The sequence below is a fragment of the Vibrio sp. VB16 genome (genome assembly GCF_015594925.2).
Taxonomy (GTDB): domain Bacteria; phylum Pseudomonadota; class Gammaproteobacteria; order Enterobacterales; family Vibrionaceae; genus Vibrio.
Genome location: NZ_CP087590.1, coordinates 2187622 through 2245292, shown reverse-complemented (window position 1 = coordinate 2245292; position 57671 = coordinate 2187622). Strand labels below are relative to the sequence as shown.

Annotated in this window: 42 protein-coding genes (1 of these 42 running past the window's edge); 24 read left to right on the top strand and 18 right to left on the bottom strand. The window is 42.0% G+C overall.

All coding sequences use genetic code 11. From position 1 onward, the window contains the following. The first annotated feature begins 246 nt into the window (after positions 1-246). On the top strand, positions 247-2805 hold the full coding sequence (locus tag IUZ65_RS10175; RefSeq protein WP_195703617.1) for a DUF294 nucleotidyltransferase-like domain-containing protein: 2559 nt from the start codon (positions 247-249) through the stop codon (positions 2803-2805). 503 nt (positions 2806-3308) lie between these two features. On the opposite strand, the gene IUZ65_RS10170 is transcribed toward IUZ65_RS10175, so the two are convergent. After that, positions 3309-4271 (bottom strand): transposase, encoded by a 963-nt coding sequence (locus tag IUZ65_RS10170; RefSeq protein WP_195703616.1) that lies wholly within the window; start codon positions 4269-4271, stop codon positions 3309-3311. A 216-nt stretch (positions 4272-4487) separates the two neighbouring features. Beyond that, complete coding sequence (locus IUZ65_RS10165; protein WP_195703615.1) at positions 4488-5441, bottom strand: hypothetical protein; 954 nt, start codon at positions 5439-5441, stop codon at positions 4488-4490. Between the two features lie 151 nt (positions 5442-5592). On the opposite strand from IUZ65_RS10165, the gene IUZ65_RS10160 reads away from it, so the two are divergent. Next, positions 5593-6066, top strand: coding sequence for an Lrp/AsnC family transcriptional regulator (locus IUZ65_RS10160; RefSeq protein ID WP_195703614.1), 474 nt, complete (start codon positions 5593-5595; stop codon positions 6064-6066). 62 nt (positions 6067-6128) lie between these two features. Here IUZ65_RS10160 and IUZ65_RS10155 read toward each other — a convergent pair whose 3' ends face one another. Both IUZ65_RS10155 and IUZ65_RS10150 read right to left on the bottom strand, forming a co-directional pair. Then, the gene (locus tag IUZ65_RS10155; RefSeq protein ID WP_195703613.1) at positions 6129-8510 is read right to left on the bottom strand and encodes a putative bifunctional diguanylate cyclase/phosphodiesterase; all 2382 of its coding nucleotides are present in this window, start codon (positions 8508-8510) and stop codon (positions 6129-6131) included. Positions 8511-8699: 189 nt separating this feature from the next. Then, positions 8700-9695 (bottom strand): GlxA family transcriptional regulator, encoded by a 996-nt coding sequence (locus tag IUZ65_RS10150; RefSeq protein ID WP_195703612.1) that lies wholly within the window; start codon positions 9693-9695, stop codon positions 8700-8702. Positions 9696-9845: 150 nt separating this feature from the next. Here IUZ65_RS10150 and IUZ65_RS10145 point away from each other — a divergent pair, with 150 nt between their 5' ends. The 12 genes from IUZ65_RS10145 to cqsA all read left to right on the top strand — a co-directional run bounded on the left by IUZ65_RS10145 (position 9846) and on the right by cqsA (position 25963). Beyond that, positions 9846-10562 carry a hypothetical protein gene (locus IUZ65_RS10145; RefSeq protein WP_229638039.1) on the top strand — a complete coding sequence of 239 codons (717 nt, stop codon included), beginning with the start codon at positions 9846-9848 and terminating at the stop codon, positions 10560-10562. Between the two features lie 275 nt (positions 10563-10837). Beyond that, the gene (locus IUZ65_RS10140) at positions 10838-11662 is read left to right on the top strand and encodes a YeeE/YedE thiosulfate transporter family protein (protein WP_195705081.1); all 825 of its coding nucleotides are present in this window, start codon (positions 10838-10840) and stop codon (positions 11660-11662) included. A gap of 249 nt (positions 11663-11911) precedes the next feature. Further along, positions 11912-12583 (top strand): ABC transporter ATP-binding protein, encoded by a 672-nt coding sequence (locus IUZ65_RS10135; protein WP_195703611.1) that lies wholly within the window; start codon positions 11912-11914, stop codon positions 12581-12583. Continuing rightward, positions 12576-15131, top strand: a complete 2556-nt coding sequence (locus IUZ65_RS10130) for an ABC transporter permease (RefSeq protein ID WP_195703610.1) — start codon at positions 12576-12578, stop codon at positions 15129-15131. Before IUZ65_RS10135 ends, IUZ65_RS10130 begins: the two co-directional genes overlap by 8 nt. Then, complete coding sequence (locus IUZ65_RS10125) at positions 15128-16255, top strand: lipocalin-like domain-containing protein (protein WP_331275664.1); 1128 nt, start codon at positions 15128-15130, stop codon at positions 16253-16255. The genes IUZ65_RS10130 and IUZ65_RS10125 overlap by 4 nt, the downstream gene beginning before the upstream one ends. Positions 16256-16386: 131 nt before the next feature. After that, a complete protein-coding gene (locus tag IUZ65_RS10120) occupies positions 16387-17493 on the top strand; it encodes a M20/M25/M40 family metallo-hydrolase (RefSeq protein ID WP_195703608.1) in 1107 nt (368 codons plus the stop codon). 264 nt (positions 17494-17757) lie between these two features. Next, positions 17758-20007: a bifunctional diguanylate cyclase/phosphodiesterase gene (locus tag IUZ65_RS10115; RefSeq protein ID WP_195703607.1), complete on the top strand. Its 2250-nt coding sequence runs from the start codon at positions 17758-17760 to the stop codon at positions 20005-20007. Positions 20008-20258: 251 nt separating this feature from the next. Next, on the top strand, positions 20259-20696 hold the full coding sequence (locus IUZ65_RS10110; protein ID WP_195703606.1) for a hypothetical protein: 438 nt from the start codon (positions 20259-20261) through the stop codon (positions 20694-20696). 178 nt (positions 20697-20874) lie between these two features. Next, positions 20875-22491: an esterase/lipase family protein gene (locus IUZ65_RS10105; protein WP_231363583.1), complete on the top strand. Its 1617-nt coding sequence runs from the start codon at positions 20875-20877 to the stop codon at positions 22489-22491. A gap of 523 nt (positions 22492-23014) precedes the next feature. Then, positions 23015-23212, top strand: a complete 198-nt coding sequence (locus IUZ65_RS10100) for a hypothetical protein (protein WP_195703605.1) — start codon at positions 23015-23017, stop codon at positions 23210-23212. A 114-nt stretch (positions 23213-23326) separates the two neighbouring features. Continuing rightward, on the top strand, positions 23327-24490 hold the full coding sequence (locus IUZ65_RS10095) for a helix-turn-helix domain-containing protein (RefSeq protein WP_195703604.1): 1164 nt from the start codon (positions 23327-23329) through the stop codon (positions 24488-24490). A gap of 297 nt (positions 24491-24787) precedes the next feature. Further along, positions 24788-25963, top strand: coding sequence for an alpha-hydroxyketone-type quorum-sensing autoinducer synthase (gene cqsA / locus IUZ65_RS10090; protein WP_195703603.1), 1176 nt, complete (start codon positions 24788-24790; stop codon positions 25961-25963). A gap of 77 nt (positions 25964-26040) precedes the next feature. Here the strand turns inward: cqsA and IUZ65_RS10085 are convergent, their stop codons facing one another. From IUZ65_RS10085 to IUZ65_RS10050, 8 genes are all read right to left on the bottom strand, one after another. Beyond that, on the bottom strand, positions 26041-28089 hold the full coding sequence (locus IUZ65_RS10085; protein WP_195703602.1) for a hybrid sensor histidine kinase/response regulator: 2049 nt from the start codon (positions 28087-28089) through the stop codon (positions 26041-26043). A gap of 154 nt (positions 28090-28243) precedes the next feature. Then, the gene (locus IUZ65_RS10080; protein ID WP_195703601.1) at positions 28244-28603 is read right to left on the bottom strand and encodes a 5-carboxymethyl-2-hydroxymuconate Delta-isomerase; all 360 of its coding nucleotides are present in this window, start codon (positions 28601-28603) and stop codon (positions 28244-28246) included. A 118-nt stretch (positions 28604-28721) separates the two neighbouring features. Further along, positions 28722-29465, bottom strand: coding sequence for a GntR family transcriptional regulator (locus tag IUZ65_RS10075; RefSeq protein WP_195703600.1), 744 nt, complete (start codon positions 29463-29465; stop codon positions 28722-28724). A gap of 126 nt (positions 29466-29591) precedes the next feature. Further along, a complete protein-coding gene (locus tag IUZ65_RS10070; RefSeq protein WP_195703599.1) occupies positions 29592-30821 on the bottom strand; it encodes an L-lactate MFS transporter in 1230 nt (409 codons plus the stop codon). A 93-nt stretch (positions 30822-30914) separates the two neighbouring features. After that, entirely contained in the window at positions 30915-31868 is a 954-nt protein-coding gene (locus tag IUZ65_RS10065; protein WP_195703598.1) for a PfkB family carbohydrate kinase, read from the bottom strand. Beyond that, positions 31858-32880, bottom strand: coding sequence for an ADP-ribosylglycohydrolase family protein (locus IUZ65_RS10060; RefSeq protein WP_195703597.1), 1023 nt, complete (start codon positions 32878-32880; stop codon positions 31858-31860). Before IUZ65_RS10060 ends, IUZ65_RS10065 begins: the two co-directional genes overlap by 11 nt. 77 nt (positions 32881-32957) lie before the next feature. After that, positions 32958-34241: a nucleoside permease gene (locus IUZ65_RS10055; protein WP_195703596.1), complete on the bottom strand. Its 1284-nt coding sequence runs from the start codon at positions 34239-34241 to the stop codon at positions 32958-32960. A gap of 282 nt (positions 34242-34523) precedes the next feature. After that, entirely contained in the window at positions 34524-35705 is a 1182-nt protein-coding gene (locus tag IUZ65_RS10050) for an acyltransferase family protein (RefSeq protein ID WP_195703595.1), read from the bottom strand. Between the two features lie 181 nt (positions 35706-35886). Here IUZ65_RS10050 and IUZ65_RS10045 point away from each other — a divergent pair, with 181 nt between their 5' ends. Both IUZ65_RS10045 and IUZ65_RS10040 read left to right on the top strand, forming a co-directional pair. After that, positions 35887-36738 carry a LytR/AlgR family response regulator transcription factor gene (locus IUZ65_RS10045; RefSeq protein ID WP_195703594.1) on the top strand — a complete coding sequence of 284 codons (852 nt, stop codon included), beginning with the start codon at positions 35887-35889 and terminating at the stop codon, positions 36736-36738. A gap of 278 nt (positions 36739-37016) precedes the next feature. Beyond that, positions 37017-38888: a methyl-accepting chemotaxis protein gene (locus tag IUZ65_RS10040; protein ID WP_195703593.1), complete on the top strand. Its 1872-nt coding sequence runs from the start codon at positions 37017-37019 to the stop codon at positions 38886-38888. Positions 38889-38991: 103 nt separating this feature from the next. Here IUZ65_RS10040 and IUZ65_RS10035 read toward each other — a convergent pair whose 3' ends face one another. From IUZ65_RS10035 to IUZ65_RS10025, 3 genes are all read right to left on the bottom strand, one after another. After that, positions 38992-40218 (bottom strand): iron-containing alcohol dehydrogenase, encoded by a 1227-nt coding sequence (locus IUZ65_RS10035; RefSeq protein WP_195703592.1) that lies wholly within the window; start codon positions 40216-40218, stop codon positions 38992-38994. Between the two features lie 354 nt (positions 40219-40572). Beyond that, a complete protein-coding gene (locus tag IUZ65_RS10030) occupies positions 40573-40863 on the bottom strand; it encodes a membrane lipoprotein lipid attachment site-containing protein (protein WP_195703591.1) in 291 nt (96 codons plus the stop codon). 177 nt (positions 40864-41040) lie between these two features. Next, on the bottom strand, positions 41041-41853 hold the full coding sequence (locus tag IUZ65_RS10025; RefSeq protein ID WP_195703590.1) for a hypothetical protein: 813 nt from the start codon (positions 41851-41853) through the stop codon (positions 41041-41043). Between the two features lie 97 nt (positions 41854-41950). Here IUZ65_RS10025 and IUZ65_RS10020 point away from each other — a divergent pair, with 97 nt between their 5' ends. Beyond that, positions 41951-42313 carry a LysR substrate-binding domain-containing protein gene (locus IUZ65_RS10020; RefSeq protein WP_229638037.1) on the top strand — a complete coding sequence of 121 codons (363 nt, stop codon included), beginning with the start codon at positions 41951-41953 and terminating at the stop codon, positions 42311-42313. A 75-nt stretch (positions 42314-42388) separates the two neighbouring features. Here the strand turns inward: IUZ65_RS10020 and IUZ65_RS10015 are convergent, their stop codons facing one another. Continuing rightward, positions 42389-43972, bottom strand: a complete 1584-nt coding sequence (locus tag IUZ65_RS10015) for an alkaline phosphatase (protein ID WP_195703589.1) — start codon at positions 43970-43972, stop codon at positions 42389-42391. A gap of 359 nt (positions 43973-44331) precedes the next feature. Between IUZ65_RS10015 and IUZ65_RS10010 the strand changes: the two genes are divergently transcribed. Further along, positions 44332-45876, top strand: a complete 1545-nt coding sequence (locus tag IUZ65_RS10010; protein ID WP_195703588.1) for a glutamate synthase-related protein — start codon at positions 44332-44334, stop codon at positions 45874-45876. Positions 45877-45985: 109 nt separating this feature from the next. Here IUZ65_RS10010 and IUZ65_RS10005 read toward each other — a convergent pair whose 3' ends face one another. Continuing rightward, entirely contained in the window at positions 45986-46951 is a 966-nt protein-coding gene (locus IUZ65_RS10005) for a zinc transporter ZntB (protein ID WP_229638036.1), read from the bottom strand. Between the two features lie 142 nt (positions 46952-47093). Here IUZ65_RS10005 and IUZ65_RS10000 point away from each other — a divergent pair, with 142 nt between their 5' ends. The 6 genes from IUZ65_RS10000 to IUZ65_RS09975 all read left to right on the top strand — a co-directional run bounded on the left by IUZ65_RS10000 (position 47094) and on the right by IUZ65_RS09975 (position 56575). Then, positions 47094-47930 carry a hypothetical protein gene (locus IUZ65_RS10000; protein ID WP_195703587.1) on the top strand — a complete coding sequence of 279 codons (837 nt, stop codon included), beginning with the start codon at positions 47094-47096 and terminating at the stop codon, positions 47928-47930. Between the two features lie 365 nt (positions 47931-48295). Further along, positions 48296-51598, top strand: coding sequence for a DUF5107 domain-containing protein (locus tag IUZ65_RS09995; RefSeq protein WP_195703586.1), 3303 nt, complete (start codon positions 48296-48298; stop codon positions 51596-51598). Positions 51599-51782: 184 nt separating this feature from the next. Beyond that, positions 51783-52775, top strand: coding sequence for an arabinose ABC transporter substrate-binding protein (locus IUZ65_RS09990; protein ID WP_195703585.1), 993 nt, complete (start codon positions 51783-51785; stop codon positions 52773-52775). A 49-nt stretch (positions 52776-52824) separates the two neighbouring features. Next, positions 52825-54330 carry a sugar ABC transporter ATP-binding protein gene (locus IUZ65_RS09985; protein ID WP_195703584.1) on the top strand — a complete coding sequence of 502 codons (1506 nt, stop codon included), beginning with the start codon at positions 52825-52827 and terminating at the stop codon, positions 54328-54330. Then, positions 54327-55346 (top strand): L-arabinose ABC transporter permease AraH, encoded by a 1020-nt coding sequence (gene araH / locus IUZ65_RS09980; protein ID WP_229638035.1) that lies wholly within the window; start codon positions 54327-54329, stop codon positions 55344-55346. Before IUZ65_RS09985 ends, araH begins: the two co-directional genes overlap by 4 nt. 29 nt (positions 55347-55375) lie before the next feature. Continuing rightward, positions 55376-56575 carry an ROK family transcriptional regulator gene (locus IUZ65_RS09975; protein ID WP_195703583.1) on the top strand — a complete coding sequence of 400 codons (1200 nt, stop codon included), beginning with the start codon at positions 55376-55378 and terminating at the stop codon, positions 56573-56575. Positions 56576-56681: 106 nt separating this feature from the next. Here the strand turns inward: IUZ65_RS09975 and IUZ65_RS09970 are convergent, their stop codons facing one another. Then, positions 56682-57671: the 3' portion of a glutathione synthase gene (locus IUZ65_RS09970; protein ID WP_195703582.1), read on the bottom strand. Its footprint extends 480 nt past the window's final position; 990 of the gene's 1470 nt are visible here — the last part of the coding sequence; its start codon lies beyond the right edge, outside the window; it ends in the stop codon at positions 56682-56684.

The following is a 57671-nucleotide window of genomic DNA, read 5'->3' as shown; positions in this document are numbered from 1 at the left end:
TTATAAAGAGGGCAAATGACGGTTGGCAATTTTCGATGATAAATAACCAGAAGGTAATACCCTTCCAGATAGAATACGATTTTTCAAAATCACGATGAGTTTACAAATCCCATCCAGTGGATTTATTGATTTAGGTTAATTTATAAAAAAAAGTTTGGGTGTAATGTGATTGTTTTGAACAGACTTGCTACTTGGCGCACAATTTTGATTATATTGTCAATAACACTATTGAGATAAATAGAAGTAATGAAGATAACAGAGCACGCAAATCGCACGGAACATCTGTTTGGTGTTCGCGCCGAAGATATCCATAGGTGGATTGACGGTTTTTTTGATCATGAAGGAAGTGACCACTCTCTAAGAATGGCTGGGAAATTGGACTATGATCCTTATGACCACCGCCGTTTTCGTCATTGTAGAGAAGCACTTGGTGAGGCAATCAAGGAGTTTGGTGGCAGATACACCAATCAACAAATTAGGGATGTGTTTGAATCGCATATTAGAGATGATTATGACGGTTATTTGCCATCTCGAGCTGATTTTGAAAATGGCACCTTCACTGCAAAATATCATGACACTACCCACGGTGAAGCGTTAAGTGAAGTTCTTGATGCTGCTGAATTGGCAGACTATTTTAGTGGTCTGCATACTTCTCAACATGAAAGTCAGCAATCTCTTACCAGTTTTAGTCTCCGAATTGTATTGCCCACCGTTGCCGCCATCATACTGTTTATCACCAATATTATTTATGTGATTGTTCCTCTTGTTGAAGATTCGATGTTGGGGCAGAAGCGACAGATGCTCAAAGAACTTACGTCGACAGCGGTGAGTATTGTAGACAGTTATGTTGGATTGGAACAACGGGGTGTACTAAGTAAAGAAGAGTCGCAGAGACGAGCTCTTACTGAAGTTAAAGCGATGCGCTACGGACCCGAGAACAAAGACTACTTTTTTATCACTGACATGCACCCTAAAATGGTTATGCATCCTTATCGGAGTGATTTAAAAGGTCAGGACTTAACTAATTACACTGACAGTGAAAATACCACTGGTTTCCCAGTATTCGTTGAAATAACTAAAATGGTTAAAGCCGAGCAACATGGTTTTTTGGAATACCAATGGCAGTGGAAAGACGACCCGAATATTACCGCGCCTAAAATGACCTACGTAGAAGGGGTTGAAGAGTGGCAGTGGATTATTGGTACTGGGGTCTATTTTGAAGACGTTCAGCAGGGGATAGATCATCTTGAAAGCACGCTTTATCGTGTGTTTTTTGTAATAACAATTGGACTTATTGTTATTATGGGTTACGTCATCGCTCAGTCCAAAGTTATTGAAAATCGTAAAAAACGGGCTGAAATGGCGCTTCACGAAGCCAAAGATCGTTATCGAGCCCTAGTCGAATCCTCTAATGAGGGGTACATACTTGAAGCGGACGGAAAAATTATTTTTTCAAACAGTCGCCTTCACCAACTGCTTGGTTATACAGACACTGAGCTTAAATCAAAATCTATCTGGAAAAAGCTTTTTTCTAATAACCCTCAAAACACTGACGTATTACACCACTTATTACAGCTATTTAGTCACGAGAGTGAACCCGGCGAATTTGAAGCTCAGCTCAAGACTAAGGGCGGTAAGCAAATTGATATAATTTTAAGTACGTCAAAGATTTTTTTGTCAGAAAAACTTGGGCATGTCATTTCATTTCGCCCAATCGTGCGCAAGATCTATGGTGGTAGGTTTGGGCCTATTAATCAAATAACCAATTATCAAATGATCAGTAGTAGTATCGTTACTGAGATAGAGAACGGTAGCAGTCACGGGCAAGTAGTGGAGTCACTCAATCGGCTTCCGGATCTTATTCGAGACATGATAGAGACGGGCACTCGACCAGACTTTTTGCGTCGTCTCATTGGGAGTACTTATGATGCGGCAATATGCCGATTTGTTGCTTTGACTATCGAAGATATTGGCGAACCACCAGTGCCATTCTCATTTGTTTCATTTGGTAGTAATGCTCGTCATGACATGACACTTTTTTCTGATCAAGACAATGCGATTATTTTTGAAACGCCGGAGGACACAGACCTTAAGTCGATTCGACGTTACTTTTTACACTTAGCAGAAAAAGTATGTGCCATGCTTAATCAGGCGGGTTACAGCTATTGTGATGGGCTAATTATGGCATCGAACCATCAATGGTGTCTGAGCCAAAAAGAGTGGAAAGAAAACTTTAGTATCTGGGTTGAGCAGGCTTCACCTGAGTCGATCCTAGAACTCAATGTGTTTTTTGATATTCGTTCAACCTATGGTAACGCGAGTCTGGTTGATGATATTCAATCACATATACAGACGTTACTTCATATTCATCCCGAATTTTTGCCCACTTATGCTCAAAACTGTTTGTCATACGAAATACCTCTGAATACCTCGGATGAGATAAAAACAGAAGACTACGATGGTAGGGCATCACTCAATCTAAAAGATGGTTTAAGGCCAATGGAAATTTTTTGTCGTATCTACGCCCTTAAACATGATATCAGAGAGAGCAATACCATGGCTCGATTAAAAGGGTTGTTAGCTCAAGGGGAAATTGATGCGATAACGTTTCGTGAAATGGTGTATATCTTTGACCATATTTGGCAACTACGATTTATAAACCAGATAATCGAATACACAGATTTACGCAAAGTGAACGATGTACTAGCGCTTAGCGACTTAACTAAGTTGGAGCAGAAAAACTTAAAAAATGTGCTGAGTCGTATTTCACTATTTCACGACAAAGTGACACGAGATTTCTTATAGAAAATAAAAGGTAAAATAAAAGGGACATACACTTAAAATAAAAGGGACATACACTTAAGGAGAACAAAAAATACAGACTTTCAAATTTGAATAATCATAATTGGTTTTTTACATGAATGTTTAAATTGAGAGATTTTTAGGAAGGTTACCGGATTATATCGCGATATTTGAGTGTTTAACCAATTGAAAAAAATAGACAATCACTTACGAAAACAAGTTAAGTAGAATGGGAAGGCGAGCCAGGTTGAAGAAACTAACCATCTAGTCGATAAAGGTGAATTCTTAAAATAAAAGGGACATACACTTAAGGAGAACAAAAAATACAGACTTTCAAATTTGAATAATCATAATTGGTTTTTTACATGAATGTTTAAATTGAGAGATTTTTAGGAAGGTTACCGGATTATATCGCGATATTTGAGTGTTTAACCAATTGAAAAAAATAGACAATCACTTACGAAAACAAGTTAAGTAGAATGGGAAGGCGAGCCAGGTTGAAGAAACTAACCATCTAGTCGATAAAGGTGAATTCTTGATTTATTAAGGTATTTTTTGGCCGCTTTTACGTTGCAATAGCATCCCACAGCCGTCGCTCTTCTTCTTTCAAGTTGAGTACAAGCTGCAAGCCAAGTGGTTTGAGACAAACTTAACCTTTGTAGTATAACGGGTACTGAATTGTTCATTGATGCATTGTTTGTTCTATATTGATGAGCACTCCAATTGATGAGTTCAATATAGTCTATTAACCTAAAAGGGATTCCCTGAATGAATTTATTGGTAAAGTTGCCAATAAATGGAAATAAAAAAGGTGCGGTTTTTTGCTGTTCATTCAGCGCCATTAGTCTTGCTTGAATAGAGGTGAATTCGGAGTCTTCTGGTGTTTTCACAATGCCCGCTCTCAACGGATTTAAATCGACATAAGCCATGGCCGCGGCTAATGCTTGTTCATCCAAAAGTGCTTGGCTTTTAAAACGGCTTTCCCAAAAGTGACCGATACAATGGTCCTCTGCATTGGCTTTAAGAGCGATATCAAAATTCAGTTCCTTCATAAACCAACTTAAATTCCACAGGCGAGAGCGCCATGAGTCGATGAGGGAAAGACAGGCTTCTTCTTCAGCCTTACTGGTCAATTGATTAGTAAGCCAACGCTGTACTAATAAAGGTAATTTGTGATTAAGGTGCCAACGTTGAATAACTTCTTGATATGAAAGCGAGAGTGCTTTATTGCGATTGATATGAAGTACTAAATGATAGTGGTTGTGCATAATGGCGTAAGCACATATGTCGATGCAGTAAACCAGCGATAATGAGTGAATTTTGTGTTCAATCCATTCCCTTCGATGCTCGTAGCTTTGCTGAGTTAGTGGGTCAACACCACATAAAAAACCACGTCGAACGCAACGTGAGACACAATGATAATAAGGTGTTGAGTCAATGGAGACCAACTGTTTTCTGGCAGTAGTCATAAATACCGTATAAAGAATAATAATGGATAGGTAAAGATAATAATGGCTAAAATAAATCAAGGAACGTAGAGTGCACGATTTTTCGATTAATTTGTCATAAAATCATTCTATATCTAGGACTTTATGGTGTGTGTCCGTGATAGGTGGTGTGTGTCCGTGATAGGTGCGTGACAGGTGTGGGTTAATGTTAGTTTGATAAGCGCCGCCTTATCAGTGTTACTTTGACCTGCAACATTCAGCGTCTTTTCTGTTAGTAAAAGCTAAATATATTTGAGAAACGATCGCCATTACACCAACAGAAAAAATGATTCGAAACCAAAGAACCATATTTAGATCAGCACCAAGAAGTAAAACTAATGCCGTGTCTTCAATGATGCTGTGGAGCAAATTAAGTAGCATCACGGTAATTAATGCGTCTTTCGTTGTCAGATTACCATTCTTTGTTTCATTAATGATTAGCCCCCCGCCATAGGAAAGACCTAATGTAATACCAATTACGGCTAAATTGGCGGCTTCTTTGCTTACTCTTAGTATTTTTAGTAAAGGCATCATCAACATTGCCATCACATTTTCAATTCCGATTAACTTCAGTAGTCGAAGTGCAGTGATAAGAACACAAATGACAACGAAGATACTAAATAGATTTGCTGCTTGCCCAATAATCCAGTCGAAGTAGTTTTCATAAATGGGTGGTTCATTTTGCCAAAGTATTTGTGCAGCGTGCTGATGCGTGCCCATAAATTCAAAATACGCATTTTGAATCCATGCAAAGCTAAGTCCTCCACCCACCCTCAATAGAAGTGTTGCCCACATCGGCACACCCGCTTCTTTCGATATCATGCCTTCTATTGGTAGTCCGTGACTGATGAGTAATAAGCTGCTTAACACGGTCACTTGAGCAACCGTTAATGTTACGTCTGTATCAATGAGAACGAATATCCCTGCATAAAGATTAGTCAACATAGTGGTAGCCCAAACTAGCGCCATTGAGTTTGGAAGCCCAAGCGTTTCCATTACTGGTTCGAGTAAACCACTGAGCAATGTTACGCCTCCTAGTTCATCGGCCAATTTAATCAAAATAATCATGGGGATCATTATTTTAAATAGCGATGTCGTCGTCGCCACTATGTCATGGCCTAAATGTTTAATCTCGGATACGATTCGGGTCATTCTTCAATCTCTTATCTGATGAGTATCAGACTGTTATGATAAGAGAGTTGTGATTAATTGTATTTCGTAATATAAATCAAAAGGAGAGTTCAATTTCTTTTGTACTCAATTTTTTGGTGTCACATTTCTTAAATTATGGCGTGAGGAAATTATGGAAATAGACCGGTTAGATCGAAAAATATTAATGATTCTGCAAAAAAATAATAAAATACTTAACGTAGATCTTGCAGAAGAAGTTGGGCTTTCTCCTCCAGCTTGTCTAAAGCGCGTAAAACGTTTACGCGAAGGGGAGGCCATTATTGGCGACGTTTCGTTGGTTAACCCTGAGTTGGCTGGAAACATTATGACGTTTGTGGTTTCGATAGAGATGGACAGAGATAGAGGCGATATCTACAAACGTTTCCGCACTCTGATATTGAAATACCCAGAGGTAACCCAGTGTTACCAAATATCAGGTAGCTATGATTTCCTTCTAATTGTTCGTGTTAGAAATATTTCGGAATATGAACAATTTCTGGATGGTTCGTTGCGTAAAGACCTGAATATTAGAAAATTTCATACTTCGATTTCACTACGCACAGTCAAATTTTCAACAGAAGTAGACTTAAGTGACCCTGATTTGTAGGGAGACGGTGAACTTGGCCACTGGGATTAATGACATTTTAATACTTAATCTGAACGGCGTTTCTACACATGTGCCCCTTTATTGTCCTTATTTTCCTTTTTGATTTTCAAATACATTTCAAACTCATCTATAGGTATGGGTTTGCTGTATAAATACCCCTGATAAACTAGGCAGCCTTCCCTTTCTAGAGTGGTCCTTTGCTCTAGTGTTTCCACGCCCTCGGCGATGGCGTTAAGCCCTAAAGCTTCAGACATAGAAATAATGGTTTTTACAATGGATTGGTCGCTTGCATCGGACTCGACATCTTTAACAAAAGACTGGTCTATTTTTAACTGACTCAGAGGGAGGTTTTTGAGGTATTTAAGAGAAGAGTATCCTGTACCAAAATCATCGAGAGAGAAGTCAACACCAAGCTCCCGAAGCTCGTTCATATGGGAGATCGTCCGTTTCATGTCATCGACGAGCATACTTTCAGTTAATTCTAACCTTAGCTTTCCATTTATAAGATTATGCTCGCTCAATAACTTGCGGACCATTGCGACAAAATCAGGTTGACGAAATTGTTTATAACTAACGTTGACTGAGAGCGTGAGATGCTGGGTTTCCTTGCGTTGCTGCCAATGATTCAACTGCTCACAAGCGGTTTTTAATACCCACTCTCCAATTGCAATGATCAATCCAGTCTTCTCTGCAATGGGGATGAATTGGTTCGGTCCTACTACGCCTTTTTCAGGGTGTATCCAGCGAATAAGCGCTTCTGCACCTACAGTTTGATTAGACTGGTTAACTTGAGGTTGATAGAAAAGTTCAAACTGTTGCTCAATAATCGCAATGCGTAAATCATTTTCAAGATTAAACTGAGCCGCGACCTTTTTTTGCATCTCTGGGTCAAAAAAACAGGCCGTATTTTTACCTGAGTGCTTTGCCTGATACATGGCTATATCCGCTTGTTTTATTAACTCTGACTTCGAGTGTGAATCATCATCAAACAACACGATGCCGATACTTACGCTGCTGCTGTATTGATGTTGTTGAAGTGAGTAGGAACGAGCAAGCGTTTCGAGAAGATCGTTCACTATATGCTCTGCTTGCGCTTTGGCAGCGACAATGGAGGCATCTAATTGAGGCAATAAAATCACAAATTCATCACCACCAAAACGTGCCAGAGTATCGTCGACACGCAAGCACTGACGAATACGAGATGCCGCTTCTTTGAGAAGTCTGTCGCCATATTCATGACCATGGGTGTCATTTATTGTTTTAAAGTCATCAATGTCTAAAAACAGTAAGGCATGATTGTGATTGCTGCGGTTGCAGGTCGCAATGGTTTGGCGGAGTCTATTGAACAACAAAATACGATTTGGTAAACCGGTTAAAGCGTCATGATGCGCTTGTTGGAGCAATTCCTTTTTATTCTTTTTTTCTGATCTGGATATGGAACGAATGAGCAAAAATAACACGATGTTATAGAGAAAAAATATAGCGAGACTGGCAAGAAACCGATTGGTGAAAATACTGACGATATATTGCTTGTCCATTTTGGAAACAAACCAAAATTCAAGGTATGGGTCATAGTGGGCGACCACTTGAAACGTTTTCCCAGATTCAAGCTGGTCATAGTCAAAAATACTGAAATATTGTTCATTGTCAGTATGTTGTTTTAGAGAGGAATAGTATCGATCACTGACGGGTATTGTGTAATTTACGTGTTCATTATCCGTGCTAAATTGAAGATACTTGTCACGCCTTACGATTTCCACCTGATGATAGGGTTTTAAGTCTGTATGGCCACCAAAGATAGGGGTGTTGTCTAATTTGATGCCCGCCGTCATAACCGCAATAGCGGGTGATGCATCACGCGGCAAGTAAATGGCCTTTCGGATGGGCATTGCAAACGTGTGGCTCCCCAGCGCTTTTATCATATATGTCGGCCCAGTGTTGATCTTATGGCTTTCTCTGGCGTCAATAAATGAATCTCTCGTTTGCTCGAGTTGCATCAGGTTTGGCACCTTACTCAAGTCAAAGTTAGAGCTTGTCACCAAAGGCCGCCCGTCATAGGCCACTAGACCTAAACCCAAAAAAGCGGGATAAGACAGCATGGTGTTGTCAAGAACAGAGTCGTGAATGGGTTGCTTTGGTAATTGATGTTGAGTGATTAAGTGAACACCGAGAATATCGAGCAATGACTCTTGCGACTCGAAAAATGCCTTAACTGAATTACCAAAAAGTTCAACATGTGTCCGCTGTTTGTTTAGCACAATCTGCTTACTGGACGTCCAATTATAATAGGTCACGCCAGAAAATATCACGAATGATGTGATGAAAATTATAAAGAATATCGTCCAGATATTCTTTAGGCGTGTCATTTTGTTCATACAGTTAAGTGACTCATTGTTGATAATATGCCGTCGTTCGTCTCTGGTGTATTGGATGCGAGTATTCATCTGACACGTAAAAGCGATAATTTCTAGTGTGTTAGATGTGCATTGATAAGGCTAGATTCTAACCATCTGGCGAATATAAAGAAAGCGCTTTCATTCGCCTTATTGATGAATGACATAGTTTATATACACTAGGGCTAATATCAAAGCGCTCTATTTGTAGAGAAGTTGCGCAATTTTAGCTAAACGAGTTTAATTGCCATATGTCGATATCTTTGGGGAGTGACAAAACGCCTTTTTATATTCTCTTGGGCTAGTACCAACACGATTACGGAATCGTTGACGAAAGTTCGTAGCAGAACCCAACCCAGATCTTACGGCAATGTGTTCGAAGCTTAATGTTGTGGTTTCCAATAGACGCTGCGCGTACTTTACTCGAGCATTGTTCAACCATACTGTCGGGCTTACCCCCAATTCATTTTTGAATTTTCGATTGAAGGTTCTTGTCGTCATGAATACTCGATTCGCCATATCCTCAATAGATATGCTGTCACCCAAATTCGATTCCAACCAATAGAGCAGAGTGTTGATTGGGCCCTTACCAGAATCATGATGGTTGTGATTAATAAATTGTTTTTGTCCACCTTCTCTGTGCATTTGAACAACAGATATTTTTGCTAAGTCGTTTGAAATGTAATGGCCTAAATCAAGGCCAACCACATACAAACACAAATCTAAACCTGCAATAGCGCCTGCGGAAGTTAAAATCTGCCCGTTGTCGATGTACAGAACCTCTGGATTAACGATGACGAAGGGGTACTTTTTTTGCAACAATGAGGTGTGCATCCAATGTGTCGTTACTTCTAAGTGATTGAGTAAGCCCGTCGCTGCTAGCACAAAGGCTCCCGTACATATTGATAGTATTCTTCCACCTCTATCAGCATGCTTACGAATCCCGTCGAGTATCGCTACATCAATGCTAGATTCTAGATCTCTTACACCCGGAACAATTATCGTATCTGCTGTCGATAGTTTGTCGAGGCTGTGTTTAGACCCAATCAACAGCCCTTCTTTGTTATCAATCTCTTCGTTTCCACAAAAAAAGACATGGTATGCAGGCGAACCACATGGCAGCGTTGCTCGACTGAACGTTTCGTAAGGAAGTAGTGCTTCAGTAAGTACAACATCATCAAAAAGAAGAATGGCAACTTGGTGCATAGATGGCGAGTTTATTGCGATATTTGTCATGTATGCTACTTGGTGAGTTCATGGTTCAGCGTATAGTTATTTCAAATAAAATCACTTCTTGCCACATTAATCAATAGAATTGTTAGTTGCATATTTATTTGGCGAACCATATCGACAAAATGTACTAATACGTCTTATAGGAACTCAATTGTGAAACTCACTCATTCGAAACCTAAGCCAAGTAAACTCTGTATGTTATGCCATTTCATTAAGGGAGATATCCGTACCGCCACAGAAAAAACGCGTAACGTTGTACTCAGACGACATGCTCCGTATGTCTCTCCTGATCATTACAAGTTCCCAGATACAAAAGCATGCAAAGAGGCATTGCATTTGGTCGAACAAAATAGTCCCACCTTTCTTCTTAATCACAGTATAAGAAGTTATGCATTTGGTTTGGCGATGAGTCACAAGGTCAACAAACCGATAGATCGAGAGGTGTTTTTTGTGGGGTCTATAATGCATGACGTAGGTTTAACGCAACTTGCCCCACAAGACGGTACTTTCGAAGTTGAAGGGGCGAAGGTCGCCAGAGATTTTTCCTTAGAACATGAGATCTCTACCGACCGTGCAGATTTGATTCATGAGATGGTTGCATTGCATAACTCTGTGGGCGTCGCTCATAAATGTGACCCAGAAATAGCATTATTGCACTTCGGTGCAGGTGCGGACGTCGCGGGTTTATGGGTGCACGATATTCATCGTCAAACACTTCACGAAGTTCTCGATGCTTATCATGACGAAGGATGTAAAGAAGGCATGGTGAAGTTAATAAAAGAGCAAGTGTTAAGCAAACCAGATAGTTATATGTCTACTATGGTGGAACTCGGGTTCTTAAATAAGGTCACTAATAATAAGCGGCGTTAAGTGTGACAATCGGGTAGTAGAATGTAGTGAGTGGATTGTCTAATTTGCTTTGAAGGTGGCTGGTTTTGTTTGTACCAGTCTATAATCCTTGAAAGCACGCGTGTAAATAAACACATAGAACCGAAGTAAATTAAGACATTACTTTAGGATAATACGGGAGCGTTTATTTTTATTACCGTGCATAGGTCTTAATTTTTCTAGGGGGTTACGTGCTCTACTTTTCTCTGATTTTGATTGGATTACTGGGGTATCTCGCACAGACCACCGGACTTTGTATGGTTAGAGGCGTTCAAGAAGCACGTAACGGAAAGCCCACGCTTTTATTGGCTATTGTATTCAGCGGAACGTTGTCATGGCTTTCTATTGGTCTTACCTACTTTGTTGCTCAGCCAAGCCATTTAATGACGTACCTTCCCACGTGGCATTTTGCCGTAGGCGGCTTTTTGTTTGGCTTAGGGGCGGCGTTGAATCTCGGTTGTGGTGTGTCCACAATTAGCCGTCTGGCCCGTGGGCAGTTAGTGATGCTGGCAACGGTTACTGGTTGGCTAGTGGCATGGATAGTCTTTGTGAAATTAATGATTGATGTTAAACCCAGCAGTTACGAGACACCAATGATGCTTCATAATGGTGTATTAATTGGGGGTTCAATACTGCTTGGATTCATTATTTTAAGGTTGAACACTGGTAGTAGAAAATTGTGGTTGTCCATGTTGGGTATCGGTCTCATGGCAGGTTGCCTTTTTGTTTTTGAGCCTCGTTGGACCCCAAGCGGCTTGCTGAAAGGTATTGGTTTATCTGTTTGGAATGGTACTGAAAATACATGGCCGAGTAGCGAACGTTTTATGCTGATTACCGTTATGATTTTGGGCATGCTAGCGGCTGCATTACTCACGAGATCATTTAAATTTGAACCTGGAACACTTAAGCGCTACTTAGAACATTTTGGTGCTGGCAGTTTGATGGGCTTTGGTGCGGTTTTAGCCAGTGGTGGGAATGATACTCAACTATTGGTAGCGCTACCGGCCCTGTCACCAGCAGGCGCTGTGGCGGTGATCTCTATCATTGTGGGCATTTATACAGGCACTTTACTGAGGCGTTAATTCCTAATTGTCAGTAAAGGCCAATGTTAAGCATACATGACCATCTTGATCGGTTTACGGAGTGACACCTATGTTGATACGTAGTTATTGAGGTAGGTATAAGACTAAAGCGAAGTGGCTCGATTATACCCACCGTATGACGAGTTTAAGAACCCAATCTCACAAATTATTCGATGCCACGCTTTTCTCGTTTTTGCGATAAGAATAATAGGCTATGCTAGTCCTATTGGTTTGAGGCATGGAATCCTAATGAAAAAAGAGCAGATAGTTCAGTTAGATGAGATAACTAAAGAGTTTATTGATGGCGACCAGTGCCACAGAGTATTAGATAAACTTGGGCTAACCCTCTTTCGTGGCGACACCGTTGCACTTACTGGTGCCAGTGGAAGCGGCAAAAGTACCTTACTTAACGTCATAGCAGGATTCGAACCACCCAGTTCCGGACAACTTGCGCTCTTAGGGAACAATACTCAACATTGGCCAGATAGACGCTGGAGTCAGTTTCGCCATCAGAATCTAGGTGTTGTATTTCAGCAGCTAAATCTTCTTACGCCTTTGAACGTCGCCGATAACATTGCGTTCCCTCTGCAACTCAATAACCTTGAATGGAATGACTGGTGTGATCATCTGGCTGACCGATTGGGTTTAAAAACTCTATTGGGTCGTCATGTTGAGAACCTGTCGGGAGGGCAGCAGCAGCGTGTGGCTATCGCCAGAGCACTCGCGCATCAACCCGAGTTATTACTTGCAGATGAACCAACCGGTAATTTGGATCAAACGGCAAGCGTAGAGGTGATGGAACTTCTGTGTGAGTTAGCAGCAGAGAACAACACGAGCATATTATTGGTTACTCATAGCCAGACGTGCGCGGGTTTCATGAACCGACATTGGCATCTGGAGCAAGGTAATATACATGAGTAGCCATTCTGGCGGTCATTCATTCTTTAAAAAGGCATTCTTTAAAAAATTAATTCCTAAGAATGCCTTGTTGACAAAGACCAAGCTTTGCTTGCAGATCTTCTTAGCACACTACAAAAAAGCACCGCTTCAGGCGGGCGCAATTATCATAGGTATCGTTCTTGCGGTTACCCTGCTTACCGGGGTTAGGGCGATCAATGAAAACGCCAAACGCAGTTACAGCGCCGTATCCGAGCAACTAAGTCAGCAGGCCAATTGGTTTATTACACCCAACATAGGACAACCGTTGCTTGATGATGCTATCTATTTCGATCTCAGAAATGCTGGATTTAGTCAGAGCTTGGCGGTTATAGAAGGATCATTGCTCGATGGCTTCGGTAACCGTTGGCAGGTTCAAGGCAGTGATCTTGTTGCGGCCTTAACCGCACTGAATAAAGACAACCGTGGCGCTGACAACAATAACCGCCTATCGCTGTTTGATAATCGTCTTCCCGTCACCGATATGTTGGCGGGCAAACCGATTGTGTTAATGAGTCGAGCGCAGGCAGAAACGTTAGCCGAAGACACCGAGATCACGCTGGCAGGACAAAAGCTTAAGGTAGTAAGTTTGAGTGAAAGCTTTAGCTTAGGCAACCGTATTTTGATGGATATTTCCTTGGCTCAACGGCTACTCATTCGCCCCGAAAAACTCAGCTATATCGCACTTTTTGACTACGATGAGCAAGACCATGAGCCGTTGATTCAACTGGTGGGTGACAGAGCGGTACTAAGTCAGAGCAACGAAGGCGAAAATCTTACGGCGCTTACAGAGAGTTTTCACCTCAACCTAACCGCAATGAGTATGCTCGCGTTTATCGTGGGCCTGTTTATTGCCTATAACGGTGTACGTTACAGCCTGTTAAAAAGACAGCGACTCTTCATTCAATTGCAGCAAATCGGCATGCCTAAGGTGCCGTTACTTTTGGCGCTTTGTTTCGAACTATTTGGTTTGATTTTAGTCGGTTCTGTTATTGGATTTACGTTAGGGCTTCAGCTTAGTCATTGGCTTCATCCTATGGTTTCAGTTACGCTTGAGCAGTTGTACAACGCAAGGATATTGCCGGGCGTTTGGAGCTGGAGCTGGCTGTGGCAGGCGATGTTGCTTACGATGGTGTCCACAATCCTTGCCTGTAGTTCACTCTTCTCTCAGCTTCTACATCAACCGTTGGCAAGAAGTGTGGGGCAATACAGTCAACAGACAAATGCTCACCGAATACACAGAATCCAATTCACCGTTGCGATCATATTGGTTGCGCTTTCCGCTATCTTGATGCCTTTCAGTGACGATTATCAACAGACCATGGCGCTGCTTGGCCTGGTTATTATCGCGATCCCGCTCTCTCTGCCTTTGTCATTATCGGTACTGGTGAATCTCATTGCCAAGTTTACCCGAAAAGGGCTTATTGGCTATCAGCTTGCAGAAACGAAAGAGCTGATTTCACCGCTATCGTTGGCGATGATGGCAATGCTTTTGGCGCTTACCGCAAACATTTCCATGAATACGCTGGTGGGCAGTTTTGAATCGACGCTGACGAATTGGCTGAATGTTCGATTACACGCTGATCTTTATGTGCGCCCTGCTGAATCTCGGATAAGTGAGGTCGAACAGTTCCTGCATAAACAACCTGACGTTAGAGCGGTGTATAAGCAGTATTACCAAAAAAGTCAGTACGGTGGTCTACCCATTATATTGGGAACCAAGGATCCGGAAACCATGAAAAAGACCGCCATTTTTAAAGACTCAGCAACCGACGTATGGGCGCAGTTTTCTGATGGAAAGACGGTCATTATCAGCGAACCAATGGCTATTAGACTAAAGCTATCGTTGGGGGATCGCATTGAATTAAATGCAATTCCAGAACGGTTATTTATTATCGGCGGAATATTCTACGATTACGGGAACCCTTATGGTGAGGTACTGATCCCACAAACACTTTGGAACCAGCTTGGTTTTTCAACCGTACCTGCAGGGATAGGGGTTGGTTTCGATGGGGACCCGGATACACTTCGACAACGACTGAAGCGTCAGCTTGGTATCTCAGATGCACTGATGTATGACCAACAACAGATCAAGCAAAAGGCGATTTCGATATTCAACAAAACATTCTCCATCACAAGGGTGTTAAATAGTCTGACTTTGCTGGTGGCGTCTGTCGGTTTGTTTAGCGCTTGTTTCATGCTTACTCAGGCCAGAGTTGCACCAATCGCACGCCTATACAGCTTGGGGGTCAGTCAGCGACGCCTGACCTTTATGGTGATCAGTCAGATGCTGAGTATTGTTTTACTGACTTGTCTGGTTGCCTTGCCTACTGGAGCGATGTTGGGGTATCTGCTGATAAACAAAGTCACACTGCAAGCCTTTGGCTGGAGTATCGCCATGCTGTGGGATTGGCAGGCCTATTTTGAAGTGGTGTTTATTGCGCTGTTCGCCAGCTTACTGGCGGTCGCCTTACCGATTTACCTGCAAACAAAACGGCCACTTATCTCTAGCCTTCAGAGTGAGGTGATATGATGCGTTCAAAACGTTTACATTCTTCTCGCTCGTTTGTCTTATTGGCCACGATCTCGGCCTTGATATTGATATCGATATTGGCCGGTTGCTCCGATTCTGAGGCAGAGAAGTCGATGAGTAATATACTTGGCGATACCACCGCCAGTTATTCCGAAGTGCGTCCTGATACCCGAATAGTATTCCCTTCAGATCATCTCTCTCATCCCTCATTCCGTCAGGAATGGTGGTATCTAACTGCAAATCTGAAAACAGAAACAGGAAAGCCTATAGGGATACAGTGGACTCAGTTCCGGATGGCGATGTCAGCTGATATTGAGAAGCCAGAACAAACAGAAGGGTGGGCAACCAATCAGCTTTATCTGGCGCATACCGCAGTGACGACTGAAGAGGTGCACCTAGCCAATGAAAAATGGTCGCGGGCGCACCCTAAATTTGCCGCGGTAACTGCAAACCCTCTCACGATTAAGTTGGACAACTGGAAATGGCAGGCGAAAGGGGATGACCTGTTTCCTGCGTTGTTAACGGTTGAAAGTGACCGCTTTAATTATCAATTATCATTGACCAGTCATCGCCCATTGCAGCGACAAGGGGAGAATGGTTTTAGCCGAAAAAGTGCCGATGGAAAGGTGGCTTCTCATTATTACAGCCAACCATTTATTGAAGTGGAAGGTGAGATAGAACTTGATGGAGAGCGAATATCAGTAACCGGAACAGCATGGCTTGATAGAGAGTGGAGCTCGCAGTTTTTGACGGGTTCGCAGCAAGGTTGGGATTGGTTTGCACTACGCCTGAATGATGGCTCAACATTGATGCTGTTTCAGCTAAGGGAAAGCAATGGAGAACAACCGGGTTTCTACAGTGCGAGGAGAATGTATCCTGATGGTCGCGGTGAAAACATCGCCTCTGCTGAAATTACCATGAAGCCTTCAGAGTTTCATCGGATCGATGAAGGACGTTATCCAGTCGCTTGGAATATCATTATCCCAAGTCAAAGGATCGATCTGAACATTAAAGCGCTTAACATAGAGGCCAAAATGCCTCTTAGTATTCCCTATTGGGAAGGGCCAGTCTTTTTTAACGGTAGTCACTCCGGTGAAGGTTATATGGAATTGACTGGATACTGATTTGCGATTCGCTTGGTAGAACTGAAAAATAGGCGTTTGCTGTCGGACATTTTATTGATTCAGTGCATCTTTTATCGCACTTTCTTTGGTTAGAGTAGCCCTATATTTCCTTTCAATATAGAAGAAGAAACATGACTCAAGTGAACCAAGATCGTTTAGTTAATCACTTCCTAGATATCGTTCAAATCGACAGTGAATCAAAAAATGAAAAAGCGATGGCAGAAACACTAGCAGAACAGCTAGATGGGCTAGGTTTCTCTGTTACCAAATTACCTGTTCCAGAGCACATATCTAATGGTTTCAACATTTATGCTCGTTTAAACGGTGAGTTAGAGGGCAGCATTGTATTCAGTTCGCACATGGACACAGTGATTCCGGGTAATGGCATTGAACCGATTATTGAAGATGGAGTGATCCGGTCTAAAGGCAACACGGTTCTTGGTGGTGATGACAAGTCAGGCATTGCGGCTGTGATGGAATCCGTACGTGTTATCAAAGAAAATAACCTAGCCCACAAAACCATTGAGCTCGCCTTTACGGTGTATGAAGAAGGCGGCTTAAATGGGTCTAAAAACTACGACATGAATTACATTCAATCAAGTCACGCGATTGTATTAGATTCAGGTGGCCCTGTAGGCAGTATTGTTACTTCGGCCCCTGGCCAACAAAACCTAAAAGTGTCGATTACGGGTCGCCCTGCTCACGCAGGTTTAGCTCCAGAAGAAGGCATCAATGCCCTAACGGTTGCGGCCGATGCAATTACAAATATGGCACTGGCGCGTATTGATGAAGAAACGACAGCAAACATCGGAGTTGTACGTGGTGGTCAAGCGACGAACATTGTTATGCCTGACCTTTATATCGAAGGGGAGGCGCGTTCTCTTAATGATGTGAAACTAGCGAAACAAGTTGAGCACATGGAATCAACGTTTAAGGCGGCGGCAGAAAAACATGAAGCCCAAATCGATATCATTTCAACTCGTGCTTACAATGCCTATAAGATTGCGGACGAAAACCCACACGTAATCGGGATTAAAGAAGCATTTGAAAGCATTAATATCCGCCCATTTACCAAATCTACTGGTGGTGGTTCTGATGCAAACATATTCAATGAAAAAGGCTTAACCACGGTCAACCTTTCTACGGGTATGGCTAAAGTACATACGACAGAAGAGTATATAAAGGTGTCTGATATGGTTGATATCACGCGTTTCTTAACGGCCTATCTAACTCGTTAATTAGGCTATTTTTGCCTTATAATTATGTCTTGCTTCAAAATACGTTGAAGTTTTAATAAAAGAACCAGTGGGGGTATTTCTACTGGTTCCTCCGTTCATACCATACTAAATATGTTCGTGATCAACATGAATATAACCTCGTAGACGAAACAAGGTCACATCTCAATAACCTCGGGTCTATCCAGAATTTTTCGCCCCAAACATATTAACTAAGCGAAATCGTTAGTATAATTAAAAAATCCTATGAATAGTTTGGTTGTCTCTATGGAAAATGATCAGCATTTACTCGCGCAGGTTAATAAGTTACGGCTTGAACTCACTTCCGTTCAGGACAGCAATGAGCAGTTAGCGGATGAATTAGGAAAAAGTAACCAACGTTTTATTTTGGCGATGCGCGGAGCAAATGAAGGGGTCTGGGATTGGAATATTGAGACAGATACGGTGTATTATTCACCTCGTTGGAAGTACATGCTTGGTTATGAAGAAGATGAACTGGAAGGAAACTTATCTACTTGGAAATCTTTGGTTCACCCTGATGAAACGAAATGTGTATTAGAGAAAGCAGCGCATTATTTATCAGGAAAGGTAGATAAGTTTGAAGTTGAAATGCGAATGCGACATAAAAGTGGACAATTTATCTATATTCGTTCCTCGGCTTTTAAGGTTATAGAATCAACAGGTACGCAAGCCGTACGACTCATTGGGTATCATACCGATATATCAAAGCAAAAAGAGTCTGAGTTTTTCAAAATAAAACATACCAAAATTCTTGAGATGATAGCGAAAGGTGTTCCAGCGCCAAAGGTCTATGATGAGATTGCTTTGTTGTATGAAAATAAGCATCCCGGCATGCGCTGCTCTATGCTGGAATTAGATGGCAATATTCTTTTACACGGTGGGGCGCCTAGCATGCCCAAGGCATACAGCGATGCCGTCAATGGATTGAGAATTGGAGTAGATGTTGGATCCTGTGGGGCATCGACCTTTACCGGTAAACGAGTGTTAGTCGAGAACATAGAAACCGATCCCAACTGGAAAGACCTCAAAGACGTGGCACTTCCACATGGTATGCGTTGTTGTTGGTCAGAACCCGTCATGAGTTCGACAAATGATGTGCTTGGTGCGTTTGGTATGTACTACAATCACCCAGCATTACCGGATGAAGAAGAATCAGCAGATCTGACTTCTGCTGCGATGTTAACCAGTATCGTGATGGAACGAGATCAAAACCAAAAGCGAATGAGAGAGCTCGCTTATACCGATGAACTAACCGGGTTTTCTAGCCGATCTCACTTACATCTCTACCTTGAAGCACTCATTGAAACATCCGCAACCAATAACAAACACTTCGCACTTTATTATATAGATTTAGACAATTTCAAAGGTATCAATGACAGTTTGGGTCATGATATCGGTGATATTCACCTTCAAGAAATTGCAGAGCGACTGCTCCAGCTAAATCGAAATATCTATCTTATTTCGCGCTTAGGTGGTGATGAGTTCTGTATCCTCGTTGAATATATCGACAATAAAACAGCCGAAAGTATAGCCCAAAAGTGTCTTGACTCCGTATCGCAACCTTCGCTTCTTTCAGGTAGGAAAGTAATCCAAACCTGTAGTATTGGTATTGCATGTTTCCCAGAAGATGGCCAAGACCTAAAAGGGTTATTAAAGGCCGCAGATACGGCTCTCTATAGCGCAAAAGAGAACGGGAAAAATCAGTTTTCATTTTACGATAAATCATTTAGTACAAAAGCTGAGTATAAATTTAAGATAGAACAGTATCTAAGAGAAGCGATTGAAAAAGATCAGCTGTATGTTGAATACCAAACTCAAATAGATATTAAAACAGGCCATATTATTGGTGTGGAAGCGCTAGCACGTTGGCATCATCCTACATTAGGACAAGTACCTCCTTACGAATTTATCGAAATAGCAGAACGAATTGGGATGATGAAGCAATTAACCGAGTTCGTGCTGAACCGGGCTTGTAGTCAGGTTTCTGATTGGAGAAAAACTGGGTTTACAAATATACGCGTTGCGGTAAACATATCCCCAACCCACTTCCTTGATGCTGAATTTGTTCCAATGGTGCGTAAGGTATTGAGTGATACGCATATCCCTCCTTCTTCTTTGGAATTGGAAGTGACAGAGAGCGTGGTTCAGACAAAAGACAAGTACCTATCTGTATTTAAGCAATTGAGGACACTGGGCGTATTAATGGCAATCGATGATTTTGGTACTGGCTATTCATCATTTGCATCACTGAGACATCTCAGTGTTGATTGCCTAAAAATAGATAAATATTTTTTAGACGACTATGAAGACCGCAAAACTGAACTTTTGATCGGATCCATGATAGAAATGGCACACTCTCTTGAGTACAACGTTGTTGCCGAGGGTGTAGAGCATGTTGAACAGCTAAATTTACTTAAGAAACTGGGCTGCGATTTGGCGCAAGGTTATTTATTTAGTAAACCGTTAAGGCCAGAGGCGATTTATGAATTGTTGTAATCATCACTCGTTGTACAATACGTTGTTGTGTCGGGGGAGCCGCTCTTCAACATTTCATACGCCTCAAACCATTGCTCATATTACACACTGATCTCTTGGCGAGTTCAATTTTGTTATTAAATCTACCGTGACGTTTGAAGCATGCAAAAGAAGATATCTAAATGCTATTGAATCATGATTGAACGAAGGAAAGGACTGAATTATAGGGATATGAATGATGCACATCATTAAGCGATTTGGAACCTCCGGAAATGAATAATTTTGCACTGATAATAGGCGTCTTTATCGCGTGTTTTATTATATTTAGATTTAAAAAGGTAGGATATGAAAAGCGTCGTTTTGCTTATCCTGCACTATTGATGTCATTTCCAATATATTATTGGTTATTTGCCCTCTACGCGAATGATTATCAAGCATTATTGAATGAAGTCATTGTTGGCCTGTTTTTCATAATACTGGCCAGTTTAGCGCTAAGATATGACCAAATTAAAAGCCTAGTGATCTTGGCAATGGGCTTTATTGGTCATGGTGTTTACGATGTAGTCCACCTGACTATTTATGGTGATTCCGTCGCACCTTTGTGGTGGCCAGAGTTTTGTGGTTCGATTGATATTCTGTTGGGAGTGTATCTCCTTTGGTTGGCTAAAAAGAGTAAAGAACTATTCACGCCTAAAGTTTTAAACCGCTAACTTAACCGGTCATGGCATGGCCTTTAACTAAATAGCTAAAATAACTATATAACTACACCTTTTGTGAATTGGAAGGTAGACTTGATCGCAATAAATAAAGTTGGATCGGTTTCTACGAGTTGGCTTTTCAACCCTGTACGTAGTCAAACTCCATTATCTGAGTAGAGGAAATTTTAGTGTGAACAGAGCTGCTTTCAATGCCTGTGGACTGTTGGTGATATCCTTTTTGTTATCCTCATGTTCCTACCTAAAATACACGTCAGTCCAAGCGAATTATGAGCGGATTCAAAACGCCGATCCAAGTCAATCAAATCTTAAGCACATGTTGGACCGAGAGTCTTTTTTTGTGATCGGAAAAACGCTCGATGATGATGGTAGATATGACGATGTGCCTTTAGCGATTGCTGCGTATTCCGATAAGTATAAACTCAATGAGCGCGTGGACACGATGTTCTCTCAAGGTTCTGCGGGCACACATTTTGGACTGAATCTCCCGGAAGGAAGTTATGACCTAGAGGTGTATGCCGACATCAATGGTGATGATGTTTTTGAGCAAGCGGAGAGTATAGGAAGTAGAAAACTCCTTCTCGACAGAATGAGTCACTCGACACTTGTCGTCAACCATATCGATATTCAACTAACAACAGAACGAATGTCTATTCGGCCAGTGAGAATCGCTGTACCAATAACCATTGAAACGAAACCATCTCTTTTCTATCCTTCGGGTTCAATTCGATCCCTAGATGACCCTCTGTTTAATGACAATATGTCGACCTTAGGTATGTACGACCCCGCTTCTTTTTTGGAGCATGCCCCTACGATGTTCTATGCACTGGAAGAAGATGAAGCGCACAAGATCCCCGTGGTTTTTGTACACGGTATTGGTGGCAGTGCGAGATCATTTGACCCCATCATTAGCCGCCTCGATCGCGAGCGCTACAAACCGTGGTTTTTTTACTACCCTTCGGGTGGTGATCTGGATCAGCTTGCCCATCTCTTTTATAGTCTTTTCTTATCTGGCGATGTTGTACCTTTAGGGGAGATGCCATTGATTGTCGTCGCGCATAGTATGGGGGGGGTGGTCGTTAGAGAGGCAATCAACCAGTATTCAGGGAAAGATGAGGAAAACAAAGTTGAACTATTTGTTACTATCGCCAGCCCTATGGGAGGGCATCCTGCCGCCGCTGACGGTGAAAAATACGGACAATTAGTACTGCCAGCATGGCGTGATTTGAATCCCGATAGCCGCTTTATTCAATCATTATATCGAAAGCCATTGCCTGAATTTGTCGATCATCAGCTTTTTTATGCCTACAGGAACTCCGACAAACTCAAACTAGGTGAAAACAGCGATGGTGTCGTCCCGTTATCTAGTCAATTGCGTCCAGAAGCACAAAGGCAATCAAATCAGACTTTTGGGTTTGAAAGTGGTCATGTTGATATTTTGGTTAACGAGCAAATGATAGCGCGGCTCGATGAGCTGATGATAAATGTAGACGGCATCGTTTCCGAGGAAGGGATGGCAGTACTCGCTCGCGGTGGTTTCGACGTACAGTTGAGTGATAATTACAGACCGACCACTGAACATTTGATCCGTTATGCGGGTAAATATTTGGTATTACTTGCCTATGGTCGTGTTCCTCCTAAGCTTCCACAGCAGGAACATTTTATTTTGGCCGCACAAGGCAAGGTACCAGCAACGACGGATTTAGAGGAAGAGTTCATCAAGTTTATGGACGAGTACCCAGACTTGGTCGAGAGCGCTTTGGTGAACTATTCTGAAGGTGAAGAGTAATCGATTAATATGAGAAAAAGGCAAGAAGTCGATGCCGAGATATACCTTAAATAATGTCTAAACGTGGCCGCCCCTATGAGGAGATATTTTATCCCTTCATAGGGGCTTTGTTGTATTTATACAGTGGCTGCATACCCAATGACTAGGATTGTATTGCTATTCTATGGCACGGTTTACACCACTACGAGTCCTAAGTAACCATTCTGTACGTGTACAAGCGAGTAGGTGCTTGTTAATTAACCCATTGATTATATGTATAAATTCATCCATGTCTTTAGGTTTAATTGTCCGAATTCGCCAACGTGGACGATCTGCTCGCTATCTTCGCTTAAGTTAACCCTCAACGAATTATGGAAATACAAAGGGAACGCATCCTTATGTGCATTCATGGTTTATTAATAAAGGACAACTGAATAGTTGTCGGGTTACGCATAGTGCTGGGCTGATATGGTTACATCGTATTCTACTGAATCCGTCATGTTGTCGTTAGCTGTGAAGGTGCCTGATTACTGAGGGGGTTACCATGCAGACGTTTGTCGAGATTAATCTGAATAAAATATTATATGGTGGCATCTGCATAGATTTTGAAAATCTATTGTCCGTAGTGTTATCTATCATATTGGCTTTGATGATGTTAATAGCGACCGCTAATCAAGTGATTACCACAATAAAGATATTAAGACAGTATTATGTCGAAAATAAAAAGGAGAAGGATGAATGAGACGATGCCGTGCCACCTAGCAATAAACAAAACATATAATTGACAGAGTGTGTATTAACTTTAATTATGTTTTCTTTGCTCATTGCGACATTAGAAACTTTAAAGGATGAAGGCGTGCACTGGATCTCAATGATCGAACTCATTACTGGATTTTCAGTGATTATGTTAAGTATCTGTTTCATGCTGGTGATTGCCTATCCACTCAAATGGTTGACAGCAAAAAATGAGCTAATAGCCCTTTTTTCTGGTTTTGCAGTGGTAAAAATGGCGATGTTTTTGGGTATTGTTATTGACCCACCTGTTTCTGAAATTTTGAATATACTTGCGCTTCCGATTGTTTTGTTACTTGGCCCACTAACGGCTGGATTCACGGACTCGACACTGCATTTGAGAACCGCAAATGTAATCACTAAGAAAAAAAGTGCTCTACTGATTTTTGGTCTGTTCTTAATGATACCGTTGTTACTTAACAGTCTATCTCTAGAAGTATTAGCGGGTAGTAAATGGTTAGCAACTTCAATTGAAGTATCTTTGGGGCTTTTCTTTCTGACTTACTTAATCAGCAGTTCTCGGTATTTCGTTCCTATGCTTTGGAATTTAATGCGGGGTTCTTTGTATGGTGTTGGCTATAGCGAAGACACTTACAATTGGTTCAAAGGCGTCTGGTTGTCGATGTCAATGACATGGTTAATCATTTTAGCTGATTTAACAATGAGCATTTTTTACTACGAACCCGCTGATAATAATGCGGTCTTCTCAATACTATATAGTGTGCCACCTTTGCATAGCGTTATTTTTTCCATACTCGATTTGGTTATCTGGCTTATATTATTAGGTTTTACAACCGCATATTGTCAAAAACCTAGGGGCCAAGAAGAAAGAGAAGCATGCGAAAACGTTAAAAAATATCGCACTTCAGCGTTAACTGAAAACAAGGCAGAGATAATCATTCGAGATTTGAATGCGATAATGAAAAGAGAAAACTACTTTCTTGATAGCACGCTTTCACTAGAAAAAATAGCCAAAAAAATAAACATTCAGCCTCAATATCTTTCACAATCAATTAACCAATATTGTGGGATGAGTTTTTATGAATATTTAGCCAGCTTCCGGATTGAATACGCTAAAAATGAACTACTTCAGCATCCAAAAAAGAACATTCTAGATGTTGCAATGCAGTCAGGTTTTAATGCTAAGAGCACCTTTAATCTAACGTTTAAAAAATATACAGGTCTTACCCCTTCAGATTTTCGTAAACAAAATAGAGACAGTAATTAACCGATATCGCGAGATATTTAGCAGGTGCTCTTACTCTTATCTAAGAACGCCGTATATCAAATCCAGTGTCCATCGCTTAATGTTTAAAACTGGCCGATAGACCCTAGATAATGCCTTTATTACACGTTTGTAGAGCTCGCTCATCCTACTGAAATCAATTGCCTCCCCAACCCTTAAATATGGAGTTTGCTACTCCAACGATAAATATGCAAATTGAGTAATGACTATCTTTTCAAAGTCTGGAATATAGATAGATGTCAGCGCTGGCGTTTTTCTAAATTACAATGAGACTTGATTATGAGTAATAAAACGAAACCACTTCCTGCCTTTATTGAGGAACGCCTAGATTTTTATATTGAAGATATAATTGAATCAAATCAGAATCAAAAACATTTGGTTTTGGGTAAACGTCCAACCGCAGATGCGGTGGTCATGCAAAGTAATGATTATTTGGCACTGTCTCACAATAAGGAGATTCAAGCGGCCCACAAACGAGCGATCTCAGAGCAAGATGACAATGTCGTTATGTCAGCCGTCTTTCTGCAGGATGAAGAATCAAAGCCAGAGTTCGAGAATGAGCTTGCTGATTATGTGGGCATGGAAAGCTGTTTGTTGTCTCAATCTGGCTGGGCTGCGAATCTTGGTCTGTTACAAACCATTTGTGCCCCAGGGACGCCGATCTATATCGATTTTTTTGCCCACATGTCTTTATGGGAAGGCGCTAGAATATCGGGCGGGGCTATTTATCCATTCATGCACAATAATATTCGGCATTTGCGTAAACAGATTAAGAGACATGGCGCTGGAGTCATTGTTGTTGATTCGATCTACAGCACAATAGGAACAATTGCACCACTTGAAGCTATCTACGAAATGGCAAACGAGTTTGGTTGTGCGTTGGTCGTCGACGAATCCCATTCATTAGGTACCCATGGCCTGAACGGGTCAGGGTTAATAAATGCGTTGGGAGTTCAAGATCAAGTGGATTTTGTTACGGTAAGTTTGGCCAAGACGTTCGCTTATCGTGCAGGTGCTATATTAGGCCCGAAGAAGCTTAGTCAGACATTACCTTTTGTCTCATACCCGGCTATTTTTAGCTCTACTGTGTTGCCTCAGGAGGTCGCTAGGCTAAGAAAAACACTAGATATAATTAAACATGCAGAGGAAAAAAGACAAACATTATTTCGTCGTGCAAATGAGCTAAGAACGGGATTAAAGGGGATAGGCTTTAACATTCGTAGCGAGTCACAGATTATATCTTTGGAATGTGGCGAAGAACGAAACATGGAGCGCGTAAGAGATTTCCTTGAAGAGAATGATGTATTTGGGGCTATTTTCTGTCGCCCCGCGACAGGAAAAAACAAAAGCATAATGCGTTTTTCGGTCAATGCAGATATGACCGAAAAAGACGTTGACCACGTTTTGACGGTTTGTCATGAAGCATACAAAAATCCAAACCTAGAGTTTGTGTAGCGCTATTGCTAAGGTGCGATGAGTAAATCAATGCCGCTACATTAAGAAAAGAGCTTGGCTTCTGGTTAGGCTCTTTACTAAATCCAATCGGATATTTTATCAAGCAGTTGATTTTTATCCGCAGGTTTTACGATATATCCGGACATGGAAGATGAATCGATCTTATTAAGCATACTGGGAGAGTTATCCCCGGTATGAGCGATAATAGGAATATTGGCAAACGGTTTCTCAGACTGACGAATGCGAAGCGATGCCTCTAACCCGTCCATTACTGGCATTTCGATATCCATAAGAATTAGATCGATATCCTCTGTTTCTAGCGCTTCAATGGCTTGTAAACCATTGTTCTTTTGAATGACATTAAGCCCCTGTTTTTCTAATAGTATTGACGTGAACTTTCGTAGGGACTCGTTATCATCCACAATCATAATCGTACGCTTTCCTTCGTTGCTAGACGGTAATTTGTGCGTCACCGTACTGACGTAGGTAGCGTCAAATAGTAAGCGCTCAATCGTCTCTTTAGGGTGTGATAACCAAGAATCTACATCAATCCAGATAGGTGTAAAACTGGCTTTGCTAAGGTGTTGATTAGGACGCTGCTGGAACAAGTAAACAAGTTGAGCTTCAGAAAATGAATAGAGCGACTCGAGTTTATCTAGCTGGTTATTACCTAGCGTGAGACTCTCGATATCAACCACGATTAGATCGTATTCAAATTCGTACTCCATCTTTTCCAGAGTCGTGTCAATATTTAAGGTTGTGAGCTCAAGGCCCATAAAGCGACTAACGCTGGTCATTGTCGATGTTAAATGGTCTTGTTCGCTAATAAATAATACCGACTTAAGTTTGGTCAGTTCGTTTCTAATATCTCTTACGATATTGGAATCTATCCGCGGTAGTGTCATGCTAAACTGAGTCCACTTACCAAGCTCGGACTGGCATTGGATATCGCCACCAAAGGAGCGCATTACTTTTTTACAGAAAGGTAAACCAAGCCCATAATTTCCTGCTTTACCCGTGGTATAGAAATCTTTAAACATGTTTTCAAGCACTTTCGATGTAATACCTGAGCCTGTATCCGTTACAATAATCTTATTTAATTTTTGTTCTGCTTTTAGTGCTAGGTGAACGGTAAAGTCACTATCGTTACGGTGATGAAACGCGTTTTTTAGCAGATTATATACAACATACTTCAATAAAGTGTCACTACCAAAATACTCGAATTCACTCTGAACCTCCAATGATACTGCGGCTCTATCTACCTCGCGCTTATAGCTAAAGCTTTTTATCGCGCTTTCAACAACCTCTTGAGCGGGGTGTTTCTTAAATGTCGAACGTGACACTCGATTTTCGTCGATAGATGTAAGTAGTAAATCGATAGTTTCGTTCCCCGAATGAATGATCGTCATCGCATCACTGCTGACTTCAAGTAAGCGGAGGACCTCCTTTTTACTGAGCTGATACGTCTCTTTGTTATCCTTAGTGGCGTTTGGCAATATGGATTGAATAACGTCTATAGACAAGCAGAGGCTGCTAAGAGGGTTTCGCATCTCATGTGCAATACCAGCCCCAAAAGACTTTGCTATAGAGACCTTTGAGTCATAATCGGCCTGATAACGATAGAAGCATAAGCTTCCGAACAGATAGGTAAAAAAGAAAACGGGTAACATTTGCATCCAATCAATGGTTATTTCCAGAGAGTAGCCTTTATTTAGCCATGCAAATAACGTGGCGAATACTATGCCCACAAAGGTTTGAAGAAACAGCAACCAAGTAATGTGAACCAGCAGGATATGTAGAAAGATGGCGGACATAAATGACATCACCCAAACGAGGGACCAATCATTCATTAACAACATATAGAAAAAGAAAAATGGCAGCGAAGTTATAATGACAACTTGATAGTACAAGTGCATATATTGACGAAAGCTGGATTGAAGATTTTTCCGGCAGACAATGCCTACGAACAGCAACGAACAGAACATACGAAGAGGGAGTGTCTCGTACTGCTGAGGAAAAAGGGTTCCCCACACAAGGTAATAGAGAGGGTACCCGATAACACCGAGCAACCCGACCAAAGTGAGGTTAGGTTCAGCGTACTGATATACTTTACGTAATGCTTCCATATTACTGTAATGCCAACTCTATGCTTAACCGAAATATAGCGTTCAATGGTATTGAGCGCGTAATCGTAAAATATTGTGTTTGTATATTACTGATTGACCATTTGTTATGCAATGTTGATCCATGTCAGACACAGTGTGACGCGACAAAACAACATCAAAACGTTGCGTTAACGAGCATATCCTTATTACAGTAAGTCGATTTTTCAAATTCACGAATGTTAACAGCAATATTCGAAAGGTCAGGAAATAATAAGACGAGTTGTTCAACGATAGCTCTTGAAAGTGACGCTTTTTGTTCTGTTGTGCGACCTTCCATAATGTTAGAAAAGACGTGGATGAAGTCATCCTTTTTATTTCCGACTAGGTAAGTTTTAAACGGATTTACACGAACTTTGATTTCATTTTCATTGAATAAACCAGTAGAAACGGCAACGGTGTGAATTTCTCTGATGATCTGTTCTTCTTGTTGAATACTCAGAATGTGCTCAGAACAATCTATAACGAAGTGAGGCATAATTTTCCTTATTAAAGTAGAGTGGCAAAAATTTAATCAGTGCTCGTGGGCAATGGAACGTAAACGTGTAAAGAATAACGACACTTTTTACTATTCATAGTGGTTCTTTAAGATTGGGTTAGTCTTCACTAACAAAGACATACATATCGCCACGGCATCGATTAATGCTGTACTCGATTGGTGTACCTGTACTATCAAATGCGATTTGCTCGATTAAAAGAACAGGGATAGTTTCTTCGATCTGTAGCTTTTCCAAAATTTCTTCGGTGGGCATTTTAGCGGATACGCTGCTTTTCGTTTTGGTGGGAACAATGTCTCTACTACGAAAATAGTCATAAAGTGAAAGTTGAATCTCATCAGGATCATGGATGAGGTGAGACGGCACATAAGATTCTTCTATAGACACCGCTTGTTCGTCGATATAACGAACCCGTTTGAGTAGAAAAACTTCATCATTAAGCTTTATATTGAGTTGCCTTGCGACCTCTTCTGAACACGCAATAGTGTCTTTTTTAATCCAAAGAGTATCGGGCTTTTTCCCTTTAAGAACAACCTGCTGTGAAAATCCGGTTGCTTCTTTGCTCGAATACTCAAGGGTTTCACTTATCATGGTGCCTAAACCACGAGAGCGAACAATCACCCCTTCTTTTTCTAGGATATCAAGTGCTTTACGAACCGTTATTCGAGATACCCCTACACGTTCACTAAACTCGCGCTCTGTAGGGATAAAGTCGCCACCTTTTAGCATTTTTTGTTCTGTCGCAAGTTTTACAGAATCCGCTACCTTCATATAGAGAGGAGACTTGTCCGCTTTTTGAATACGAGATTTTATAAGGTCGATCAAAGGCTGATAGGTGTGCATAGTATCTTAAACGTCGTCTAGTGTAGCGAAAGTATACCTTATCTAACCCAGTAGAATTAATAGAAAAAACTAGATTTGAGTAGCAATAAGACAAATCGCCACTCAGATCAATGTAGCGTGACTAAGTTAATTGCCTCTAGCGTTAGCCAAATCGAATACTGCTTTGGCTTGCGATATTGGCTTTACCTTGAATGTTAGAAATGTGGCGATACTAACCAAAGCGGCACAGATGAAATAAGCGTACGTATAGCGTCCAGACAAATCGACTGAAATTGCTGCCAACACGGGACCAATAAATCCACCAATGCCCCATGCGGTATAAAGTACGCCGTAATTCGAACCATAGTGTTTAAGTCCGTATAAATCGGCCATGATAGAAGGAAAAACAGCCAGAAGAGTGCCGTAGCCAATCCCCGCTAATGCGGCACCGATCATGAGTGTTGAACTAGAAACAAAATAGCTAAAGAGGAGCATGTTGATAGTTTGCAGACTCAACGCGATAGCAAGTGTTTTCAAGCCACCTATTTTATCACTGAGTAAGCCAGAGGCGAGGCGGCCCCCAGAATTAAATATGGATAGGGTGACGACCAAATAGGCCCCGTGCATAATATTCGCCTGGGTTGCCGCGATGGAAGTAATGTTAGCAATAATCATTAACCCAGCTGAAGCGCCAAAAGCATAGGTAACCCACAACAGATAAAACTGTTTGGTACTCAACATCTCACGCCATGCATAGTTCTGCTCTTGATTGACTTTCTCATTGGCCAACGGCGCATTTCGATTAGTAGGCACATAGTTTTTGGGCGGGTTATTTATGGTACAAGATAGCGGGAACGCGACTAAGATTAGGCTTGCCCCCATAAGCTGAAAGCTGGTGTTTAAGCCATAGTTCACGATTAAATAACTGGTTAACGGAGCCAAATAAATAGCCGCTACACCAAATGCCGTTGCTAGGAGTCCGTTCACCAATCCCTTTTGAGAGCTATGAAACCACTTCATTGCTGTTGGGTTGAGGCAAGCATAAGCAAAGCCAATCCCCGCGCCAGTCACAACGCCAAAACTTAGATTAAGATTTAGAGGTGTCAACGAAAGGCTAGACAACATCATTCCAAATCCAGCTAATAATGACCCTGCCATGAGCACTTTCTTAGGCCCAATTTTATCCTGTATTCGACCGGCAACTAACAAAGAAGCCGACAATACGATGATGGTTAAAGTGTAGGGCATTGACGCTTGGGCGTTACTCCAACCCAGATTTACCAGCTCGTTTTTGAAAACACTCCAAGTATAGAGTACGCCGATGCAGAGGTTTACGCCGCAACTGGCCAGCAGTATTTGGTTGGCTCTTTTATTCATGATGATGATCTTTTTTGTATGAGGAGTGAATAATGCAATGAGACAAACGATAGGCTCAGACAAAGCTGAGCCTAGAACAGCAAGTTCGGCAGATTAATATTGATTAAGGTAGGACGTAAGTTCTGGAATAGTAGGGGCACAATCGCCACCGGAATGACTAACGACATAGGAGGCAACAGCATTGCCCAATAAAACGGCATCAACCAGATCCCAACCAGAAGATAAGCCGGCCAGTACACCACCAGCATGGGTGTCGCCAGCCCCAATTGTATCGACAACACGCGCGCTAAACGGTGATATATTACCCGTCATCGTCTTATTGGAGAACAACGCACCATCACTATCAATGCGTAAGATTAACGGACAAGAGTATGTTGAATCCCATTTCTGAACAAACCGATTGATGTCGGTCATTCCTAATACCTCAGCTTCTTGGCGATTCAATGAAACTATGGGTTTAAGCGCCACTAAACGTTGAAATAATGAGGATGGAACATCCGCAATTCTTGGGCCAAAATCGATAAATACATCAATACTCGTTGGTAATGATTCCAACCAAGATACAAGTACTTCACCACTGTCTGATGAAAGCTGATAGCCTGAAAAATACAGGATGGCGTCATCTTCTATGGGTAATTGAGATAAGGTTTTCTGATCCCAGTCGTTTTCAACGCCACTGACGGATAAAAAGGTACGTTCGCCATTTGGTTCTACAAGCGCCATACACCAACCATTGTCTCCATGATAGTTAAGCAGGTCACTCGACAGGCCATTTTCTGCCATTGCCGTTTCTATGACATCAGCCCATTTGCCTTTACCTATGGGCAAAGCATTCAATGATTCTAGGCCAAGTTTCTTAAGCGCGATGGCGATATTTAACGCGCATCCTCCCACATGAAGGCCTTTCTCTTTTAATTCTATGTCAGCACCGCTCGTTGGTAATGCGGCTACCTCAGCAACGATATCAACGACCGCCGCACCCACTAAACAAAGCTGGCGTTTGCTCGCCAAAGTGGGGAGCATTTCAATCAGGGATCTATGAGGCATGGGCTTGCTCCTTAAGCGATCGAAGCTGTAAGAATTTATTGGTATAGTCTTCAAAGTCTAGTTGATTTTCGTTGTCTAATTGTGCTTTAAATTCAGTGTCTATAGCCTGAATACCATTGAGAGCGCCACATATTGCGGTGGCCATTGCCCCTATGGTGTCGGTATCGCCACCCAGATTTGCACACAATATCGCACAACGATTGGGATCTGTTTTTGCTAACTCAACCATTGCGATAGCAGCAGGAACAGATTCTATCGTGCTGACACCCGCGCCTACGAGGTTATATATTCTGTCCATTCTCGTTTCAATGCCACTGTCCTCTTGAGCAACCAAGAGTGCAAGCTCAATTCGTGACCCCATAGAAGCGCTGAAAGTAGTGACGTTTTTATTCTGAGCCGCGACGGAGATCGCCGGCAGTTGATCACGAATAACTTCCCACGGTGCTCCTTCTACGGCTTTAGACACGGCCCAGGCAATTGCGACAGCACCTGCAATAGCAATATCAGATTTGTGAGTTGGGCTTGACGCTAAAGCAACCTGTTCAATAAAATAATCAAGGTTGTGTGTTGGAAGCAAACAACCGAGTGGTGACACACGCATCGCTGCACCATTTGTTACGCCATTATTTTCTAGCTCACTGATCGGTGTGCCTTCTTTAATCGCTTTCATCGCGGCTTTGGATGAGGGGCCAAATATGTTTTTGTTAAACGCATCAAAGCCTTCAGCCCAGGCTAATACATTACGAGCAATCACTTCCGGTACAACGTCACCGTCACACTCGATAATCGCATCGGCTAGCGCTAAAGCCATAGACGTATCATCTGTAAATTGGCAAGCGTCGAAATAACATGCAGCGTTGTTCTCTGCCGGGCCAGGGAGGAATCTATCTATCCAGCCGAAATGAGCTTTCACACGGCTTCTCGGCCAAAGTTCTGAAGGCATACCCATGGAGTCGCCTAAAGCTTGTCCATAAAAAGTACCTAAAATTCTGTCATTTATATTAATTGTCATCTTACTACACCAAAAATTGGGTTCAAAATTTCCTGCTCACGGCCAATGAATTATCATGAGAGTGAGCAGGACAATATTTACGCTTCTGCTTTTTCTACGTTGGATTGGTTGTCATTCTGATCAATCTGAATTTCTTTAATCTCACCGTTTGGTTCTCTAAAGAAGAACACAAAGATAAGCAAGATTACGGCAATCATGACGCCACCAAAGCCCCACATTCCTGCCCAATCAAAAGACAGACCGTTTTGAGGTTCATCGTAAGCAAACATTTTCTCCATTAGAACACCACCTAAACGGTACCCTAATAAGCTACCGATGCCTTGACAACCTAAGGTGATAAGACCTTGAGCCGCGGTACGCATATGGGCAGGGGCTTTTTTATCGACATAAATGTAAGCGGTGACGAAATAGAAATCGTAACTTACGCCGTGAAGTAAGATACCTGCGAATAATATTGAATATAGATACCAAGTATCGGCACTGCCGTAGACAAAGAAGCCATACCGAATAGCCGCAGTAGTGAGACCAAGAAGTAGTACCTTTTTAATACCAAAGCGCTTAGTGAAAAAAGGTAACGCTAACATGAAGAATATTTCAGAAAACTGACCTAATGTCATCCAACCGGTTGCATTACTCATCCCTACTTCTGTTAAGAACCCATTAGCAAAGATGTAATAGAAAGCGAGTGGCATGCTGAACATGAATGAACAGACAAAGAAGGCCAAAAAGTTACGATCTTTTAGTAGTACCAGTGCATCTAGACCAAGCATGACTTTAAGACTGAGTTTGCCAGTACTTTTCGGTGGCGTATTCGGTAATACCAGTGCAAACACACCTAAAATAGCTGAACTAACCGCCGTAATTATAAGTGGGATATTGCTCGAAGAGATATCGCCATAACCTAACCAACCCGGTAGGAAACCGATAGCAATACCGGATGCAATCCATCCGATCGTGCCTAATACGCGAATTCTTGGGAAGTCTCGTTCCACGTCTTCTACGTTCGAAAATGCGATACTGTTTGTTAACGCAATTGTGGGCATGTAGGTTAATGAATAGAGCAACAATAAAGGGAAAAAACTCGAAAATTCAGTTTGTTGCGCCGCCAGATACATTAATGCTGCACCTGCAATCAACATCACAGAAAGGACTTTTTGAGCAGGGAAAAATCGGTCCGTGATTGAACCGACTAGAATAGGGGATAGAATTGCCGCGATAGCCGTACAAGCGTAAGACCATGCGATTTGAGTGGGTGTAAATCCGTTTGAAGTCAGTATTTGCCACAGAGGAACAAACCATGCTCCCCAGATAAACCATTCGATAAACATCATGACTGATAATTTTTTGTTTGTAGATTTCATATTAATCTCCTTTGGTACTGTAGCGTACGGTAATGACAATACCAGTTAATAGTACCAATACAATACCAAGGTATTAATTATGTGACCAACAACATACAATCGAATATTATGATTAAGTATATACGTAATCGAAAACTTGGTTAATCTTCCAGATTGGTATTATTTTATGCACAAGAAAGCAGAGATTTGGCTTATATGACCCTTAAAATACTAGACACTAGGATAAGTGGTAGATTAGAAGGGCGTTGAAAGGTTAGATGATAGCTTTGCAGTGTGTTCCTGTTAACTTGTTGTTTGTGTTATCTGCTTTGATTTCATTCCGAAAAGAAACCTTAGAAGAGCAGCTTGCTTGATGACAAGCTCGTAAAGTAAAGCACATATAATGAATGTGCCACAGCATATGACTAGAAATGCCATCACTCCAGGTAACTTCCAACCAATAACATAATAGCCGAACACGATTATTATCGTCTGATGCAGAATGAAAAATGGGTACACGGCCTGATTGCAATATTGTAAAGCCCGATTACTGAAATTAAGGTGCCTTCTTGAAAAACCAATAATGAGTGCGATCCATGACCACTTGACAATTAATCGTATCAGATCCCAAGCGAGGCTTTTGTCAACGATGAAGTCTTCGGCGGGTAGGTTATAGATAAGCAGAAGTACACCATAGCTTGCTAACCCTAAGGCTAAGGTTCGATATCGATTTTCTTCAAAAGATGGCCATATAAGTGGCATTCGAACAAAGAAGAGTCCCAGTATCACCGCAAAAAGAAAGAGGCTATGACCGTACCAGTCGTTATGAAATGCATGGGTTATCTTGTGTTCATTGAATAAGAGATATATCGATAGGTAAATGACGATAGGAACATAAATAATACGCCTCTTTTTTGACAGCCAGCGCTCAATCGTGGCAAGAAAAGCCTTTCCTGTTGTGCTGTTGATAAATTTCATCAGGGGAAGAAGTACAAGGGTGTAGTGAAATAGATAGAGCACGTACCACATATGATTGTAGGTAGGAAAGGGGGCCTCCATGCGCTCATCCCAAGTAAATGTAAAATAAAATGTAGACCAGAACTGCCAAAATGAACCTTCAAACACCCCTTTTTGGATTGCTTCATAATAAGATTGTGGCGCAACGACCACCACGACGGCAAACAGCAACGGAAGATAGAGTTTAATGACGCGTTGCCAAGTAAACGATTTCAGTGGCATCTTGGTGATCATATAGCTCATTGCGACGCCAGACACGATAAACAGTATATCGAGGCGCCAGGTTGAAGTGAGTAACATAATAGATTTTAGCAAGACGCTGTTATAACCACTTTCAATATGAAAACTCCAGTCCACAAACATCATTGCTGTATGATAAAAAATGAGAAAAGCAAAGGCGAACACTCGAACCCAATCGAGAAAGTAGAGCCGTTGACTCGCTGCACCAGTATGTATTCCATCCGACATTATAATTTCCTTAACCGCGTAATTTCTTGCAATCTTTGTGTTAATATCTTGTGATAAATAGTAGCTTCACTTGGGTCAACGAAACATCCAAGAAGGCTGAAACGACAATGGTTAGGGACGAGACGCGGTATAATGAGATGAAAAATCATCAAGAGCCGACTTCAGAAAGGAAAGGTGTGAAATGATGCTTTTAAAAACAATAGAGAAGCGTCCCCAATTATCAATATTTCTGTTTTTTTCGCTCTACATAATCATCAATAACACCATCAATGCGACGTCGATTATCATGGAGGCGCTCCGGAGTGGCGGTGAGTTATCCTTTCCATTTTGGTCTCCTTTTCTTTCGGAGTATTCCAGTGCTGTCGGTTTTATGTTGGCATTGCCTCTGATCGCAGCCTTGTTAAATAAATTTCCATTAACTTGGCTACTTTACAAAAAAAATCTGATTTGGCACTTTTTAGGGTCAATTTTGTTTTCGTTGATCCACGTGTTTTTGATGGTACTGATACGAAAAATTATTTTTTTTACTCAAGGAATACACTATCAATTTGGTGATATGTCCTTGGAGTTATTTTATGAATATCGGAAGGACGCGTGGCTCTACGTGTTTTTTGTATTGTATAGCTACAGTTTCAATTTCGTGATCAGTCGAATGATTGGTGAGGCCAAACTGGTGGATGAAGGTGAAGATGAACCAGTACAGCAATCTATAGATAGACTGTTAATTAGAAAGCTTGGAAAGGAATTTATAGTTAAGATTGATGATATAGAGTGGTTAGAGTCATCCGGAAACTATGTCAACTTGCATATAAAAGAGCGGGTCTATCCTATCCGTGCCACATTAGGCGGCCTAATAGAACAGATTTCAGACAGAGGTTTTTGTAGAATACACCGTTCATACGGAATCAACCTAGACGAAGTAGAGTCTATCACCCCTCAGCCAAGTGGTGATGCAGAGATCAAACTTAAAAACGGTAAGCTCTTAAATCTCTCTCGACACTACAAAGACAGCTTTAGAATGAAATTGGGTTAAAGAAATAGAACCTAAAAACATTGAGCTGGTCATTTTTTATTAATGAAAGTAACAACCCTCAACACCATCACCTAACGTATTCATATAAGTCGTTTCGCGGCGATATGCAATTCATCACAGTTATATGTACGTTTGTTAACCAAACAAATCGATATATCCATTATTTATATAATTCGGTGAGATATGTAGCAGAAATGAGCCGTTATTCAAATTAATATGCTTATTATATATTACTCACTGCGCCTTGTTGCATATAAATTAAAATTGGATTTAGAATCATGAAGTTTAACTACAAGATTGTGGCGGCATCATCGTTAATGTTGTTTGTGTCGGTTTCGTTTTTGACTATAGAGCAGCTATATACTGTTAAGAGTCACATTGACTCTCAGATCGATAGAAATATTAAAGAGATGTTGAGTAGCGTAAAAAATTACACATTCTCTGAGTTACAGGCTCAAAAAAATGTCGCAAAAGCGGTGAGCGAATTTGTGGAGTTTTCTGCAGAAGATTACCAACATGCTCAGAAAGTAGTTGAAAGCCCGCAAGTTAAGACGTCTTTTCTTGCCGCAGGTGTCGGGTACGAATCAAATGGTAAGATGCTTGAAAATGTGGACACGTGGGAGGCGGGCGACGATTTCGACCCTCGAACTCGCCCTTGGTACAAACAATCTAAGCAGGCACAGAAAATTATCTTAACTCAGCCTTATTTGAATGATTCAACCAATGAAATAAACGTATCTATAGGCAGCCCTTTACATCAAAAAGGACGCTATATAGGGAGTATGTTTTTTGATGTCTCACTGACTAATCTATCGGAAGCGGTGAATCAATTTAATACATTTGATGCGGGTTATATATTTATTGTGACTGAGTCGGGCAGCACTATTGCTCATCCAAATAACACATTTAATGGCGTCAATATTTCCGATTACTTGCCGAATATTAATATTCGAGATGGTGCGCAAGAAACAGAGCTGGCAGGTAAAAACCTGCAGGTTACGTTTATGCAAATACCCGGAGAAAACTGGTATGTTGGCGCGGTTGTAGATGAAGAACTGGCTTATTCTGCACTCAATAGCCTGCGAAATAAGTCAATCTTATTTAGCGTCATTGCGCTGGTACTTAGTATTTTTGCTTTGACTTACTGGATTCGATATCTACTGCGCCCTCTGGCAAATTTTAATGACGCTATTCACGGTATTGCTACTGGACACGGAGATCTAACTCAACGTCTAGATACCAACACCGACGAAGAGTTTTCTCTATTAGCGAAAAGTTTTAATACCTTCGTCAGTAAACTTCAGGACCAACTAAAACAGTCAAAGACACTCGGCACCAGTATTAAAGAAGGGACTGAGATGACAGCCGAAGGTGCGAAACAATCGGCACAAGCAATGGGTACACAGCTAAAAGAGTTAGAGCAACTTGCCACCGCTATGCATGAAATGTCGGTCACTTCTACAGAAGTCGCCAACAATGCTAATCAAGCCGCGACATCAGTTAAAGAGGCAGAGCAAGCAACCAGTAACGGATCAGACATGGTGAGTGATACGGCAAACACAATAGAAAATCTATCGAGTAAAATTGAGTATGCCGTTGAAGAAGTAAAAGCGCTGACCATTGCATCTAATAACATTGAGTCTATTTTAAAAGTCATCAACGATATTGCAGACCAAACAAACCTATTGGCTTTGAATGCTGCTATTGAAGCTGCACGTGCTGGAGATTCAGGTCGAGGTTTTGCTGTGGTCGCTGATGAAGTTAGAAATCTGGCTCAAAAAACGCAGAAATCGACAACAGAAATAAAGGGCATGATAGAACAGTTGCAAAGCGGTGCTAAATCCGTTTCTGAAGCAATGAATCAAAGTCAACTTGAAGCGGATCAAGCCGTTAAACAAGCGACAGGCGCAAACTCGGCCCTAGGTGATATTCAGGCACTCATTCTAACCATCAGTGATATGAATACTCAGATTGCATCAGCAGCGGAAGAACAAAGCTTGGTGTCGGAAGAGGTGAACGCGAATACTCTAAATATCAAATCTCTTTCTGAGCAAGTTGCCGAGGCCGCGGGTAATGCTAATTTGGCAATGAAAACCCAAATAAAAAATGTAAATGATCAAGACGTATTACTCAATAGCTTTAAGGTGTAGCTAGTCGACCTGTTGTATCTTTATGTAGTGATGTAGGACTCATGTTTACCGCAGAGTCCTACATTTCATACCTTTTTGAAAGGGGGAGGTTTCAGGGTTTATTTTATTTAAAGATAGTACAAATAAAGGCCTCAAGCTCATATTGTGAACCAAAGTAACGAGGCACTGGATATGGACTGACGTACACCTCTTTAATAATATTCGCACTCATGGCTTTTATGTCTGATTGTTGAATCATATTGGGTTCAACTCTAATATTAAGTATTTCACAAAGCGCTATAACGCTGTCCACTAATTTATTTGCCTTTTCTAAGTTACTGCCCTCAGTGATACCAATTGCTTCTGCCATCTCGGCCATTCTCTTTGTTGCAGTTGGTACATAAAACTTCAACACATGTGGAAGCACTAAGGCGTTGGCAAGTCCGTGGGGCATCTTATAGTACGCCCCGAGTTGATGTGCGATACCATGAGCCCAACCAACACTCGTTTGAGTAAAGGTTATGCCAGCATTATGAGAGGCTTGAGCCATCTTTAAACGATTTTCTAATGATGTGGACCCTTCCCCATAACATTGAGGTAGGTAGGCAAAAATATCCCGAATCGTGTCTAGATTTATTTTGTCTAGATCCGGTGTTGAAAACAAACTTAGATAGGATTCCATGGCATGAGTGAGCGCGTCGATTCCTGTCGTTGCGGTAATAGCAGGGGGCAAGCCAATCATTAACCTAGGGTCTAACACGGCAAGGTCGGGAACAATCTTCATACTGATGACTTGTTTCTTCTGATGATCAATTTCATCTGTGACGACAGAAACAATCGTGGTTTCTGACCCTGTTCCTGCGGTCGTCGGGATGGCGACAAAATAGGCGCCTTTGCGTCTTATCCTAAATAGGCCAACCGTTTTTCTTGGCAGAGTGTTATTTAATGCGCAGGTATTAATGACTTTAGCCGCGTCGATAGAAGACCCTCCACCAATCGCAATTACGGCGTCAAAGTTGTGGCTCTTGCACGCTTCAATGCCTTTACTAATGACAACAAAATCAGGGTCGGGAACGACGCCATCAAATATCGCATAATTAATTGAAGCCGTATTCAATGCGTCTACTAAGATCTGAAAAGCTGGCAGCGTACTAAATACGCTATCGGTAATCACGACGGGACGTTGAATTCCTTCCATTTGCAATTGTTCAACCATATTCGTCACCGCCGAGTGGTTTGCGATAATGGTTGGTGTTGGAAAAGAAAGACGATTGGTAATGGGTTTCATAAGCTTCGCATAGCCTGAAAAAACATGTTTTTTTAATGTGAAATGGCAGCGTTGAATATTCATCAAATGACCTCTATATACTCTCGAAATGGCATCCTACCATCTATCTATAACTTGCTATAGGACGTTGCAATGACCGTTTTAAAGATGTAGTCATACGACACCTCGATACCAACGAGCGGGGTGTCGTCCATCGTAGATTTAATCATTAAGAATGCCTACTCGAAGTGAATCAGTAAAGAATAGGTGATCAAATAGCAATACGCTAAAGTCTGCCTGTTTATAAGACAATTTAGTTGCACTTATTTATTGGTGGCATGACAGTCGGTGAGTTCTCTGATGTTTTCGAAATATAAAAAATAAGCCCCAATTGTAGGGCTTATTCTTAGGCAGTGGAATTCAAGACAGTTTGTTCATTTACTCAGCGGTGTCTACGGTACCGGAAACCTTAGTTTGGTCGATGCCAATCAGGCGGTTTAAGACACCCAGTACAGACGTAGTATCGGAAGGGGTTGATTGAACCGTAACGACCTCGGCATTTTCTGGTACAAGTTCCATCGCGCGCTCTTGAGTGTCACCGCCAGGAAACTGAAGAAATAGAAAGTTAACACTTTCTGCATGTGAATCGAAAGCTTGGTCTGTTTGGCGCACACCCGAACAAGCCGAAAGACTTAAGACAGCGAAGGTAAGAAAGATAATTTTTTTCATTTTAGATCCATTAATAGTGGTGGTAGTTGGTATACATAGCGCAGTAAAAGTGGTTACAAAAGTGAACGTCAAACTACGTGTTTACAAAGACAAGGCTTGTTTTGCTTTGCTTTGGGTACTTTATAAATCAATGCTGGTGAATGACCAGTGAATGACCAGTAGAAAATCAGTGTTACCTCAGTCGGTATATTGGATATTATTCGAGTGTGGATATTGGCCATCGGGCCAATGATAGGTCGGATATACGTAGTTGGGTGACTCAAAAAGGGTGACGATAGCTGGTAGTTTCTGCTTAAGTTCTTGTCGTGTTCTGAGGCGCATCTCATCGTGTTCTACATCTCGTGTTGAACCAAGATAGGAAGCAGAGGCAAGATAGACAAATTCTGTGACTTTACAGTTGGCGTCACAGGTAGGGTCGCCGTAAAAATAAAAATCATTCTCTTCTGCTGACATCCAGATCTTATAGAGTTCGCTGTTCTTTTCTGGCGCATCACCGAATATGGAAGGAAAGCGTTTTTGCCACCCGGATGCCATGATGAGGTGATGAATTTCTTCTTGAGATGCATCGCGTCGGCTGCCGGTTGGGTTTGTCTCAGAGGCACTTAAATCCTGAAGTTGATAGCCGTCTAGGTCATTCATTACATCAGAAATAGCCGACGAAGATAGGCCGTCTGCCGACATCAGAAGGACAGGTTTGCTCGCTTGCATCGTCGTGAGTAAACGCGGCTCGTCAACATAACCGTCTTCATCATTATCTAGCCACTCTGCGGTCACGTTGGCTGCGTGAGTAAATTTCTCCATCGGTACTCCCTTTGTTCCGCACAGTAAGAAAGTGTCGAACACCAGCGCTGACTTATCAAACATAGCGGATTGACACAAAGGTGCGGGGTCTGTCTGAGCTTGAAATTCCTCAGGTTGTATACGTTGGCAGCCCGTAAGGCCAAGTGCCATGCTCGACAAAACGATGCCGCTCTTGATGATTCTATTCATTTGATACCTTCGTTCTGTAAGGACGTGTTCGAGACGCAATCATGGGCGGTATGCCACTATTTTGCGTGTAAATAGTGTTCCAAGCCTGGCTGATTTCTTGCGCTTTAATCACACCTCGGTGACTGGTGGCGGAGATAAAGACAGCTTTGTTGAGACAGCACTAGCCGAACAAGGGCTCCGTCGCCGAATTCAATTTACTGTCCCGTTCTTTACATCTGCGCTAACGGCAATCTGTCGTTCCGATATGTTGCTTGTTATCCCTGAGCACATTGCTATAAGCATGCAACAATCTTTTTCAATCAAGTATTTTCCTTTGCCTATTGAAGCGCCAAAACAAAAATATTGGCTGATATGGCACCCAAAATACGACAATGATCCTTCTCACAAGTGGTTAAGGGAAACGGTATTGAGTGTCATGCGAAGTTCTATGTGTTTAATGGCGATGGTCAGCATGGAATAGCCGAGAAGGGGAGAGTTTCATCGGCGATTACGCCAAACCTATGCTCAACATAAGTCTGGCGATTGGTGCTTATTATTATTTAATGTTATCCATCATGTACTGACCAACTTGGGAGTGGTGCGTTATCTGAGAGAATGGCTTTATTTCTTTCATAGGGCCCCAAGCAATCACCCCGACGGGTGTAGAGGTATGTGTACCAGTACCCCAGACAATGTTTTGCTGCTCTGCCAGTGCCCGTCCCATAAGATCCCACCGAATTTCATCGCCGTATACATAGAATGATTGGAAGTCATGTATAGCAGGCAGAGTATCCGCGCTTAAGTATGAATGCCCTGGTGTCTTATATGGATTGGGTACATCCGTTAAGATAGCTGTCGCTTGTTCAAGAGTAATTGGAAAATCGGTATGGTCATTCATGATGTCACGAAATGCCTCAGGCGTTTGCATCGACTTATCAAGATCGTAGAATTCAGACGTCATATCATCGAAGCTCATAGATTGAGCGTAGAGCCTATCTAACAACGATTTGTCTCCAAAGTTGAAGTTTGGTTTGTACTCGCGATCAGCAAACCCAGAACCGGGCAGCTTTTTAGCTTTAGGTAAGTTTGCGGCTGAATAACTGAATCCAAATGAACCCGTTTCATGATCCGCTGTGATGACAACCATGGTATCTGTGCGATTTTGAACCCAATCGTAGACATACTCGATAGCGTCATCAAATTTCAAGAGGTCATGCAGCATAGTACCCGCATCATTGTTATGACCCGCCCAGTCAATCTGACCACCTTCAATCATTAAGAAAAATCCATCTTCATCTTGGCTCAAAACATCAAGCGCTTTCATCGTCATTTCTTTCAACGTTGGTTGTGTACGTTTAGGGTCATCTTTCGTCGCGGTATAGCGAATGCCGTTATACATACCAGAGTAGGCGAACAACCCGAGTAATTTACTATCGCTAGTGGTTGCGGCTAATTGGTCTTTGGTAAAAGCGATTTGGTAGCCAGCGTCATGTGCATCAGTAATTAAGTTTTTGCTGTCCTTACGTTTTGATTTTATTTTTACTGCACCGTCAGTCATTTCGACAAATTCGTCATAAATTTTCCCTTTGTCATTCACTTCTTTTGGCAGCCAATGGCGTATGCCACCTGAAAGCATGACATCGACACCTGAAGCTAACATCTCTGCCGCAATAGTGTTTTCTAGTGAACGGTGCGGTTGATGGGCAGCAAAAGAGGCTGGCGTCGCGTGGGTGATGCGAGTATCAGAGACAAGACCCGTCGCTTTGCCTAAACGCTTCGCTTTTTCAAGTATGGTTTCCGCAGGATTCCCCTTTGCATCAAGGCCAATAACCTCAGAAGGTGCAAATTGACCAATAGCTAATTGAGTAGCAGAACAAGCGGAGTCTACGACGATAGAATCATCGGGGTGTACCAATGACATGCCAACGAGCCCTTCTTCAGCAAACTTACTGATCGCAGTTGATTTGCCATTATATATAGAGCTTGGCGCTTCACGAGCGTATAACTCTAGTAGGCCAACCTGCTGTGGTCCCATACCATCACCGATCATTAAAATGAGATTTTTAACCTCTGCTTGGCAAACAGGCGCCACCAAGGTGAGACTCATCGTTATAGCCAGTACTGTCTTGTCAAATTTCATGAATTTTCCTCGAAGTTGCTAAATAATGATTATGTAACTCTTCCAATATTGTCGAACGGTAAAAACTGCATCTATGGTTAATAAATAACCTGATATCGCTCGAATAGTAGACTACGTATTGGGTCGTATATGTGATGCTCATCTTGTTGTTCGACGATATTCATAGGGCCACGTTTTTATGTTAAGTATTGTGAACTGAGATCTCGTTAAGGGTGGGAAAGGGAATTCTCGCTAAATATGCCCATCATTCCCTGTTTTTTGTGACTGCATACAGTGAATTAACATACACTGAGTTGCGTATTCTACTAACCTTATAGATAAGCCACGAAAGGCGGATATAACAATTATAAGGACAGAATATGAGCAACCCAATTGTCGAAAACAACAAACCTATCAACGTCGAATTGACGAAAGATCAAGAGTATTATTTTTGCACCTGTGGTCGCTCAGGGAATCAGCCCTATTGTGATGGCTCCCATGCAGGGTCAGGTTTTAAGCCTAAAAGCTTCATTGCGAACGAAAGTGGCGGGGCCTATCTTTGTCGCTGTAAACACACCGCTAATCCACCCTATTGTGATGGATCTCATAAACAGTTCTCTAGTGAACAAGTTGGGCAGGAAGGACCCGGTGTTCAGATACAGCCGGCAGGTACTATGCCGGTCGCTGCAGCCACCAAAGAAGAACCGACGGTCGAATTTATCCATCAATTGGCACGAGAAGGCCTCTCCAAAATGGGACATCACGGTCCCATGACGTCGATGGGTGTACCAAGGAATGAACTCCCTCATTGGGATGACCTACAGATTATGGTTGCACAGATGGCGACCAAGCCGTTGCTAGAGGATGTTCCAGTGAGCACTCAATTGGTTATCGGTCCCAATGCCAAAAAGCCACTGACACTAAATATTCCCCTGTTTGTATCCGATATGAGCTTTGGCGCGCTGTCGGAAGAAGCAAAGGTTTCATTAGCGACCGGAGCCGAGTTGGCCGGAACAGGAATATGCTCGGGAGAGGGAGGAATGTTGCCGGAAGAACAGGCCGCAAACTCACGTTACTTCTATGAGTTCGCGAGCGCTGGGTTTGGATATGATGAATCCAAGTTAATCAATGTGCAGGCGTTTCATTTTAAAGGCGGCCAAGGTGCGAAGACAGGGACAGGTGGTCACTTGCCGGGCAATAAAAATATCGGGAAAATTGCCGAAGTTAGGGGGATAGAAGCAGGGACTGCTGCCATATCACCGCCCACCTTTAAGAATCTTCATACCGCAGAAGATTTTAAAAAGTTTGCAGACAGAGTTCGTGAAGTGACCGGTGGTATTCCAATTGGCTTTAAACTCAGTGCCAACCATATTGAAAGTGATATCCAGTTTGCGCTGGATGCCAGTGCCGATTATATCATCCTTGATGGGCGTGGTGGGGGTACGGGCGCGGCACCAGAGATGTTTAGGGACCATATTAGTGTGCCAACCATTCCGGCATTAGCACGAGCGCGTGCTTACCTAGATAAACAAGGCGTGAGTGGAGAAGTGACCTTGATAGTCACGGGCGGACTTCGTGTTCCAATGGATTTTGTGAAAGCAATGGCATTAGGAGCCGATGGGGTGGCTATATCCAATAGTGCTATGCAATCCATTGGCTGTGTTGCGGCTCGGATGTGTAACACCAACAATTGTCCTGCTGGTATTGCGACTCAAAAGGCCGACCTACGCCAAAGGTTGAATGTTAGCAAAGCGTCGGTGCAGTTGAAGAACTTCTTTGAAGCCTCGGTCGAGTTGATGCAGGTGATGTCTAGAGCTTGTGGGCATGATGCGCTAAACAAGTTTAACAAAAATGATCTGGCGACTTGGAAGAAAGAGATGGCGCAATTGTCGGGTGTGAAGTATTCAGGAGTGAGTAAGATGTAGAACAGGAAAACGATTACCTTGTTCGTCACCCCCACTTTGTTACAGGAAGCGTTAATTGATGAAGTGGGGGACGTGATGGCACGGATAAATGACTTGTCAGTAACCATTATTAGAACCAGTTCTTTTTCTTGAATATCCAAACTTGAATAATGACGACGCCAATAAGCAATAAATTAAATATGGCAAAAGAATCGCTGCTTTCTGCGCCGGGAATCCCGCCTACATTGACTCCGAACAATCCAGTAAGAAAACCGAGAGGTAAGAAAATAGCGGCAACAATCGAAAGAACATACATGCGATTGTTCATCTGTTCTGCAAGACGATTACTGAGTTCTTCTTGGCTAACAGTAGCGCGGTCTTTAATTGAATCTAAATCTTCTATGTAGCGAACTAAGTGATCTAACGTTTCACGTAGTTGAATTTTATCTTCAACAGAAAACAGAGTAATTTTGTCACTTAATAACTGAATCATAGCTTCTTTTTGTGGCGACAGGTAACGTCTTAACGAGATGATCTGTCGGCGTAAGATCGAAAGTTCATTACGCAGACTATAGTTAGTTGACGTGAGGATTGCCTCTTCAATACTGGCTATCTTTTCCTCAATGTCGTTGATTGTGTCACTCATTCTTGAAATCAATTTTTCAGTTAGCTCTATGACAAAACGAGATGGTGAACTTGGCCCATTTCCTTGACTGAAATCATTTGCAATATCTAGCGTCGAAAGTAGTTTTCGACATCTTGTACTGATTACTTTGTCATTTGTGACCCACAGGCGGATAGAAACCATATCTTCGGGGTCACTACCAGCCGCTAAGTTGACCCCTCTTAATGAAATCAGTAACCCGTCATCGAGCTTCGTTGCTCTAGGGCGAGTCTCTTCATTTAATAGAGCATCAATGACAGTAGGGTTAAGTTTACTGTGATTTCTCAACCATAGAATCGTGGAAGGAAGCGTGTAATCAAAATGGAGCCAGTGCGACCTATAAGTATCTAGCTCAGCCGTATTTTTAATTTTCTTCGTCAAGCCACTCTTGTCGAAGTAGAACCCATATAGGATGTCAGAAACTTGCATCATGAACCTCTTTCGGTTTTCTTTTCGCTACTTAGCGCAGAATTACTTTAAATCATAGTTTGGAGTGATGAACAAACATACAATTAATTCACTGAATGAGTGAAATTGAAGCTTAGGGTTGGCTTCTCATGGATGGAGAAAAAAGATGAAACGAGCAATATTATTGATCGGGGTTTTGGCCTGCACCTCAGTGAATTCAAAGCCACAAGGTCTCACCTGTTCTGAAGCCGCCGATAAAGCGAAAAAAACAGAATCTATTTCGGGCCAATCTTCAGTCACTTATGAGAATTTTTTGCGCCCAATTCATCATTCTGATCGCTCTCACTCGTTAAAATCTGTCGCGCTAGCAGAGACGACATTTTATAACTACCCGTCTTCCGACATCGCGAGCTACGAATATACATTGGAAATGTTGGCTGCGGTGTTAGAAAACGTAAACAATTACATTGATAATGGCGATAGTACGATCAAATTTACGCGTGAAATGGCCGACTCAGTGTATCAGATGGGTATTAGCGAGTTTCCGAAATTTAGCTATGAGCAAATGGAGCAAGGGATAGCATTGTCTGCTCGTCACGCGAAAGAAATAAAGGTTAAGAGCAATTTTTATTATGAAGAGCTCTCAAATCAAATGACCAATTTTATGGCAAAAATAATTAGAAATGATAAAACAGGGTTAAGCATGGTTTTCTTATGGGCTGAGAGTTGTAATGTTGACGCGGATCCAATCAGTGCCGTTTATCCCGTCAATAATCAGAATGTGAAGTTCCGTAAAATGTGTATAGAGGGGGGAAGCATAAACACTATCGCTATCACACCAATGACTCAAAATGGGCTAGATTTTGTCGTTTCAGAATTCAAAAAAAGAAGATGGGTTGAGATTCCTGTGAAGGTTGAATATGACAATCGCCGTTACCCCGTTAAGTTTTGGGCAAATGGTTTTACCAAAACATGGAACGCCGCCGGTGGTGATGCGTTATAGGTTAGCTTGCAAAAGAAGGTCAAAGATGAAAGTAATTACGAACGTAATTTGTTGATATAAAATGAACGAAGTACGCATCGCTAGCGTTTCTCAACCTAATGCATCCTACGTTCACTTCCTTTTCTTTCTACAACCTATTGATAAATATCGTTTTAAATCAATTTTTATCAACATGGTGTAATTTCATAATTGATTCAAAATGACCCTCTAGTTTTATCCTCACCTATTTCCTCCAGTTTTAACGCATTTATACTTAACTAAGATTAATAAACAGCGTGAGGTATTAGCAATTACTTGCTCCAACGACAGCATAGAATTCCCTACATCAGATTAAAAATAAAAAGATTCTGCTTTGAGGTTTATGTATGGAAAGTAAAGCGAGGGTATGGTCAGAAACAGTGGTGTTGCCGACATATCCTACTGGTGCAGTTGATACCAATCCCCTATTTTTGGAAAAAAGAGTGTACCAAGGCTCTTCAGGTGCGGTGTACCCATATGGGGTAATTGATTCAATCAATGATGAATTGATAGACAAAGAATACAACGCAATCTTCCTTGAAAATGACTATATCAAGGTCATGTTGTTGCCAGAACTAGGGGGTCGAATTCATAAGGCCTACGACAAGGTTCGCGACAGAGATTTTGTTTACTGTAACGATGTTATTAAGCCTGCACTAGTCGGCTTGATAGGGCCTTGGATTTCAGGAGGAATAGAGTTTAATTGGCCTCAGCATCACCGACCAACCACCTATATGCCAGTGGATGTAAATATTCGAACTCACGATGATGGTAGTGCAGAGGTTTGGCTTGGGGAAGTCGAGCATATGTATGGTCTGCAAATCAGTGCAGGCTTTAAACTTTATCCAAACAAAGCGCTCATAGAGATAACCGGTAAGGTCTATAACGGAAACCCAACACCACGTCAGTTTCTTTGGTGGTCTAATCCTGCCGTTAAAGGTGGAGAGGATCATCAGAGTATATTCCCACCAGACGTAACCGCGGTCTACGACCACGGAAAGAGAGACGTGAGTGAGTTCCCGATAGCAAAAGGCACATATTACAAAGTGGACTATTCCCCTGGTACAGATATTTCTCGGTATAACAACCTACCTGTTCCAACATCTTATATGGCGGCGGGTTCTGATTACGATTTTGTTGGAGCCTATAGTCATAATGAAGCTGGGGGACTACTCCATATCGCCAATCACCATATCTCTCCAGGAAAAAAACAGTGGACATGGGGAGACTGTGATTTTGGGTTAGCGTGGGACAAAAACCTCACAGATACCGGTGGTCCGTATATCGAACTAATGACGGGTGTCTTCACCGATAACCAACCGGACTTTACATGGATCGACTCAAATGAAGAAAAAGTCTTCGTGCAGAATTTCCTGCCATACAGCCAATTAGGGTCGGTACATCAAGCCAATACAGATCTCGCGCTGAAACTACATAGAGAAGATAGAGAAATAGAATGGGGTATCTATGCAATATCCCAAATAGAGAATTGTTCAGTCGTCATTAAGTCCAGCAATACCGTTCTCGTTGACGAGATATTCTCTTTTGAACCTTGTCAGGTACATTTGGAAACCATTGAATACTCAAGCAATGAAAAGCTAACGATTGTTGTCACCACCCAAAACGGTCAAAAAGTACTTTCGTACACAGAGCTCGATGCGGCTGAAGAAGCTATCCCTGAACCAGCGCAACCCCCTTTGGCTCCGCAAAACGTGTCATCGATTGAAGAGCTTTATTTGATAGGTCAACATTTAGAACAGTATCATCATGCTAGTGGTCAATCAGAAGATTATTACCAAGAAGCTCTGCATCGAGACCCACTGGATTATCGCTGCAACCTTGCGTTGGCGAATAGAGAGTACGAACGGTGTGACTACGATAATTCATTAGCACTATTAAACAACGCGCTAGATCGAGCCCATCGATATAACAAAAACCCGGCTTGTGGTCGCGCCAGTTTTCTTCGAGGTTGTGTTCACGAAAAAATGGGGCAACTCGAATTGGCCTATCAGGATTACTATAAATCCACTTGGAGTGGTAACTGTGGTGATATCGGATTTATGGGGGCGAGTCGCCTATCATTTATTCAGCACCGATACACCGATGCGCTAGAAGAAATAAATCGCTCACTAGAGCTTAATCGCACCAGCTATCACGCGGCTTTTATCAAGGCTGTGATTCTAGATAAATTGGATAAAACCGACGAGGCTAAGTGCTTCATTGATATGGCAATTCAACAGTTCCCACTTGGCTATGCGTTGTTTTTTGAGAAGTATCGAATTACAAGTTCGGATGAATCGAAGCAAATATTCTCGACTTTGTGCCAAAGAAGGCAAGCTAATGCCATCCACGTTAGTGGCTTATATCAATCACTTGGCTTAATGGCGTGTGCAATCAGAGCGATTGATCTGATCGACGCCAGCGGCGCCAATTCTTTGCTCATTAAAACAGCATTAGACGGCGAAATGGATGAGCATTTATTGACCAAAGCCGAACAAGAGTTTAGTCAAAACGTACTTTTCCCTAATACACAAATAGAGTGGTATGCACTGACAAAATTAGCTGGGAATCCTTTTGTTGATTATCAACTAGGGTGTTTCTATTACGCCAAAAAGTCTTACGAAAAAGCGGTGCTACTTTGGAAGAATGCGTTAACTATTAGGCCTGATTTTAAAGAATGTCACCGCAATCTATCTGTTTACTATGCAAATAAAAAACAAGATCTAGAACGTGCGCTCTGCCATATGTCTTATGCGTGGGAGCTTGACTCTCAAGACGCCAGAGTGCTCTTCGAACTAGATCATTTAAGCAAGCTGATAGGGCGCTCACCTGAAGATAGACTCGACATGCTGAATAAGCACCAGAGTATTGTGCTAAAGCGGGATGACTTAAGTGCCGAGTGGATAGCACTGCTTAATATTTCTGGGAATCAAGCCAGAGCACTAGACGTGCTAGAAAGCAAAGTATTCCATCCATGGGAAGGTGGTGAAGGTCGAATCACAGGACAATACATCAATGCATTATTACGCCAAACGGAAAAACTCGTAACGGACGGAAAGTACACCAACGCAAAGCAACAATTGGTTAAATCTCTAACCTATCCAGACAATTTAAGCGAAGGGCGTCTAGTGGGGCAAAGCGACAACGACATCTATTTCATGCTCGGTTGCCTTGCAGAAATACGTGGTAATGCTCAAGAGGCACAACAGTATTGGCAAAAGGCGACGCTTGGCTCCAGTGAGTTAACAGAAAGTCGCTATTACAATGACCAACCCGCTGATTACCTGTTCTTCCAAGCACTGGCTCTTGCTAAATTAGGAGAAAAAGACCGTGCACTGAAGCGTTTTACTGTAATGAGAAATTGGGCAAACGATCATCTATCTCAAGATGTTTACGAAGACTTCTTCGCGGTCTCGCTTCCTGAGCTGAATGTATTTGATAGGGATATCATTCAAAATCATCAGGTGCATTGTCGGTTTATTCGATACCTCTCTTCGCTTGGAGAAGGTTTGTTATTGGACACTGGGATCACGCCATCGACACAGGATAAAGCGGCCTTGCTTAAATTGGAGCCGGGGCATGGCAAGACCCGCTTGATTGATTCACTTTTGCCACTGCTAACAACGTTTTTTGAACATCCACCACATTAATACTAAACATAGATTACTTAATAGCGTGATTAAACATCAGAATATATACAGAGTAGTGCATTACCATTAATTTAAATAATAACGGTACTTTACAAACATAAAGCAAAATGCGAAACGCTGAATCCTTAACGTGATAAGGCGCGTTTATAGTCCAACGCATTGGTCTAACAAAATAGGGAACATTATGAAAAACCTCTACAAAAACATCGGAACGGTATTACTGACAACATCCCTTTGTTCTATTTCTTTGGGTGTTGCCGCAGAAGCGAAGAAGAAGATCGGTTTTATTGTAAAACAACCAGAAGCAGGTTGGTTCCAAGATGAATGGAAGTTCGCTGAAATTGCGGCAAAAGAAAAAGGGTTTGAACTGATCAAAATCGGTGCGCAAGATGGACAAAAACTCATGTCAGCGTTGGATAACCTGGGCACACAACAAGCGGATGGCGTCATTGTTTGCGTACCAAACGTAAAACTAGGTCCAGCGGTTGTGGCGGCGGCGAAACGAAACGGCCTCAAACTGATGTCTGTCGATGATCGCCTGATTGATGGGAATGGCAATCCGATTGAAGACGTCGTTCATATGGGCATTTCTGCTTATAGCATTGGGCGAGAGGTGGGTGATGCACTATTGGCTGAAATCGATTCACGTGGTTGGGACAAAAACGAGGTAGCTGTTATGGCCTTAACTTACAAACAGCTACCAACGGCCTATGAACGCACGAAAGGTGCAACGGACGTATTGAACGAAAACAACTATCCAACGGCAAATATTTTTGAAGCCCCTCATCGATTGGATAATACCGAGCAAGCGTTTAATTCCGCTAACAGCCTTATTACGCAAAAAGGTGAGTTTAAAAAATGGATAGTGTATGGCATGAATGACCAAGTAGTTATTGGTGGCGTGCGGGCATTAGAAGGCAATGGTATTTCATCGGACAATATTATTGGACTTGGTATCAATGGTACGGAAGAAGCGATCAACGAGTTTCGTAAGCCGGTTGCCACGGGTTTTCACGGCACAATTATTTTGAGTGCTAAAGCTCACGGGTATCAAACATCTCTCAACATGTATAACTGGGTAGCCAATGGTGTTGAACCTGACAAGCTTGTGTATACCTCTGGTTATTTAGCCACACGAGATAACTTCGAAGAAGTGCGTAAAGAGTTAGGTCTATAATTGTGATAATTCGGGGTGAATAACCCCGAACACACCAAGGATTATACGAATGAAGAATCAACTCGAATTTCGCGATGTATCTAAAAACTTCCCCGGCGTTAAAGCACTTGACTCTATTAGCTTTTCTATTGGCCATGGAGAGATTCACGGTCTTATAGGTGCTAACGGTGCAGGCAAAAGTACGTTGATGAAGGTGCTTGGCGGCATTCATCCAGCAAGCTCCGGTCAGGTTGTGGTTAACGGTAAACCGGTTCATTTCCGATCACCTAGTGAAGCGATAAAAAATGGCATCGCGATTATTCACCAAGAGCTCCAACTGGTTCCTGAACAGACAGTAGCAGAAAATATATTTTTAGGTCGACTCCCGACAAACAAAGGAAAAGTCGACTGGAAAAAAATGAACCAACTTGCCGACGTTCAGCTGAAAAAACTTGGCCTAAGCTTCTTACCAACCGATAAAATCAGCAAGCTTTCAATGGGTCAACAACAGATGGTTGAGATTGCTAAAGCAATGATATTGAATGCCAATATCATTGCTTTAGATGAACCGACAAGTAGCCTGTCAGCCGCAGAAACAGAGGTGCTTTTTAGAGTGGTTCGTCAGCTGCAAGAACAAGGAAAAATACTGATTTATATTTCTCACCGAATGGCGGAAATATTTGACCTTTGTAGCTCATGTACTGTGATGAAAGATGGACAACATGTCATTTCATATGATGATCTAACCCAGATCGACCGCCAGACAATTATAGAAAAAATGATAGGTCGAAACCTCGGTGATATGTATGCCTATTCTCCCCGTGACCTTGGTGATACCTGCTTTTCTCTCAATAATATTCAAAGCAAGTTGTTCCCTAACAATGTTCAATTTTCAGTACGAAACAGTGAGATTCTTGGTTTTTTCGGGTTGGTTGGTTCTGGTCGAACCGAATTAATGAAATCCATTATTGGTGCGTTATCTAGTCAACATATTGATGCCTCTTTAGATAGCAAAACACTTCCGACGCTAACGCCTAAACGGGCTATTGAAAATGGTATTTTGTATTGCTCGGAGGACCGAAAAAAAGAAGGGAATATTACTTTTCGATCGGTTTGGGAAAATATTACCATCAGTAGCCGTCGTAACTTCTGGAAGCTTGGTGGGATATTAAATCTAAGCAAGGAGATGGAGCAAGCCAAACACTTTGTCGATCGGCTAGATATTAAAACCCCCTCCCTTGAAAAAGAGATCCAGTTCCTTTCTGGAGGGAATCAACAAAAAGTAATTCTAGCACGTTGGTTATCTGAACCTCGTATGAATGTACTTATTGTGGATGAGCCAACTCGAGGTATTGATGTTTCCGCCAAAAATCAAATCTATAACGTCTTGTATGAGCTAGCGAATAAGGGGATTTCAATTATCGTAATTTCGAGTGAACTACCTGAAGTAATGGGCATCACCGACCGTTTGTATGTCATGCGGGAAAATCAAATATCGGCTCAATTTACGCGTGAAGAATATCAAGAAGAGAGCATTCTTTCTAAGGCTTTCCCAGAACAGGAGATGACAGTATGACGACGGTTAATAGCACCACAGATGTTAATAAGACCACTGAAATAGAACTACCCATGAGTAGAAGTGCCACAACATGGTCGTTGATTCGTAGCAGTGAAAATTTCAACATCATTGTTGTCTATATATTGTTATTTATTTCGTTAGCGATATTTGTCCCATATTTCTTTTCGCTAAGAAACATGGTGGGGCTTGGCCTTTCAATATCACAGATAGGCATGGTGGCCTGTACGATGATGTTCTGCCTCGCATCGAAAGACTTTGATTTGTCGGTAGGATCTCAAGTGGCTTTCTACGGCGTGCTTGCGGCGTTAATTGTCAATGCAACAGACAGCTTTATATTAGGTATTATTGGGGCATTGATAGCCGGTATTTTTATTGGCCTTATGAACGGAATTTTTGTTACTAAAGTTCGCGTAAATGCGCTTATTGCCACCTTGGCTATGATGGAAATTGTACGAGGCGGTGCCTATATTATTTCGGGAGGTAACGCTGTCGGTGTAGTAAACATGGACTTCTTCATGTTAGGACAGTCTACTATTTTAGGGATGCCGACCCCAATAGTGATTACTATTCTCTGTTTTGTTGTGTTTGGTTTCTTGCTTAAAAATACGGCTTATGGACGAAATGCATTGGCGGTGGGTGGTAATGCCGACGCTGCAAAACTGGCGGGCGTCGATGTCGATAAAGTAAGAATCACTAATTTCGCTCTACAAGGTGCAATATGCGCTATTGCCGGGGTGATACTGGCTTCCCGTATCACCAGTGGACAACCGAATGCATCGTTAGGCTTTGAACTCAGTGTCATATCAGCCTGTGTACTTGGCGGCGTATCATTAAATGGTGGTAAAGCAAGTATTATTGGCGTTGCTGTCGGGGTATTGATTATGGGTACGGTAGAGAATGCTCTGAACCTACTTAATATCGATTCCTTTTACCAGTATCTAGTCCGGGGTGGTATCCTACTTCTTGCGGTTGGTGCAGACCAGTATCGTCAGAGGCTAGCAGAGAAAGGGTAGCTTTATTCAATATTAAGAGGGAGTCTATAATGCTCAAAGGCATGAACAATCAGTCGGTCAGAATGTTCAATTCGAAGCTGATTATTAGACTCCTTTTTCAATATAAACAGTTAAGTAAGTCTCGCCTATCTCATTTATTGGAGCTCAGTATCCCTGCGATCAGCAAGATCCTTCTTTTTCTTGAGGAGAAGGGTTGGGTAGAACACGTTCAAACCAAACATACCGGAAGAGGTAATTCGAGTGGGGTGTATCAAATCTCTCATAAATCGAGCCCAATTATTTGCCTACATGTAACGCCCACAACGATTTCAGCGTTGGTTGTGAATGGTAAAATGGAGCTTATCCTAGACCGTTGGGAAAGGAATGTTTCTCCCGCGGTTCCAGAAGAACTCGTCCAGTCCGTCATTGACGTTTATCGACGTTGTGTAAAAGAAGCGAATGTAGGCAAACTCAAGATTGCTCTCTCTTTGCATGGGCAGGTTGATATCCATGCTGGAACTTCTATGTTCATGCCTCAAGCACCATGGAATACGCCGATTGATTTTAAGTACATCCTAGAAGAACAACTGGGTACAGACGTTACCGTGGATAACGACTGTGTGATGCTCGCACTAGCAGAAAAATGGATAAACCCTGATCATGCTCGTGACTTTTGTGTCATTAATGTCGACTACGGTATCGGTTCTTCATTTCTAATTGATGATCAGATATTTAGAGGTGTGCTATACGGAAGCGGACAGATAGGCCACTCAATCATCGACCAAGATGGAAAAAAGTGTGGCTGCGGTCGATACGGTTGTCTCGAGACTGTGGCATCGACAAAAGCGATGTTAGCGGACATTCGAAAGCAAACTAAAAATCGACTTTTCTATGAACAGTATTATCTCGATGAATTTGAATTTGAGCAATGTGCCCAACTGTATTTGCAAAATGACCCATTAGTATGTCGATTCTGCAATAAGGCCGCGAGCACATTGGGGATCAGCATCTACAATTTCTTAGTGACGATGAGTGTCAATGACATCGTTATTTATGGTGAGGCCTGCAAGTTAGGAGAGCATTGGTTAAGAGTTATTAAAGATCAGGCACACTATAATCCATTTGAAGGGAACGTCATCTCGGTTAAAGAGCAGAAATCCAGTATTCGATTTGGTGAACTTAGTGATACTCAGTTGTTACAAGGGATAGGCTATCTGTTTATTGAGAAAATGCTGATAGCCTTTAATTAAGGCTCACTCAAAGACCACTAAGATTCCCGTTTTCACGGAAATGACGAAGTATTTAGCGCTAACCGAGCCGCTAAGTGTTTTTTCAATCGATAATGATTTTTGACTATCAATTATTCAGTACTAAAGAATCCAAAATACCTTCACCACTATGAATTCCCCCTTCATTCTTACACGCAGGTTTACTGCGAATAAGGTAGCCCGCGTAGCCATCTATTTCAGTGGCTGGTTCACCATCATAGTAGGCAGTAAATAAGCCTATCTCGCTAACAAGATCATCGACATGAGCTTGAACACCATCGCGTACTGCAATCGTTGGTACTTCACGCTCGTGAGGATATAAACGCTGCATTAATGCCCATGCGTCATACTCTTCTGGCTTGAGTTGTTGTAGCTTCTTGCTGATGTCTTCACCAAATACGCAGTGACCGCCACCCTCACCTTGGTTTTTCAATACCCACTCTTGTTTATTTGCTTGTGTGTTGAACCAGTTCACAGTCTCTTGAGTTATAGGCTTCATGTCCGCTAACACACTTTTTACCAGTTTAGCCTCTTCAAGGTTAAGCCCCCAGCGAGCATATTCTTCAGGTGGCATGATGGTCAGTAGCATCTGCATCGTTTTACTGGTGGCAAGTTGCTGACTAAACGTCGCATTAATCGCAACATGGTGCCGTTCAATAAATAGCCTTGTTTGGCTTAACGTCTGACAACATACCGCTTCATCTTGTTTAGGCGAATAGTAATCAGAATATTGGTAGCCGGCTCTCAGGTACACAACGTCAATGGTACCAACACCTTCCAACATTAAGCGTTGATTATCACCGGTTGAAAGCTGTGTGCTGAGCTGCTTAAAAGTACGTCTTACCGTTCGTAAACCTTGCTTCTGTAGCGCGATTTCTAACAAATGTTGATCATAAACATTGTCTTCATTTTCTTGAATAACCATCAAAAAAGTCGGCTTGCTTGGAGCAATATCGGAAGTAAACGTCATTTTTACTTTTTTAGCGGCGTGCGCAATACCATAAGCAAGTTGGTCAAGCCCTTGGTTTTCGGCTGGAGTCGAAAGGCTATTTTCCAACCATGCATGATAAACTGTTGG

Bases quoted from the DNA above. Each gene is read 5' to 3' on its own strand.
- IUZ65_RS10010 (WP_195703588.1), top strand. From the start codon at position 44,332: ATGAGCAACCCAATTGTCGAAAACAACAAACCTATCAACGTCGAATTG.
- IUZ65_RS10100 (WP_195703605.1), top strand. From the start codon at position 23,015: ATGCAGACGTTTGTCGAGATTAATCTGAATAAAATATTATATGGTGGC.
- IUZ65_RS10050 (WP_195703595.1), bottom strand. From the start codon at position 35,705: ATGTCGGATGGAATACATACTGGTGCAGCGAGTCAACGGCTCTACTTT.
- IUZ65_RS10030 (WP_195703591.1), bottom strand. From the start codon at position 40,863: ATGAAAAAAATTATCTTTCTTACCTTCGCTGTCTTAAGTCTTTCGGCT.
- IUZ65_RS10045 (WP_195703594.1), top strand. From the start codon at position 35,887: ATGATGCTTTTAAAAACAATAGAGAAGCGTCCCCAATTATCAATATTT.
- IUZ65_RS10065 (WP_195703598.1), bottom strand. From the start codon at position 31,868: ATGCCTCATAGATCCCTGATTGAAATGCTCCCCACTTTGGCGAGCAAA.
- IUZ65_RS09995 (WP_195703586.1), top strand. From the start codon at position 48,296: ATGGAAAGTAAAGCGAGGGTATGGTCAGAAACAGTGGTGTTGCCGACA.
- IUZ65_RS10155 (WP_195703613.1), bottom strand. From the start codon at position 8,510: ATGAATACTCGCATCCAATACACCAGAGACGAACGACGGCATATTATC.
- IUZ65_RS10060 (WP_195703597.1), bottom strand. From the start codon at position 32,880: ATGACAATTAATATAAATGACAGAATTTTAGGTACTTTTTATGGACAA.
- IUZ65_RS10135 (WP_195703611.1), top strand. From the start codon at position 11,912: ATGAAAAAAGAGCAGATAGTTCAGTTAGATGAGATAACTAAAGAGTTT.
- IUZ65_RS10110 (WP_195703606.1), top strand. From the start codon at position 20,259: ATGAATAATTTTGCACTGATAATAGGCGTCTTTATCGCGTGTTTTATT.
- araH (WP_229638035.1), top strand. From the start codon at position 54,327: ATGACGACGGTTAATAGCACCACAGATGTTAATAAGACCACTGAAATA.
- IUZ65_RS09985 (WP_195703584.1), top strand. From the start codon at position 52,825: ATGAAGAATCAACTCGAATTTCGCGATGTATCTAAAAACTTCCCCGGC.
- IUZ65_RS10025 (WP_195703590.1), bottom strand. From the start codon at position 41,853: ATGAATAGAATCATCAAGAGCGGCATCGTTTTGTCGAGCATGGCACTT.
- IUZ65_RS10055 (WP_195703596.1), bottom strand. From the start codon at position 34,241: ATGAAATCTACAAACAAAAAATTATCAGTCATGATGTTTATCGAATGG.
- IUZ65_RS10165 (WP_195703615.1), bottom strand. From the start codon at position 5,441: ATGACCCGAATCGTATCCGAGATTAAACATTTAGGCCATGACATAGTG.
- cqsA (WP_195703603.1), top strand. From the start codon at position 24,788: ATGAGTAATAAAACGAAACCACTTCCTGCCTTTATTGAGGAACGCCTA.
- IUZ65_RS10015 (WP_195703589.1), bottom strand. From the start codon at position 43,972: ATGAAATTTGACAAGACAGTACTGGCTATAACGATGAGTCTCACCTTG.
- IUZ65_RS10140 (WP_195705081.1), top strand. From the start codon at position 10,838: ATGGTTAGAGGCGTTCAAGAAGCACGTAACGGAAAGCCCACGCTTTTA.
- IUZ65_RS10040 (WP_195703593.1), top strand. From the start codon at position 37,017: ATGAAGTTTAACTACAAGATTGTGGCGGCATCATCGTTAATGTTGTTT.
- IUZ65_RS10085 (WP_195703602.1), bottom strand. From the start codon at position 28,089: ATGGAAGCATTACGTAAAGTATATCAGTACGCTGAACCTAACCTCACT.
- IUZ65_RS10035 (WP_195703592.1), bottom strand. From the start codon at position 40,218: ATGAATATTCAACGCTGCCATTTCACATTAAAAAAACATGTTTTTTCA.
- IUZ65_RS10075 (WP_195703600.1), bottom strand. From the start codon at position 29,465: ATGCACACCTATCAGCCTTTGATCGACCTTATAAAATCTCGTATTCAA.
- IUZ65_RS10120 (WP_195703608.1), top strand. From the start codon at position 16,387: ATGACTCAAGTGAACCAAGATCGTTTAGTTAATCACTTCCTAGATATC.
- IUZ65_RS10070 (WP_195703599.1), bottom strand. From the start codon at position 30,821: ATGAATAAAAGAGCCAACCAAATACTGCTGGCCAGTTGCGGCGTAAAC.
- IUZ65_RS10125 (WP_331275664.1), top strand. From the start codon at position 15,128: ATGATGCGTTCAAAACGTTTACATTCTTCTCGCTCGTTTGTCTTATTG.
- IUZ65_RS10170 (WP_195703616.1), bottom strand. From the start codon at position 4,271: ATGACTACTGCCAGAAAACAGTTGGTCTCCATTGACTCAACACCTTAT.
- IUZ65_RS09975 (WP_195703583.1), top strand. From the start codon at position 55,376: ATGCTCAAAGGCATGAACAATCAGTCGGTCAGAATGTTCAATTCGAAG.
- IUZ65_RS10130 (WP_195703610.1), top strand. From the start codon at position 12,576: ATGAGTAGCCATTCTGGCGGTCATTCATTCTTTAAAAAGGCATTCTTT.
- IUZ65_RS10150 (WP_195703612.1), bottom strand. From the start codon at position 9,695: ATGACAAATATCGCAATAAACTCGCCATCTATGCACCAAGTTGCCATT.
- IUZ65_RS10005 (WP_229638036.1), bottom strand. From the start codon at position 46,951: ATGATGCAAGTTTCTGACATCCTATATGGGTTCTACTTCGACAAGAGT.
- IUZ65_RS09990 (WP_195703585.1), top strand. From the start codon at position 51,783: ATGAAAAACCTCTACAAAAACATCGGAACGGTATTACTGACAACATCC.
- IUZ65_RS10175 (WP_195703617.1), top strand. From the start codon at position 247: ATGAAGATAACAGAGCACGCAAATCGCACGGAACATCTGTTTGGTGTT.
- IUZ65_RS10115 (WP_195703607.1), top strand. From the start codon at position 17,758: ATGGAAAATGATCAGCATTTACTCGCGCAGGTTAATAAGTTACGGCTT.
- IUZ65_RS10160 (WP_195703614.1), top strand. From the start codon at position 5,593: ATGGAAATAGACCGGTTAGATCGAAAAATATTAATGATTCTGCAAAAA.
- IUZ65_RS10000 (WP_195703587.1), top strand. From the start codon at position 47,094: ATGAAACGAGCAATATTATTGATCGGGGTTTTGGCCTGCACCTCAGTG.
- IUZ65_RS10080 (WP_195703601.1), bottom strand. From the start codon at position 28,603: ATGCCTCACTTCGTTATAGATTGTTCTGAGCACATTCTGAGTATTCAA.